Annotated in this window: 49 protein-coding genes and 2 tRNA genes (1 of these 51 only partly in view); 11 read left to right on the top strand and 40 right to left on the bottom strand. The window is 56.1% G+C overall.

What is annotated here, in order from left to right:
• The 7 genes from ACIX8_RS25315 to ACIX8_RS25675 form a co-directional block, all read right to left on the bottom strand.
• Nucleotides 1-362, bottom strand: partial view of a 4'-phosphopantetheinyl transferase family protein gene (locus ACIX8_RS25315; RefSeq protein ID WP_150110894.1) — the 5' portion only. Its footprint begins 289 nt before the window's first position; the window shows 362 of its 651 coding nt (coding positions 1-362); the start codon lies at nucleotides 360-362; its stop codon lies beyond the left edge, outside the window.
• Nucleotides 363-378: 16 nt separating this feature from the next.
• Nucleotides 379-1,158, bottom strand: a complete 780-nt coding sequence (locus ACIX8_RS16210; protein ID WP_014266451.1) for a thioesterase II family protein — start codon at nucleotides 1,156-1,158, stop codon at nucleotides 379-381.
• 163 nt (nucleotides 1,159-1,321) lie between these two features.
• Entirely contained in the window at nucleotides 1,322-2,245 is a 924-nt protein-coding gene (locus ACIX8_RS16215; RefSeq protein ID WP_014266452.1) for a ferritin-like domain-containing protein, read from the bottom strand.
• A 528-nt stretch (nucleotides 2,246-2,773) separates the two neighbouring features.
• Nucleotides 2,774-3,115 carry a hypothetical protein gene (locus ACIX8_RS16220; protein WP_044176905.1) on the bottom strand — a complete coding sequence of 114 codons (342 nt, stop codon included), beginning with the start codon at nucleotides 3,113-3,115 and terminating at the stop codon, nucleotides 2,774-2,776.
• A 16-nt stretch (nucleotides 3,116-3,131) separates the two neighbouring features.
• A complete protein-coding gene (locus ACIX8_RS16225; protein ID WP_014266455.1) occupies nucleotides 3,132-3,533 on the bottom strand; it encodes a DUF6908 domain-containing protein in 402 nt (133 codons plus the stop codon).
• A gap of 38 nt (nucleotides 3,534-3,571) precedes the next feature.
• Nucleotides 3,572-4,468, bottom strand: a complete 897-nt coding sequence (locus ACIX8_RS16230; protein ID WP_014266456.1) for an ArdC family protein — start codon at nucleotides 4,466-4,468, stop codon at nucleotides 3,572-3,574.
• A gap of 34 nt (nucleotides 4,469-4,502) precedes the next feature.
• Complete coding sequence (locus tag ACIX8_RS25675) at nucleotides 4,503-4,787, bottom strand: hypothetical protein (protein WP_150110636.1); 285 nt, start codon at nucleotides 4,785-4,787, stop codon at nucleotides 4,503-4,505.
• Between the two features lie 735 nt (nucleotides 4,788-5,522).
• Between ACIX8_RS25675 and ACIX8_RS26425 the strand changes: the two genes are divergently transcribed.
• Nucleotides 5,523-5,939 (top strand): hypothetical protein, encoded by a 417-nt coding sequence (locus ACIX8_RS26425; RefSeq protein ID WP_317623983.1) that lies wholly within the window; start codon nucleotides 5,523-5,525, stop codon nucleotides 5,937-5,939.
• Nucleotides 5,940-6,164: 225 nt separating this feature from the next.
• On the opposite strand, the gene ACIX8_RS16255 is transcribed toward ACIX8_RS26425, so the two are convergent.
• Nucleotides 6,165-7,181, bottom strand: coding sequence for a LysR family transcriptional regulator (locus ACIX8_RS16255; RefSeq protein WP_014266460.1), 1,017 nt, complete (start codon nucleotides 7,179-7,181; stop codon nucleotides 6,165-6,167).
• Between the two features lie 417 nt (nucleotides 7,182-7,598).
• Between ACIX8_RS16255 and ACIX8_RS26600 the strand changes: the two genes are divergently transcribed.
• Nucleotides 7,599-7,793 (top strand): excisionase family DNA-binding protein, encoded by a 195-nt coding sequence (locus ACIX8_RS26600; protein WP_396248612.1) that lies wholly within the window; start codon nucleotides 7,599-7,601, stop codon nucleotides 7,791-7,793.
• Between the two features lie 165 nt (nucleotides 7,794-7,958).
• On the opposite strand, the gene ACIX8_RS16265 is transcribed toward ACIX8_RS26600, so the two are convergent.
• Nucleotides 7,959-8,825: a 2-dehydropantoate 2-reductase gene (locus ACIX8_RS16265; RefSeq protein ID WP_014266462.1), complete on the bottom strand. Its 867-nt coding sequence runs from the start codon at nucleotides 8,823-8,825 to the stop codon at nucleotides 7,959-7,961.
• 178 nt (nucleotides 8,826-9,003) lie between these two features.
• Between ACIX8_RS16265 and ACIX8_RS16270 the strand changes: the two genes are divergently transcribed.
• Entirely contained in the window at nucleotides 9,004-9,258 is a 255-nt protein-coding gene (locus ACIX8_RS16270) for a hypothetical protein (protein WP_014266463.1), read from the top strand.
• Nucleotides 9,258-10,031 carry a hypothetical protein gene (locus ACIX8_RS16275; protein ID WP_014266464.1) on the top strand — a complete coding sequence of 258 codons (774 nt, stop codon included), beginning with the start codon at nucleotides 9,258-9,260 and terminating at the stop codon, nucleotides 10,029-10,031. The genes ACIX8_RS16270 and ACIX8_RS16275 overlap by 1 nt, the downstream gene beginning before the upstream one ends.
• Before the next feature lie 34 nt (nucleotides 10,032-10,065).
• Here the strand turns inward: ACIX8_RS16275 and ACIX8_RS16280 are convergent, their stop codons facing one another.
• The 21 genes from ACIX8_RS16280 to lon all read right to left on the bottom strand — a co-directional run bounded on the left by ACIX8_RS16280 (nucleotide 10,066) and on the right by lon (nucleotide 34,977).
• Nucleotides 10,066-10,914 (bottom strand): tyrosine-type recombinase/integrase, encoded by an 849-nt coding sequence (locus ACIX8_RS16280; RefSeq protein WP_190273679.1) that lies wholly within the window; start codon nucleotides 10,912-10,914, stop codon nucleotides 10,066-10,068.
• Nucleotides 10,915-11,899: 985 nt separating this feature from the next.
• The gene (locus ACIX8_RS16285) at nucleotides 11,900-14,002 is read right to left on the bottom strand and encodes a hypothetical protein (RefSeq protein ID WP_014266466.1); all 2,103 of its coding nucleotides are present in this window, start codon (nucleotides 14,000-14,002) and stop codon (nucleotides 11,900-11,902) included.
• Nucleotides 14,003-16,336: a sensor histidine kinase gene (locus ACIX8_RS16290; protein ID WP_014266467.1), complete on the bottom strand. Its 2,334-nt coding sequence runs from the start codon at nucleotides 16,334-16,336 to the stop codon at nucleotides 14,003-14,005.
• 23 nt (nucleotides 16,337-16,359) lie between these two features.
• Nucleotides 16,360-17,166, bottom strand: a complete 807-nt coding sequence (locus tag ACIX8_RS16295; protein WP_014266468.1) for a phosphoadenosine phosphosulfate reductase family protein — start codon at nucleotides 17,164-17,166, stop codon at nucleotides 16,360-16,362.
• A complete protein-coding gene (locus ACIX8_RS16300; RefSeq protein ID WP_044176913.1) occupies nucleotides 17,163-18,779 on the bottom strand; it encodes a hypothetical protein in 1,617 nt (538 codons plus the stop codon). The genes ACIX8_RS16295 and ACIX8_RS16300 overlap by 4 nt, the downstream gene beginning before the upstream one ends.
• A gap of 89 nt (nucleotides 18,780-18,868) precedes the next feature.
• Nucleotides 18,869-20,608: a hypothetical protein gene (locus tag ACIX8_RS16305; protein WP_044176915.1), complete on the bottom strand. Its 1,740-nt coding sequence runs from the start codon at nucleotides 20,606-20,608 to the stop codon at nucleotides 18,869-18,871.
• Nucleotides 20,601-21,590: a DUF4007 family protein gene (locus tag ACIX8_RS16310; RefSeq protein WP_014266469.1), complete on the bottom strand. Its 990-nt coding sequence runs from the start codon at nucleotides 21,588-21,590 to the stop codon at nucleotides 20,601-20,603. The genes ACIX8_RS16305 and ACIX8_RS16310 overlap by 8 nt, the downstream gene beginning before the upstream one ends.
• 208 nt (nucleotides 21,591-21,798) lie before the next feature.
• Entirely contained in the window at nucleotides 21,799-23,067 is a 1,269-nt protein-coding gene (locus tag ACIX8_RS16315) for a DGQHR domain-containing protein (RefSeq protein WP_014266470.1), read from the bottom strand.
• Nucleotides 23,054-23,557, bottom strand: a complete 504-nt coding sequence (locus ACIX8_RS16320; RefSeq protein WP_014266471.1) for a GIY-YIG nuclease family protein — start codon at nucleotides 23,555-23,557, stop codon at nucleotides 23,054-23,056. The genes ACIX8_RS16315 and ACIX8_RS16320 overlap by 14 nt, the downstream gene beginning before the upstream one ends.
• A 93-nt stretch (nucleotides 23,558-23,650) precedes the next feature.
• A complete protein-coding gene (locus tag ACIX8_RS16325) occupies nucleotides 23,651-24,412 on the bottom strand; it encodes a metallophosphoesterase family protein (RefSeq protein WP_014266472.1) in 762 nt (253 codons plus the stop codon).
• Between the two features lie 867 nt (nucleotides 24,413-25,279).
• Complete coding sequence (locus ACIX8_RS16330) at nucleotides 25,280-25,684, bottom strand: hypothetical protein (protein ID WP_014266473.1); 405 nt, start codon at nucleotides 25,682-25,684, stop codon at nucleotides 25,280-25,282.
• Between the two features lie 121 nt (nucleotides 25,685-25,805).
• Complete coding sequence (locus ACIX8_RS16335; protein ID WP_190273680.1) at nucleotides 25,806-26,612, bottom strand: tyrosine-type recombinase/integrase; 807 nt, start codon at nucleotides 26,610-26,612, stop codon at nucleotides 25,806-25,808.
• A 311-nt stretch (nucleotides 26,613-26,923) separates the two neighbouring features.
• Nucleotides 26,924-27,202 (bottom strand): helix-turn-helix domain-containing protein, encoded by a 279-nt coding sequence (locus ACIX8_RS16340; RefSeq protein WP_014266475.1) that lies wholly within the window; start codon nucleotides 27,200-27,202, stop codon nucleotides 26,924-26,926.
• 432 nt (nucleotides 27,203-27,634) lie between these two features.
• Nucleotides 27,635-27,721, bottom strand: a tRNA-Leu gene (locus tag ACIX8_RS16345).
• Between the two features lie 53 nt (nucleotides 27,722-27,774).
• A complete protein-coding gene (locus ACIX8_RS16350; RefSeq protein ID WP_014266476.1) occupies nucleotides 27,775-28,812 on the bottom strand; it encodes an Asd/ArgC dimerization domain-containing protein in 1,038 nt (345 codons plus the stop codon).
• A gap of 43 nt (nucleotides 28,813-28,855) precedes the next feature.
• Nucleotides 28,856-29,686, bottom strand: a complete 831-nt coding sequence (gene pssA / locus ACIX8_RS16355) for a CDP-diacylglycerol--serine O-phosphatidyltransferase (RefSeq protein WP_014266477.1) — start codon at nucleotides 29,684-29,686, stop codon at nucleotides 28,856-28,858.
• Nucleotides 29,686-30,312, bottom strand: a complete 627-nt coding sequence (locus tag ACIX8_RS16360; RefSeq protein WP_014266478.1) for a phosphatidylserine decarboxylase family protein — start codon at nucleotides 30,310-30,312, stop codon at nucleotides 29,686-29,688. Before ACIX8_RS16360 ends, pssA begins: the two co-directional genes overlap by 1 nt.
• A gap of 9 nt (nucleotides 30,313-30,321) precedes the next feature.
• Nucleotides 30,322-30,816, bottom strand: coding sequence for a ribosomal protein S18-alanine N-acetyltransferase (gene rimI / locus ACIX8_RS16365; RefSeq protein WP_014266479.1), 495 nt, complete (start codon nucleotides 30,814-30,816; stop codon nucleotides 30,322-30,324).
• A 164-nt stretch (nucleotides 30,817-30,980) separates the two neighbouring features.
• A complete protein-coding gene (tsaB, locus tag ACIX8_RS24710) occupies nucleotides 30,981-31,634 on the bottom strand; it encodes a tRNA (adenosine(37)-N6)-threonylcarbamoyltransferase complex dimerization subunit type 1 TsaB (protein ID WP_014266480.1) in 654 nt (217 codons plus the stop codon).
• Nucleotides 31,631-32,200, bottom strand: coding sequence for a DUF488 domain-containing protein (locus ACIX8_RS16375; RefSeq protein WP_014266481.1), 570 nt, complete (start codon nucleotides 32,198-32,200; stop codon nucleotides 31,631-31,633). The genes tsaB and ACIX8_RS16375 overlap by 4 nt, the downstream gene beginning before the upstream one ends.
• A 344-nt stretch (nucleotides 32,201-32,544) precedes the next feature.
• Nucleotides 32,545-34,977 (bottom strand): endopeptidase La, encoded by a 2,433-nt coding sequence (lon, locus tag ACIX8_RS16380; protein WP_014266483.1) that lies wholly within the window; start codon nucleotides 34,975-34,977, stop codon nucleotides 32,545-32,547.
• A gap of 348 nt (nucleotides 34,978-35,325) precedes the next feature.
• On the opposite strand from lon, the gene ACIX8_RS16385 reads away from it, so the two are divergent.
• The 6 genes from ACIX8_RS16385 (at nucleotide 35,326) to ACIX8_RS16410 (ending at nucleotide 42,580) form a co-directional block, all read left to right on the top strand.
• Nucleotides 35,326-35,407, top strand: a tRNA-Leu gene (locus ACIX8_RS16385).
• Between the two features lie 23 nt (nucleotides 35,408-35,430).
• Nucleotides 35,431-35,763, top strand: coding sequence for a DUF3467 domain-containing protein (locus ACIX8_RS16390; protein ID WP_014266484.1), 333 nt, complete (start codon nucleotides 35,431-35,433; stop codon nucleotides 35,761-35,763).
• 4 nt (nucleotides 35,764-35,767) lie between these two features.
• Nucleotides 35,768-37,372 carry an ArnT family glycosyltransferase gene (locus ACIX8_RS16395; protein WP_014266485.1) on the top strand — a complete coding sequence of 535 codons (1,605 nt, stop codon included), beginning with the start codon at nucleotides 35,768-35,770 and terminating at the stop codon, nucleotides 37,370-37,372.
• 332 nt (nucleotides 37,373-37,704) lie between these two features.
• Nucleotides 37,705-38,073 (top strand): hypothetical protein, encoded by a 369-nt coding sequence (locus tag ACIX8_RS16400; protein WP_014266486.1) that lies wholly within the window; start codon nucleotides 37,705-37,707, stop codon nucleotides 38,071-38,073.
• A 191-nt stretch (nucleotides 38,074-38,264) separates the two neighbouring features.
• Nucleotides 38,265-41,120 carry a TonB-dependent receptor gene (locus ACIX8_RS16405; RefSeq protein ID WP_014266487.1) on the top strand — a complete coding sequence of 952 codons (2,856 nt, stop codon included), beginning with the start codon at nucleotides 38,265-38,267 and terminating at the stop codon, nucleotides 41,118-41,120.
• A gap of 53 nt (nucleotides 41,121-41,173) precedes the next feature.
• Complete coding sequence (locus tag ACIX8_RS16410) at nucleotides 41,174-42,580, top strand: PepSY-associated TM helix domain-containing protein (RefSeq protein WP_014266488.1); 1,407 nt, start codon at nucleotides 41,174-41,176, stop codon at nucleotides 42,578-42,580.
• A gap of 8 nt (nucleotides 42,581-42,588) precedes the next feature.
• On the opposite strand, the gene ACIX8_RS24715 is transcribed toward ACIX8_RS16410, so the two are convergent.
• The 10 genes from ACIX8_RS24715 to ACIX8_RS16460 all read right to left on the bottom strand — a co-directional run bounded on the left by ACIX8_RS24715 (nucleotide 42,589) and on the right by ACIX8_RS16460 (nucleotide 57,378).
• A complete protein-coding gene (locus ACIX8_RS24715; protein ID WP_014266489.1) occupies nucleotides 42,589-43,047 on the bottom strand; it encodes a GNAT family N-acetyltransferase in 459 nt (152 codons plus the stop codon).
• Nucleotides 43,044-44,234, bottom strand: coding sequence for a VanW family protein (locus ACIX8_RS24720; RefSeq protein ID WP_014266490.1), 1,191 nt, complete (start codon nucleotides 44,232-44,234; stop codon nucleotides 43,044-43,046). Before ACIX8_RS24720 ends, ACIX8_RS24715 begins: the two co-directional genes overlap by 4 nt.
• A 21-nt stretch (nucleotides 44,235-44,255) precedes the next feature.
• Nucleotides 44,256-45,416: an aminofutalosine synthase MqnE gene (gene mqnE / locus ACIX8_RS16425; protein WP_014266491.1), complete on the bottom strand. Its 1,161-nt coding sequence runs from the start codon at nucleotides 45,414-45,416 to the stop codon at nucleotides 44,256-44,258.
• Between the two features lie 182 nt (nucleotides 45,417-45,598).
• Nucleotides 45,599-47,602: a WD40/YVTN/BNR-like repeat-containing protein gene (locus tag ACIX8_RS16430; RefSeq protein WP_044176928.1), complete on the bottom strand. Its 2,004-nt coding sequence runs from the start codon at nucleotides 47,600-47,602 to the stop codon at nucleotides 45,599-45,601.
• A 218-nt stretch (nucleotides 47,603-47,820) separates the two neighbouring features.
• Nucleotides 47,821-49,494 carry a hypothetical protein gene (locus ACIX8_RS16435; RefSeq protein WP_014266493.1) on the bottom strand — a complete coding sequence of 558 codons (1,674 nt, stop codon included), beginning with the start codon at nucleotides 49,492-49,494 and terminating at the stop codon, nucleotides 47,821-47,823.
• Between the two features lie 679 nt (nucleotides 49,495-50,173).
• The gene (locus tag ACIX8_RS16440; RefSeq protein ID WP_014266494.1) at nucleotides 50,174-51,877 is read right to left on the bottom strand and encodes an OmpA family protein; all 1,704 of its coding nucleotides are present in this window, start codon (nucleotides 51,875-51,877) and stop codon (nucleotides 50,174-50,176) included.
• A 265-nt stretch (nucleotides 51,878-52,142) separates the two neighbouring features.
• Nucleotides 52,143-52,760, bottom strand: a complete 618-nt coding sequence (locus ACIX8_RS16445) for an NADH-quinone oxidoreductase subunit B (RefSeq protein WP_014266495.1) — start codon at nucleotides 52,758-52,760, stop codon at nucleotides 52,143-52,145.
• Between the two features lie 176 nt (nucleotides 52,761-52,936).
• Complete coding sequence (gene glnD / locus ACIX8_RS16450; protein WP_014266497.1) at nucleotides 52,937-55,516, bottom strand: [protein-PII] uridylyltransferase; 2,580 nt, start codon at nucleotides 55,514-55,516, stop codon at nucleotides 52,937-52,939.
• Nucleotides 55,517-55,663: 147 nt separating this feature from the next.
• Complete coding sequence (locus tag ACIX8_RS16455; RefSeq protein ID WP_014266498.1) at nucleotides 55,664-56,002, bottom strand: P-II family nitrogen regulator; 339 nt, start codon at nucleotides 56,000-56,002, stop codon at nucleotides 55,664-55,666.
• 35 nt (nucleotides 56,003-56,037) lie between these two features.
• Nucleotides 56,038-57,378 (bottom strand): ammonium transporter, encoded by a 1,341-nt coding sequence (locus ACIX8_RS16460; protein WP_014266499.1) that lies wholly within the window; start codon nucleotides 57,376-57,378, stop codon nucleotides 56,038-56,040.
• On the opposite strand from ACIX8_RS16460, the gene ACIX8_RS26370 reads away from it, so the two are divergent.
• Entirely contained in the window at nucleotides 57,377-57,499 is a 123-nt protein-coding gene (locus ACIX8_RS26370; RefSeq protein ID WP_263053374.1) for a hypothetical protein, read from the top strand. The two genes, ACIX8_RS16460 and ACIX8_RS26370, sit on opposite strands and share 2 nt — an antisense overlap.
• The last annotated feature ends 172 nt before the right edge of the window (nucleotides 57,500-57,671 follow it).

A 57,671-nucleotide genomic window follows, 5' to 3' on the forward strand; every position in this document is an offset into this window, starting at 1 on the left:
CGTGCGATTAGTTTGAGGGTTCCTGCAGGAAGCGGCTCATTCGGCTCGGCATCAATGCCTATAGTGGCATAGGCTTTAGTGCCTGCAACCGCCGCAGCACAATAGTTTTTACAGTGGGTGATACTACCGACTATACCCTCGGGCCATAGTGGCTCATGCCGCTTGCCCTGCATGAGTGGGGCTGACGGTCTACCAAGCAAGCGAAGGGCTCCTCTCGCACATGTACGACCCGCCGCAAACTCTATGCGCCGCTTGTCCACTGTTCTTGGTCCAAGCAGTTCTTCCTCTGCTGGAAGCAGGCTTCCCGACAAACGTCCAACCTGCTCGGAGCAATAAATTCCTGCGGGAACAATAGTTCCCATCAACGTACTTGATATTTTAGAGGTCACGCCATTTTTTCTCCACTGGTTGATATGATTTGGGCTCTAAACCTTTCAAACTGCTATATACATCTTGAATCACATGCCTATTTGAAAAAAAGAAATGGCCACCAGAGTAGCTACGTGAAGTGAAATCTCCAGTTGTCACAAGCTGCCACAACCGCATGTCAGCCTTCGGCGTCGCTTGGTCTTGTTCCCCAAACAACACGGTTAGCGGAACTTGGAACTGGTGCGGCTTGTGGGGTCTATACGTCTCGACGAGTCGAAAGTCCGAGCGGAGAACAGGCAGATAGAACTGCATGAGGCTTCTATCCCGTAAGATCTCCTCCGGGGTGCCACCTAATTGGCTTAGGTGATCGAGGAGCGCGGCATCATGGAAGGCGCTAATATCTGGATCCTTTTGGGGAACAAAGGGCGGACGTGCTCCCGAGACAAAAAGCTGGACAGGCCCTGGATAGCTTGCGGATACCAATTCTGCCGTGACTTCATATGCGAGCAAGGCACCCATGCTATGTCCAAAGATCGCATACGGCCTGTTGGTAAAAGGAGTAATTGCCTCCGCGATCATCTGCGCAAGAGCGTGGAGTGAATTTACAAACGGCTCTTTCATGAGGCGTCCGCGTCCTGGCAACTCTATAGCGTAAGTATCCAACCAAGGAGGAGCCACAGATAACCAGTCTCGATATGCCCCGGCGCTCCCACCTGCATATGGGATACAAAACAGGAGTGGACGCTGAGAGGAACAGGCAAGCGGAGGGAAAAGCGAGAAATTTGTCACCTTAATAATCTAAGCCGTCCTTGTGCACATTGCGTCTCAATGAAGAACCCCGCCGCAAGCAGCGGGGTATCTAAACTGATTGAGTGATGTACTCACTCATCCCCATGACTTACGCCGCGAGCGGCAGAGTATCAGACCCTTCTGTCGAATGGAAATATTACAACTAGCTAGTCGCAATATTTCCATTCAAGCCTGCGGGGAAGAAGCCGCCTTTGGATATGCCGGTCTTGCCAGCAGCGTTATAGACAATCTGAAGGACCTGCGAGGTGCTACGCGTGAAAGCTGTTGCGAGCGGCACAGAGGTTGTTGCCGTGGCTGTGCCGGAGGTAGCAAAGAAGCCACCGGCTGCGGTTGGACCCTGGGTTGCCAGTACCTCCGCGCCGGGATCGCTGGTTGGAACATCGAGAGAGTCGGCTGCAGCAAAGGGGGCTGACTGTTGGATGGCGATCAGACGCAATGCGCCTGCCTGGAAGCCTTCTACCGCCAGAATCTGCGCCGCATAGGCGAGGTTTGTTCCGGTCAGCAGAGCGGTGGCCCCTGCATAGGCTGTTGTGCCTACATCTTCAAATTGACGAGAGATCGTGATGATGTTGGCCGAGGTGACGGCTCCAGCTGCCGATAGATCCAGGGCCGGCCGTGTGACATGACCGCTGCCGATCAACGACTGCAGATCTGCTACGTGAGACATTTCGTTGAAGAAGATCTCGTTGAAGATATCGGTGATCTGCTGGTTGGGAAATGCAATCTTTGCGCTCGGAGCTCCGGTGATGGCTCCGCTGCCCGCGGTAAGGTTGGAGGGGAGATCGGTACCTTGAGTCGCAAAGGAATAGAACGTTGCCTCAAGGTACTCGAGATTCAGTGCGAAGTTCAGAACATCGGTCTCTGAAGGGCCGGCCGCCATCACGGTGGACGAGCCGTTCGAGTGCGAGTTACCGCATCCGCCCAGAAGTGCCATACTCCCCGCAGCGCCAGCAAGACTAAGCCCGACCATAAATCTTCTACGGTTTAGGGTCCGCTCAGCGCGGATCGCTTTTGCCTGCTCGACTGTTATCTGCTCGAACTCCGGTGCCTGTGTCTTACCTGCCATTGGAAATGCTCCCTGTGTTGCATCAAACTGCTGTCTAATAAAACACGGGAGATGGCAATTTATTCCAAACCTCTTTAGGATTTTGAAAGCGAGTCAGTTTCTAGAGCCTGTTGTCGCCTTGGAACAAGTTAACTACTTTTCGAACGGCTCCTTGGTTCCATAGATGGAGGGATGGGAACGAAGCAGGCCGGGTATCCGAGTGACGTAAGCGATGAGGAATGGAGTTTTGTCGCACCATATTCGGAGGATTCGGTGCGGTGGACACGCTAGGTCATCTTCTGGCGCTGCAGGTAACCTCTGCCGATAGCAGGACCGTGCGCAAGTGGAGCAACTGGCTGCCGAGGTGCAACGGATTAGCATGCCGTCGTTGTGGCAGGCGAGGAGGAAGCAGTTGTTCCATTCGGCAAGTCGGGGGCAGTCAAGCTTACACCACCTCCAAAGCCATTCTGCGCAGTCACGTTGATCGCACTGGTAGCGGTAGCATTCTGATTTAGATAAAGCATCGGCTGTGATGCGGTAATGGTGACATCAGGTGCATCCAAACTGCACATAGGCAGCCTGGAGAAGTCCGCCACTTCGACCGGTGATCGCCAAAATGTTTCCGGCAGGCGTGGCGCCGTTCGTCTGCACCTGCACCGTGGCCTGTCCGGAACCCACTAGGGTTGCCGGCGTAATAGTGGTAGTCACTCCAGCCGGTGCACAGACGGCTAGCACGTTGAGATCTACGGTTCCCGTGAAACCATTTGTAGGCGTGAGCGAGACAGTGGTCGTGCCCGAAGAGCCGGACATAAGGTCAAGCGTCCTTGGAGTCGAAGTCAGTTGAAAGTTGGGAGCCGTCGAGGCGGTAGCTGGAATCAAGGCATTCGGCATAGCCTAACCCGTGGGGCTACCCCAACCGGTGCTGCCGCTCGAAGGCTTCAACGAAGCCCTGCAAACGCAAGCTGCTATCCCACTGCTGCGCGAGTCGTTCGTGTTGCGCGTGCAAGCTGAGGGGGTGGACATAATTGCCGTCTTCGATGGCCCGACTCGACTCATCGACGCCGATATGGTCATTGCGGTACGAGAAGGGGTCGAGGTGCATCCCACCCTTAAGTCCAAGCTCGAAACACATCTCGGACATCGCCAGACCGTTGGCATACTGAGCGACGGACAGGGCTGGCAGACCACGAGGGCCAGACTCATCCATTACGTCGATCACGAGAGCGGCATAGGGCGGATTCTCAATCTTGAGATAAAGGCCGTGGTTCCAACCTCCGGCCTGTTTGAGGATTGCGAGGATGGTTTGCATTAGGCCACCTGCGCCGGTACTGCATCGGGCATGGCCACCTATTCTTCGGTCGGCGGCTGCAATGCTGCGAGGATGATGCCGGAGTTCTGTTGAATCACTTCCAAGCTCTCGGCCAGCAAGGAAGCGTTGCCGTGATGCAGGTGGATGTAATCAGCGGACGAGGTTCCGGTATCCAGACCAACGGCCTTGCCCACGACGAAGGCAATAGCTTCGGCCTCCGTCTCCCGCACAGCCTTGGTGGTTGTGGTGCGGCTTTCGGCCTTATGCAACAACTCGTGCGCGACCTCATGCACAAGGGTGGCGAACTCCTCGGCCTTCGACTGTCCCGGCAAGATGTCGATGCGTCCGCCGTAGCTTATGCCGAGCGCTGGACGAATATTCTCGGTAAAAACAAGCTCAATTCCCTGCTGCTCCATGAAAAAGACAAGCCGGTCACGGTTCTCGCCTGCATCGCCGCTCATCTCGCGTAGTGCGGGAAGCTCCGCGCCCTCGGTCTGCGAGACATCGAAGACGTAGGCATTGCGAAAGCCAACAAGAACGCGGGTGTTCTGGCGGGTGATGTCCTTCTCGGTTTCTTCGTCCTTCTTGCGCTTGATACCGATGATGGGAGCCAGAATGCGGATTCCCTTCTCTCCCTTCTTCACCTTGCGGCCTAACTGGTTCCAGGCGTACAGCCCGGCAACGCGGGTTGCGGTTGGCCGCTGCCATGCGATTTCCAAGACATTGCCAAAGCTGTAGTTATGAAAGCGGCTCATGGCGTTGAGGTAGGCGGTGAGCGCATCGCTGTGTCCGGCCTCAAGCTGTTCAATGAGGCATTTCACATTGGCGGCGATAGCTTCTTTAATCCCTTTGGGACGATCACTCTTCTGTTGTGTCTGTTTAGGGTTCGGAGTAGATAGGCTGTCTAGGGTGGTGGTCGCGGGTGCAGTGTTCATGGGTGTTTCCTCCTTTGGGTTGTGGCGCGGTGGCTTAGGCAGAGCGCGGATGATGTTGCGCACGGTGCCAATCGAGTACGGGGGTGATGTGGGTTGTCGTTATGTCTCTGATCCCATCGCTGAGAAGCTCCACGGGAATATTCCCAAGGACCTCGCCGCAGGTGGGACAGGAGACGCTGACCGTATCGCCGCAAAAGCCCAAGGCCGCGAGGTCTACTGTGTCCTCGCCTAAGAGGTGATCTCCCATGTACACGTTGGCGAAACGCCGCCATGTGAACGGGTTTGGTGTCTCTGGTGGCTTGGTTTGTGTTGGTCGCATCTTGCCTCCGCTTTTGCGTTTGCACGTCCGCGTTGAAACGCGGCATGCACATGCCGAACGCCCCCTGGCGAAGGCGGGGGTAGCAAGCGTCAAGGGGAGGGGTATCTCCCACCCTTGCAGTGCAGGCGTAGCCGGAACGGAAAGGGCGCAGCGCAGCGGAGGTCTGCACAAGCGCAGCGCGGAAGACTGGGGAGACCCCTTGACGCGCGCGGGGGCGGAGCCCCTAGAAAGGCTTGGTTTCCTTATGCGCGTGCGCAGCACGCAGATCGATGGGGGAGGGCCTTGCGGGAAGGAACGTCCCGCTGAGATGGGAGCGGAAGACGCACGAGCGGCTGGAGTGCGGGAAGAGACTCTTCCCGGACAACTTCTTTACGCTTTGGCGTGGCTTGTTAGAGTTCGCCTAAGAATTTACTCGAAGGAATTTATCTCGGATTCATTGATGGATGTGATGGTCACCAGATGAAGAGGCGCAACGTGGAATTTGTGACAACTTCATCTTTGGAAATCTCGTCCTGGTTGCGGATTCTCAGGCGGGAGGGCAAACTGGCTAAAAGGCAGGCAGCGAAGCTGCTTGCCACGGGCCCAGGTTTAGCGATCGAAGTGGTGGCTCCCGGATGAGACGTCCGATCAACGAAGATCGTCATTCATGATCCACTGAACGGCATGTGACACTCGGTTCCTGACTTTTCGATGTCACAGCTCCGATACTGAGTTCTTTGAGAGAAGCCCTTCGCTGTGTATCGACCGGTTCCCCGTAACGAGATCTCTGACGCAGTTGCGCATCTCCGTGACTTGCATCGCCAGTTCAAGCCGTCGAACGACCGCGAACGCTATGCCTTCGAACGATGTGAACTCGTAACGAAGCACCTCCTCTCCAACCTAAGCCGCATGGGAAACCATCCGACGCTGAGCCTGCTGCTCGAGATTGCAGATATCTTCTCGTTGACGATCGAAGGCGCGCACCGGCTCTTTGGATACGATCTGGGTGGGATTCGAGAGTATGACCTGCGATTGAACGGTAGTCGAACCCATATTGAAAGTCCCCATGAGCGTTTGCGCCCCAGAGAAGTCCATCGTGCCTTGCGCATGCGCTGCGTTCGAGAGCGTAAGTGCAAACAGAGCGGGAGCGATTGCGCGGGCCGCGCAGAGTAGGTTTTGTTTGGTGAAGGGCTGCGCCAATCGCGTGGCCAAGCGGGCTGTGCTACTAGGGATGACAACACGATCTTTACTGAACATCGGCACCTCCATCGACTGGTCTCAGTCGGGAATATGCCGTGATGATTGAGCTCGCACTTGGCCTGCGTCTAATACCTAATATTTATCGGGTGATAGCTCCCAAATATCACCTCGTTCTATCTCGCGCCAATACTTTGACTTCTAACTTATGAGCGCCATTTGAACTGGCCCATTTTTCTCGCGCTGTGCAGGGCGCATTCCATTTGGAATAGAAGCCTGTGAAGGGATGGATACTTTATTCAGTGCTGTCTCTTTGCCAATCTGAGTTTGGGAGAGCTGTTTCACGAGACGCTTAACCAAGATTGGAACGGTCTTTGGATGGCGAGTTTTGCGATAGATGAAGGCTGTATCCACCGTCCAATCCACACCGGCAATCGGACGAGTCGTTAGTTCTTCATCGAGGTTTATTCCCTCACGGATCAACGCGAAGCCATGCCCTCCTTTGACCAGAGTCTGCATCTCGGAAGGATGCGAGGCGCACGAATAATCTTCAATCTTCACACCGGCATCTCCGAGGAGTTCCAGCAATCTCTCGTGAGCATCTGGATGTCGTTGCGGATGATAGAGAACCGCAAGATTACCCTGCAAATCGGCGACCTGTAGAGAAGCTTTCGCCGCGAAGGGATCGTCTCTCCGTAAGCAAGCCACGAGCCGGTCACGCCGTAACTCTTCGATACGTAGATCCGGATGACGCAATGGCAACGTCACAATGGCGGCATCGACCGTTCCTGACACAACTTCTTCCGCCAGGTGCGCCGTGTCTCCATGTGTTGGTCGTACCGGGCAGACGGGAAGAATCTCCTTGTGTAGATCGCAGAAGCTTTGGAACAAGCTCTGATCAATCAGAGGGCTGCATCCGAATCGAACAGAACTAACCTCGCCGCGCTCAATCGCTATGAGGGCATCGACAACCTCATCGCGGGTCTCTAGTAGGAACCGAGCTAAGACCTTGAATGCGACGCCAGTTTCCGTGGGCCGAATACGCCCGCCCTTTACCTTGCGAAAGAGACGCACTGAAGCGTTCTCTTGGAACTGCCTGGCCTGAACGCTGAGATTCGGTTGTGCGGTACGCAATTCCTCCGCAGCAGCACGGAATCCCTGTCGTTCCAGAATCGTCAGCAAATATTTGAAATGGCGAAGCTCGGCCCATTCATACATATCCCACCGCTCGACTAGTAGTATTGCTCTCGACTCAATTCCAAATGAGCGGGCTAACCGCGTCTCCGCCTGTGGAAATTCTGGCAATATGGTTCCCTGTTATCAACAGGAAAGTTTGTTTTGGCCATATTTACGCCGCGCGGAGAGAGGCTTACTTTCGACGAAGTTGCCCTCAGGTGATAGGTGGAACGTATCACCCGATAAATGGAATGTATTAGACAGGCCTCTCTTTTCGAGAGAGGCTGTAGACCTACAGCGCGGTTACATTCCGCAAAGCTACAGTTTCAAGGAACACCAATGATTTAGCGGGCCCTTTTTCAAATGTGATCCGTGACTCGACACACTAAATGGCAAATTGGAGACTCCAGTATGCAAGACGTGAATCTTACAAGCAGAAAACCACCGATGCATCCGCATATGCCCAACAACCAACGGTTGCTCGTGGGCAGAAGGGAGGCAGCAGGGCTGCTTTCAATCAGCGCACGCGCCCTAGACTACCTGGTCGCGAACAAGCGGCTTTCGAGCAGACGGATCGGGTCACGTGTTCTCATTCCTCTTTCAGACTTGCAGCGATTCGCTCGTGGAGACCATCCGGAGCGTCTTGCAGGCTGATCGATGACGCCACTATCTCCTCACCTGAACGAACGGCGCTCCCTGATTTCGTACTTCCGTGGCAATCGACATTCAGGGCAGCCCGACGTTAGGCATAAGTGACGAAAGGCGTGTTCGTGCGGACCAACTCTTTGGTTTTGGAGCTTGGTGAACTCTCGGCTCCTGCTAGATGGCTTCGAGAAGAGCGAGCAATAGGCTGTTTCGCGGCGTCGGAATATTACGCTGCCGTCCGTGGCGAACTATAGCGCCGATGCGAGCGTCCGTCTCCATCGGGCGGCCAGCAAGTCGATCGGCCAAAAGCGAGTTCACGGAGTCGATAGGGTAATTGCGGTATTGAGTGAGCACTTTCTGTGGGATATCCTCGTCGAGGATCGCTCCTACAGCGCGGCCTACGGCGGCGCACTCACTCACGACCTCGAGCGTCGCCTCACCGATCGCCTCATCCTGAAAAACACCAGCAGGTTTGCCCAAAAGCGCAGAGATCGAACCGGCGGAGTTTATACAAAGTTTGCGCCAGGCGGCGGAAAGAAAGTCAGCGGTCAGAGTGATCTGCGCGGCTGAGCCCTGAAATAGGGCCGCGAAAGATCGGCCAAGCACATCTGCCTGTATGAATAGCTCAGCGGGTCCGCGTTGGTGCACGCTCTCGGGTGCTCGGCGCTCGGCTGGGCAATCGATAATGACAGAGACGATCTGGTCCCTCTGTACATAGGAAGCAAACCGTTCGCGATGCTCCACTCCATTCTGAATCACCGCGACGGGAGCACCTTGCCTGCAGAAATGTTCGACCCATGCACCGGCACCCGGAGCATCGTAAGTCTTGGTGGCAACTATGACCCAATCCACTGACCCCGCCTGTGAAAGGTCGGTAAGGTTCGAGTAGGAAATGTTGATGCTTCCTTCAGGCGTCTCAACATTGAGGTGAGAGAGAGGACGTCGCGTACATAGTATAAGTTCGTGCTGTTCGACGGACTGTAGTAGCGCAGCGACGACAGATCCGATTGCGCCCACTCCCACGATTGCGATCCGTGCCATAGCACCATTATGGCAGGATAGGCATCACGTTCCAATCATCTCATCTCTGATAGGTCGTCTTATAGCGACCGAATTTCGATCGGGAGAAGCACGTTGGTTTCTCTAAAGGCAACATGGTAGAAAAGGGCATGAGCTCCTGCGCTCTCGACACGAAGACTGTAATTCCAAGGAAAGAGCTATGCCAGGATTCGAGAGGATGGACGTAGATGACGTGGTCGTGAGGATGCTGGCCGGTACTGTCCCGATGAAGCTGCGTGTATCCAAGGTCACAAACCAGGTCATCACTTGTGGCGACTGGGAATTTGATCGGGCAACGGGCGCGGAGATCGACGAGTTATTGGGCTGGGGGCCTCCTCCACTCACGACCGGAAGCTATCTTGATCCATCCAAGACGGAGCTTTCCAATCCGACGGCGAATTCCAGGGAAAACTGATGCTGAAATCAGAACTCAGGGCGGGCGTCGAATATGCTTTTCGTGAGAAACGGGTTTCGGGAACTCCCCTCACGAGGATCAAGCTGCTTCAGTATGTCAGGGGAGCCAGGTGGAAGGCCGAATGGATCGACACCCATCCCGGTCTGGTCGATTATGTGACTACCGCTCAAATCCTGGTTCCTTGGAAGGAACACAAGCAGTTTCAACAAGAGGAGACCGATCTAGCTCATCTACGTGAATACAACTTCTCACACGGATATGACGGGAATTTTCCCGTATGTCAGGCCCTTCAGCAGGTGTACGAAAACGTGGAGGATCGGATCAGCTACGATCGCGGGATTCTTCAAACGACTTTGGAGTCGTTAAACCGGCTTCGCGTGCGTAGTCAACTTTCCGAGTACACACTTCAATCCCCTGCGTTCGAAGGTCGAGACGGCTTCTTACGGCTGCCACACGATCAAGCTGAAGAACTCGCTCGCAATTTCTGCATGGTCAAGCCTGCCCCCGTATTGATCGGTATTGAGACGACAGAGCGGAACTGGTCTATGGACGTTGCTCGCCCAGGAAATGAGTATCTCGTTCCCCTGCTGAATCAATACCGTGCGTCATGGGCGATCATTCGCCAGTGGTGCGGTTCTGACGCAGCAGTGGCGGAACGAGATAAGCGGATCGAGATTCTTGAGCGGCTGGTATGGGACGCCATCTATGCCCTGCAAAAGGCCGGATTAGACACTGAAGCTGCAAGGTTGAGGCGCACAATCGATAGTCATTAAGCTCTTGTCCGTAGCTCAAGTCCCGGTGAGCCCTTCAACGGATCTTCGGATCTAGCTTCTCGATCGCTGCTTGATTGTGCTCCGGAGCAAGATGGGCGTACCGTACGGTCATCGAGATCGTCTTGTGCCCCGCAAGTTCTTGAGCTGTTCTCAAATCGACTCCGGCCATGACCAATCGACTGATGAACGTGTGGCGCAGTGCGTGCCATGTGAAGTTCGACACCTTTGCGTCCTCAACTACTCGATCAAACCAAGCCCTCGAATCGTTAAGATCCCGACCATATTTCGACTGAAAGATCCGGCCCTCATGCGGCCGATCTGCGTGCAGTTCTTCGAACGCCTTCACGCAGGTTTTATTCATTGGTATTTCTCGGCTGCTCCCATTCTTCGTCTCGTCGAGGAGGATGCGCTTGCGCCGGAAAGAGACCTGGCCCCACTCCAGGCTGTACTGCTCACTCTTTCGCATTCCCGTGTTCAGGGCGATATCGAGTTCAGGCATATGCCGAGGGCAACGAAGGTCGATAGCTTCGCGAATCTTCGCTTCCTCCTCGGCAGAAAGGAAGCGTAGGCGCGCATTCTTCTCTGGCCGCTGCTCTACGAGCCGAGCCGGATTGCCTGAGACCTTGCCGTCGGCGAATGCGATTTTGAATGTCTTACCGAAGACATTTTTGTAGCAGTTCTTCGTCGCCGGCGACCAGTCATATTTCTTCAGCCAGGCGTCAATCTCCGAGGGCTTGATTTCTTCGGCAACTCGATGACCGAAATCCTTAAGAATGATATTCATCCTTATGCGGAAGTTCTTGACGTCCTTGCGGCCGTGTTCGATATACCACTCAAGAGCATGCTTCCCGATCTCCTCGAACTTCACCCCCTTGTTCTTCATGTTCGCAGGCATCTTCGCGCCGCGTAGGGCGTCTGCACGACGGATTCGGTAGAGGTCGACTGCGTCGCTTTGCCGGCCTACCTTTTCCCGGTGTTCGCGACCATCGACGTAATAGCGAATCCACCAGATCTCCGAGCCAGGCACCTTCTCGAATACGCCACGCTCTTTTCGGATCACCTTTTTTCTCGGCATCCAGCTACCCTCCTCAAATCGACGATAGCAAATGAGGTACAGACCAGCACCAAAACCGGCACCAGTAGGTTTAGGGCATGAAAAAGCCTCCCGGGTCGAGAGGCTTGGGTCTTTGCAACCTATTCATTTGATGAAGCATATCTTGGTGCCGGGAGGGGGGGTCGAACCCCCACGAGGTTGCCCTCGGCGGATTTTGAGACCGTAGGAGCCTCAAGTTTACCAGCCCAGAATCATATGGATACAGCAACTTATGAAACTTCATCGTTCAGTTCCGTAGGGTTTTTTGAGGGTCTGTGGGTTCGATTTGGACAAAGTTTGGGCCAAGTCCATCCGAAGCATTTTCTCCTCGCTTTCAATATATCAAGCAGATCGCAATACAGCATAATGGCCAGCACGGCCGTACTGAAAGGAGCAATCCCATCTTTGCAATTGGGCAGTCTGCCAAACAATTCCTGACGAAGCAATTGTCTTCGCACTGCGGCGACAATTGAACTGAATCCGATCGTCCTCAGTCATCGAAGTCGGAGCTTGCTGTTCCAGCACGGGGTCACAGCCGAGGATTCATTTCTGAAGTTTCCGGCTATCCATTGGTTCGCCGCAAGTACATCGAGAGCAAGTTCAATCTGATTGCGCGTGAACCGTTTCTTGCGCTCATTCCAGACGTAGGTTTTCCGGATCACATCCATGAGGTCGTTAGCGTTAAGTTGTTTTACCACCCAATTCACAGTTGAAAGCAACTCAAGACCAAACGGAGTCTCGAACCCGTCGATAAGATTGAGATGTCAGCTAACTCCTAGGACTGCTCCGGAAGAATAAGGTCCGCAATCAACTCAGTCCGCTCGAGAGCCGGCAAGGTGTCTGGCACGGTCGCTTCTGCCTCAACTGCAGACACAGGAATCAAATTGGCTTCTGGTCTTGCGGCTGCGGCCGGAGTCACGCCTGGTGAAGGAATTTCGCCACCACGTGATTTCGAGTCAAGACAAAGCATGAGAGGCTTCTCGCAAACATACTGATCAGTCATCAATTTACTGCTGATTACCATGATCGCTTTCAAGGGTTCACATGGCGCATCTGTACCAGGTTTTAGCGCAGCGAACGGCTTCCTCAATTCGTCGAGTTTTGCCTGACTCAGCTCGATCTTCCTCAGTTCTGCAATCTTCTGCGCGAGCTTCTGTTTCGGCTTTCCTTTCGTTTCTTTCTCGCGAGCTTCCTCCAATAGATCAATCGCAGACTTTACCGCATCCGGAAGCCTTAGTAAAAATTCACCGGTCAACTGGAAAACATGTTCACTGCGAGTCAAGAAAGATACGCAAAGTTGGTCCGTACTCAGAGACTCTTCCAGCAAAACATGGACTTGCCCATCTACTCCTCGGGCGCACAGTTTAGCTCCTAAGTTCCTATAGATTGGAGGTCCGACCGGCAAGCCGATTCGTCCCATGTCGTTGAAGTACATCCGTTGAACATCGAGAGCGAATTCGGGGTTCAATCTGCGCTTCCTCGAAAAGCCTTGATCCGCAAGAGACTTGGCAATCGAACCTAAATCATGGGTTGTGGATCTCTTGAAGTACCATTGCACTGCTGATGTCGAAGCTCCTTCAATCGCCACGAACTCAGTCCGTGACGGAAGATCCTTCCACGGCCTATCGTACTTGTGAAGCACGCCGGGGATTAGTAGCACCTTTTGCTCAGGATCGAATCGGCGAAATTTGGGTTGCGCTGGCGTGCAGATCAAATCACATTCAGCTGTGGCGACCAAGAGTACAGATTCTCCTTTTACAAAAAGATCGCCGAAATGAATATCAACTGGAACATTGCCTCCATCAGGAAACGCCTCTTGCGTGGCTTGCGGATGTCTCCGGAGGTCCGCAGTCGGTTGCGAGACCACGCCTAGGAACAGCTTAGTGAATTCCAACGATGGCGCTTCTTGATGAAAGCTGAGTTGGTCAAAACTAAGCGTATCTACAACTTGATCGTCAGTGAGGGTCCGTCGACGAAACTCTTGATTGAAGAAACTAGCTAGAAGGCTAGAGACGTAGTCACTTAGCGAGACACCCTCTTTGGCCAACGTAAGTTGATGAATGTATCCAAAGTCGTCGACGGTAAGACCTTGCAGACGGGTCTTTAGACCGTTCAAAGCCTCGGAAGCTGCAATTTCGATGTTCGAAACAAATTCTGCAATCGCTTCACCTTGGGGATAAGTCTTTGTCACCAGATAGAGAAAAACCTCAAGAAGGCCTAGATCTATAAGATCTTTCTTGGGAATGTAGTGAAACATGCCGCCTACGAAATTTGCTGCCTCACGAAACGTTGCCTTGTCCTCATTGGTCAGTTCTTGGCGATTCGACATCAGAATGATGACAGGCTTAGCCTTTGAACCGCTGTAGAGTTCGATAATTCGTTGACCCAACCGTTTCGCAATTTGCAGCGAGCTTTCCCGTTTTGTACCATCAAGGAAATAATCAATGAAAAGAATTTGGGCGGATGCGTCTGGGAGTTCACGTTCCGCGGCGACTTCCAATACTGCCCTCCCTAAGGGACCCTCGAGATGCTTTTTGAGTCCCCCTAGAATTTTCAATGTAGAGTTCCTTGCAATATTGAGCGCCTCCAGTTCCGCCCTAAGTGCAGGATCGGTAGGGGCGAGCTTCCATAGGAGCTCCCATACTTCCTGTGTGACATCCTCCGCGTCTGCCATCGGCATCCCAGTTGCTTCGACTTGCGCAAGCAAGGCACCGTTCGCAATCAGAATCTGGTAGATCGACTCTGCTACATCTTCATCGACATCGTCGAACGTCGGCAGATCGTTGTAGGCATCGTCAATAATCACCACTTTCTGCAAGTGGTGATTATCCAAAAGAGTTGCTATATCGCGAACGGTCTCTGCAGCGGCAACGGTCATTTACTCACCTAAGGTCAAGATAAAAGTATTCAAGGCATCTTCGTGGTGTGTGTGTTCTTCACCGAGCTCCAGCGAGGCTCCGCTGTACTTAGCAATCTCGCGCGCAATGTATAGTCCAAGCCCTTTACCCTTGCGTGCGGGTTTTGTGGTCACAAACGGCTGAAAAATGTCATCAGCTCGATATGCCTCGATGCCGGGCCCATTGTCTGAGTACGATATTGTTCGGCGCCGAACATCGATATGCACATCAATCGCGGGTTGATAGTCGGTCTTTTTCTTGCCATAAATGCCAAGCCAGTAGACCGAATTGCTAATGAGGTTTTCCAGAACCTGAACGAACATTCCTCGCACTGCCCGTATTGTGAGTTCACCACTTCGTGGACTCACCGTCATCGAAAAAATGATGTTATGCCTTCGAAATTGCGCCTCATGGGACTGGCAGATAGTCCGAATCCAATCGACGACGTCAAATTCTTCTTTATGCTGGCGTCCAGCGGTGCTCACAGGATCGATGCTTCTCAGTCGCTTCTGCAGCGTCTTGAGTTGTTGCTCAAGGCTCTTGAGGATCGACTCTTGTCTAGCATTCGCTCCAACTCTTAAGTCCTTCGTCAACGAAAGTGTGTGGATTGTTGCCCTATTCAGTTCATGAGCGACAATCTCCGTGATCAATCCGATCCCAGCGAGATTAAACAACTGGGATTGCCTATCTTCATATACCGATGCGATTTCCTTCGCTTGAAAGACAATTTTTCGAATCTGATCGACGCCGCGTCGGATCGGCAACACGAGCTCACTTTCACCCTGATGCTCTCGTAGCAGTCGAGCGATTGCCCGATCCAGGTTGTCCTCTTGCGTAGCAAGCCGCTCTTCGAGAATCTCGAAGTCTAGTTGCTCTTTTTCGTAAATCGCTTTATCGACCCTGTTCAGGAAACCGCGAAATTCCGTCACTAGAAGAGTGTGCAACATCTCAACTAAAGCGAACTTTTCAGGACAATCGCGCAAGCCCTCGCGATTCGTTTGATCGATGAGAACTGGATTCTCACTGCTTGATATCTCTACCTTGCCAATGATTTGTTTTCGATTGACTTTGTACCCTGTGGACGCCAGGGCAGATGGATCCAATAACAACCAATCATCGTTAGAACTCCCGTAGGGATTGACGCGAAAACCATCCCTATAAAGCATGAGCCCACCGCCCCACTGTTCAACTAGCCGGGACACAGTCCGTCGATCACCGACACCTTCGACCGCCGCTAAGATTCGGCGGTTGTACCAGTACCACTCAAATTTGACGCTTCCGAGCGACAGGAGCACATCAACGTCAAGTGATCCGGAGAAACTCTCGATGTCGACTTCTCGATAGTGAAAATTACGCTCCTCATCTCGCAAGTCATATGTGATCTTGCCGATTATCTCGCATGTCCGCGTGGCCCTATCAACCTTAAACTCTCCCTTACAACGCGCATGAGCCGCATCCAAGAGGTCTCTACTGATGCTGCGGATGGTAATCGGAGTGTTATTGAACTTTACGTCGACAGGGAATCTGGAGGCCCGCGCAAATGGATCTGTAAGACGAGAAAAATCTTCAACGGCAATTTTCCGAAGTTTATCCTCGTCCCAAGCTGAGTTCAGCGCGCTGATCCGGATGACGGTACCGCTCTGCACATTCGACTCTTTGCGCTTTCCTCTTTCAGGTGCGACTTCTACTTCCTCTAAAAGGGTATCCGAATCATGACTGAATGCTCTCCAGTCAATGCTCAGGCGATTCCATCGACTTTCGCCACTCTTGGTCGACAGTACTTCCAGGCGTTCCCCGAGCCTCATCGAGGATAAACGACCAATTCCTTTTTCTCCCAGGAAAGGGCGGTCTCCCAGAGCGACAGGAGCACCTCTCATTCGCTGCCGAGATCGTGTTCCTACAGTGAGAAAGATCTCGGATAAATCTTCCAGAGACATTCCGTGTCCGGAATCAGATATCGTTGCGTAGTTCAAATCCTCAAGAAGGATCCGAACTTCTTCGAGCGTTTGGCAGGTGTCGAAATCGACGGATTTGAGTCCTGCTTCGTTCGCAATAAATTGCAACTGCTCTTTCAACGCCTCGAACTTCTTGGCTATTTCAGATGCAGTCTCTTTCTTTTCTGGCGCAGCCTCTTCAATGAGCTTCATTCCGCGCTGGTATTCGAGGTATGGGACTGGACATTTCAGTTGCACATCAACGCGAGGCGACTTTGCGTCAACTGCATTCTTGATCAGCTCGTAGAATGCAATACCGTCGGAGCTGATAAGTTCAGCTCCGAGCTGCAGGATCGTTCGTGCTTGAATTCGAAAAGCCATGTCTAGGTGGTCGACTCACTGCGCTACAGCTGGCAGATTAAACAGCCTTGGGGTTCTTCTTCGGGTTCAGCATAGCCGAGGATCTGAACTAACTTCTGGTTAGGCAAATTCTTTCGCGCCCTCGCCCTAGAGACTTCCCAGTTATTGAGAATTTGTGCCATTCGCTCAGGCTGCTCCAATTCCGATAATGATTCGTTGCCATTCCAATAAAAGGTGTTGCCGTTTATGGAGTTCGGCGTTTCATAGGCCTTCGCCTCTTCAAACAGCTCCGGATAGTGTTCTTTGAGTCGGACCCATTCTATCTTTTGTTGGTAGAAGCAAAAAAAACAACCTGACCGGGTCCGACCCCATTCCGTATACTTCGGGAACCCGAGACCTGACTCCTCCAGAATCCGATGGATATCCGCGAGGACCAATCCATCCCTTTGAAATGGATAGATCGGCGTGATGTTCTTTTTATGGCTGATATAACCTGTTCGATCCTCATCAGCACGTAATCCAATGTAATTTAGGACGTCATCTTCTCCTATGTATCGCTCGAACGGCTTGAGCTTCAACATGCGAGTGCACCACCGCCGATGATTCGAGGGAATCATATTTCCATAGATCTTCAGCCAGTTGTCGAACGATCGTTCCGAGGTGGTCTTGGTGATCGGCTTACCAAGGATAGCCTCGAGGCGGTGAAGGTACTCATAGGTTTCCGGCAGTTCTTTATCGGTGTCGTGGAAGATGTATTCCATCTCCGGGACTTCGTCTCTCATATAGACGGCTAACGCAGCGCTATCTTTTCCGCCCGACAAACTCAGGACGTGACGAATTGCCTCACTCATGCTTTTACCACCTGTGTTTGGAAGACTTTCCAGAATGCCTGCGCTAACGCCGCTTCACCGCGCGCTTTCGAGCCGCCGATAAGATCGAGTATTTGCGATTCAAGGTCCTCGACCGCCGACTTCTCTCTGCTCGTCAGAAAGATCACCCTTTCTAACTCTGTCCCGTCACCATTGGTAATCGCTACGCGAAAAGCTTCGGAGCTTGACGTCTGCGAGTCTTTCGAGAACGCAAGACTTTCTACTCGCAGAAAACTACTTGCAAGTTGACTGAACTCGCGCTCAAAAATTTCAATATCACGGTCGAGCCACTTTGACGGTGGCTTCGAGCAAACCAGGCTAGCGAGGCCTTCCAGCCATTCTGAATCACCGAGATTGCTATCCGCTAACTGCAATAGGAATGCGCGAAGTCTCGGTTCGGTAGTCGAGACCAAAAGGTGTCTAGCCCGCTTCTTCACGGCCGTCCTGCCAAGTCGGAGACTTTCTACCTGGAGCGAGCTGCCCGCGTATTGGTCGATCCGCGTCAACAATCGAGGATACGTTTCGCGCAAATCGTCTAAGGACGCCTTCAGTGCCATCACGAACGATTCGCTCTTTTCGCCGATGGCTTGGTCGGGCTTCAATGACAACGATGCGGGCAACGACTCAAATAGCAAAGTTGCAGGTTCGCGAGCATCAAGCAAGGCCTGCCGGACGTTACGACTATCCAAGTTGAGCAGCGCCGTCTTCTGAGAGAAGTGTGGCAGGCTGCTAGCGAACTGGCACAGCGGCCGAACGACATCGAGCAGCTCCACTCGATCGCGAGTCGACTGCGGAAGCTGGAGGATGCTGCTGAGCCGTCGAAACAGTTCTGTTCGGACTGAGCTCATTTCGTAGAACTGCAATTCGAAGGACGCAGGCTCCTTCAGGATGCGCATGAACTCTTCTCCGGCCACATTCCGAAGGAACGAACCATTCTCGTAGAAGGCCAAATCCTGTTCGTAGATCTGGGCGAAGACAGCCAGCAGGAGATATCCGAGTCCTTCGCGGACACCGTAGGGCTCTTCGCGAATGCAGTCCATCAATGAAGACACACGAAGTCTTCGCCCCTTCGCATCGACAAGCACTTCGCGAATGCGTTGGAACGATGGCAAGACCCTGCAGACATCTTCTGACTCGTCGGGGACACGAAGCGTCCACCCTTCGCCCGTCGAAACGTGCAGATTGGATTCCACCAGCACTGATAGGTACATTGATACTTCCGGAGGCGTCTTGCCTTCGGCGAAGCCGAGTCTCGCGGCATTGGGCTTTTTGAAAACGCTTTCTATCAACCTCATTCGAGCTGCTGCCGCAGCCGAACTCAACTGTCGTCGGTTCACCAGCTCGTTCTTGATCTTCGGAGCAAGTGGATACACTTCGTCGCAAATCTTGGACAGCTGTGCGAGGAGTTGCTTGCCGTTCTGGATCTTTAAGGGTTTGCCATTTGCAAACCACTTAAGATCCGTCGGCCGATCGGATTGTTGAAGGCCAACAAAGTCCAGCACGGTCTTTCTGAGAACGCTCTCCGCAGCCGCTAGCTGCCGGGTGACTTCTTCTGCTGCGTAGCGATCATGGTTGAGCTCGGGTGTGTTGTTCATCACCCAGTTCCATTGGCGGACTTGTTGTAGGGTCTTCGAGAGCACATTCAACGCTCTTGGAATTGCAACAAGGGTTAGCCGTGAAGCTTTTACTGCGCTTCGCTTGACACTCCGCAATGCCTCTTCTCGGTCCTCTTCCGTGTCGCATAAACAATGACAACTCTGCCATCGCTTCCATTCTCTGGGGACTGTTGAATGGCTGTCCCCAGTGCGTTGGAATCTACGTAACTAACAGAGAAATGGCGAAGGTTGCCTGTTTGGATGTAGTGGCGCCGCGCCACGATAGGACGCTCTTCCAAGTACTCGGATAGTAGGGTTGAGACCTTCGAAATCGGACCTACCGCAGTTCGTGCGTCTTCATAGGCGCGTTCGAGATTGACGCTTGTGTGAGGCCAGAGACAGAAACCAGCGGACTCGCCCCTGTAATAGAGAATTCGCTTTTGCCGCTGCAATTTGTCCAGCGATCGCTTCCACCTTGGTATCCCAGCATCTCCGAGTCTCCAAGAAAGCTTCAACACTCCCGGAGAAGGCGCGAGCGACTGGGTATCAGCCAAGTTCAGCAATCCGACCAACTTGAGCAGTTCGAGATCTTCTGGCTCTGACGAGGAGAAGCTGTCTATGACCGATTCGATCTGGCTCCAGTGGCTCCGGTAGCTTTGCAGGCCCAATCTGTGGCCGAACGTCGCCCTCGTGTAGTCGAAAAGATCATTGAGACGAAACCATTCGCCAGACTTCAATGACCTGCTGGCGAACTCTTGCAGTCCGAATGGCTCGTTCGAAAGTAAGAAGCTGAAGAGAGACCGCTCATTCTGACCGAAACGATGGAAGATCCGCACTAGAACCGGAATAACAGTGGGGTGAAGCGGATACAGACGGCGCGAAATCGCGATCAGCGACTTGTGGTTCGTTGAACTTCCAAACCACCCGAGTGCGATCGCCCGCTCCATTTCGGCTTCTGCTGTAGACACCAACGCATGTGGCAGCTTTGACGCCTTAATGCTCAGCGCATCCGCGATCAGGACGCTCACCTGGTCCAACGGCTGCGAAAGCACAAGCTCGTCGAATCGCCCTGCGACCTTCTCCCACTCTTTCTGCGCAGCCTGGGAGAGAGTTTCCGAATAGCTGTTAAAGCCTTGGTGAAGCAATCCGACAACGTAAAGGGGCCGCTTCCCACTTCTCGCAGCCGCTTCCGCCAAGGCCTGGAGAAGGAAGACGTCTTGCTGGCCGGGGTTCAATGCCGAAAACTCGAGAGACTTGCCGAGCTCGTCAAGGATGATTAGTATCCCTTGGTACTTGCCACTACGGGCGGCGTATTCAGAGGCCCCGATTACGACATTGACCAAATCCGTAGTGTTGACCTCTACGCCGCCGAGTCGCCCTTGAAGAGTTTCGATTTGCTCCAGCACGTGAGGGACCGGGCCCTTACTGCGCATACCCGAGACCGACTTGTACAGGGCCGCCAGAAGCGTTTTTCCCAACGCTTCCCGGGCGCCGGTCACCAACACCGGCAATAGTTGTGCACCACGGCTCGAACCGCCAAGCGCATGCTTCAACCTCGGCGGGAGTGAATTGGTGCCGCCACCCAAGAGATGTGCAAGCAGCAACGCGAACGACGACTTGCCTGCTCCGTAGTCCCCGGTAATTCGCCAAGCTCGTTGTGTCGAAGCAGAGCTCAACCCTGATTCAATTCTCGTCAGCATCTGCTTGAGGTCGGGGGTCAGCACATAACCCTCGAGCGAAGTTGGATCGGCAAAATCCCTTTCGAGATTGACCGAACGGATATAGCGACTCTGAATGTCGAAAAGGCCAGCAATCGTGGGTTCAGGCATAGACTGGCTCTCCTTCGTAGACAGACGCGAGCAATCTCGTATGACTAGGGCCTACGCGGATCAGCTGAGACAGCGCCGCCGACTCCTTGTAATCGAATAAACCCTTGGAATCTTCCTTGATTGTGAGGAGGCGCTCGCGAATGTCCGCCTCGGGAAGCTTGAAAAGTTGTCCTACACTTCCCGTCTTGACGGTAATGTCCCGGATCGACAGCGTCTCCTCGGATGCGGCCCGGGTCCGCCAGTAGTCCTCAATGCAATAGATGAAGAGCTCCGGACTGATTGAAGTCTTCGCGTCTCGATTGAACGCATAAACGGACTCGAGTCGGCCGCCATCCCCCGAACGCTTTTCCCCTATCTTTCGGATTAGGTCTAACTCGACGAGCGGGCTGTCCAAATTTTCTTCCCGAACATCCCCCTTGGCGCTTCGGGTCGGAATGTAAGTGTGAAGGAACGTATCGAAGTGCTGTGCCAACGTGACTTCCGACAATTCCTTCTCCATCCGAGCTGCTTCCTGCTTGAACGTCGCGAGAACCTCGCTCCGAATGATGTCTGATCGCTGCCACCGGTTCAACAGAAACTCCCATGCGAATAACGGTTCCGTCGCGTTTGAGGCGATTTTCCAGTGGATCAACCACAAAGTCTGAATGTCCTCTAAGTACGGATCGTGTCCTTCCGACTCAGATAGGAGCTCCCGCCCAAAGTCAGTAATGGTCAATCCCTTCTGGTCTGGAGCCGCGATTCCTGCAGCTTGAACCCAGAAGCGAATCGCCTTAACCATGTTCTTACCGACCCCGAGACGAACCATCGCTCGCTCGTCATCGCTAAACAGGGCCGCGTTAGACGTCAATTCGACGACTGCCTTCGGCAACCATGAATAGCGAAAAGGGAAGGTCTCATGACCGGAATAGCGATAGGCGGGTCGCGTTCGATCCTCACGCTCAGATGCGCCGGTGGAAGAGGCGCTGGGGATCACTTTCTTCATAATTCATCATCGTGGATTTAAAGGGTCTGGTCAACGCAATTTGCACAATCGCTGGTGCATGCGTTTGCTTGGCGAGACTGCGCCAGAAGTCGAGCAAACTCTTCTTATTCAACCACTTGGAACGGCTACAACCGAATCGAGCCGGGAAATGAATCGTAACGGGATCGCCGAACCGAGCGAGTTCCTGTCATCAGCGGCGATCAGTCGGCTAGGTCCAACGCTCGATAGATGTGTCTGCCATGGCTCGATTGAGCATTCCGGCAAGATTTGCCCGCACCTTGTCCACGGTTTGCTTGACTTCGGGGAGCTCGCCTCCTAGCCCGTACAAAAGTATGTGCCGGGCGACGTTTTGCCGTTCCGTATCCGTAATCATGATTCCATTTATGGGATCCCAGATCAGTCCTACCCACGGATTCTTCTCGATTTCGAGCGGCGCTTTGCGCAACCGCTCCACGATTACCTTTGTTGCTACTCCCTGATCAAGAAGCAAGCGACACACCCACAAAATCATTGTCACCCCTATTGGGCGAAAGACTAGATGCCCACCATTGTTGTTCCGATACTTTCGGGCAACGTGGTCCTCGGGTGTAGAACTCCCTAGCTCTTGAAGGGGTGTTAGCGCTTGCGTCAGAACGTCCCAAATTCCCACAGCAGATTTATAGAACTGATCTATTTCTTCCTCCTTGGGTCGTCGCTTCTTCTTGTCTCTCCAAGAACTCTCCGCCACGCTCTTCGGTCGGAGGAAGTGGTCTAGCCCGTCATAAAGCGCCGTGACCGTACTGAGATGTTCAGCATCGCTTTTGGGAATAGAATTTCCCTTTTTCAGAGAGATGAAGTCATGAAGAAGAGGATAGTCATCGACAAGCCGACGTGCCACGATCGCCACAACGTCATCTTCGTCGAGAGCTATGATCTCCATCTTTGACACAGGTTTCGCATAGCGATTCAGTGTAGAGAACAGGCGACGTGTGCGCTGTTGTCCCGCGCTATCCTTCGCGTGTCCGATCAACAGAACACAAACCTCTTCACGCGCCAAGTTCTCGTCCGTCTCCAATGCTTGCTTGATCGCAGCAACACGATGCTGGCCATCGATTGCAAAAAGAACCTCGCTTCCATCAAGCGTGAGAACCCCGAGCGTTCCTTCCGCTGGTGCGCCCGCCGGCAGCTTCTTGCGACCGACATCAAAACTTAGCTCTGCCCATTGCGGACTCCCGCCATACACGCCGAGAACTATTGAGTTGAAGAAACGTTGAGGCTGCGTCAACAGATAGTCTTTGATTGAGGCAGAATGAATCGATGCGTCAACCTGCCTCTGTATCCAGTCGCCCAATCGTTGACTCTTGTGGACATCTTGAACCATTGATACGCGATTCGCTATGTCCTTCATCGACATCAAAGCCGAGTAATAAATCCAGTCTCCCATGTGTCCTCTCAGTGCTGGGAGCGCCACCATTTGGGTCGTCTTATCTAAAGGCATTAACAACCCTCCGAATCTTTGCCGGAAGCTGACGATTCACCGTAGGTACGAGAGCTGCGATGAGACGCTCTTCGAACATAGCGGGTTTCGAGGGAGGTTTCATCTCAACATAAGCAAAATGGAGGAATCCCTCGTATTTGTTCAACCATACAGCGACAACCGGCCGGCCCTGTAACGGATCCGCGGCTTGCTGTAAATAGTGAGCGTATCGATCGCGTATCGAGGTATCGGCCTTGCCAACATAAATCAAAATGCCATGCTCTAAACCAAATGGAATCATAGGCTTGATGAGGAATGCGTACACGCCAGGAGATTGCGGAATGTTTTTTGCATTCCCCTTAGAAAAGGGCGCGACGCTCCAGGTAACGGGGTCGGCCTTTCGCGTCCTGTGCTTCTTCCAGAGCGTGGGCCACAGAATGATTTCTTTCTTGTAGAAAGCCCCTTCTTCAACTAGATCGAAGAACTCCTTTTTCGCTACCGTCGATGACATGCGGAGAAGTTTACCTCAGGCAACTATCGGCTCTGTCGCTGCTACCACAATTGCGATCTTGGACACACACAGACCATCAAGTCCAGACTCCTCTCACCTTCTTCGGTTCTTTTGTAGCCATAACGAGCTCTCTGAATACAAATTGGTAAAGCAAGCATTGGGCATCATCGGAATTCGACCTACGCGTAGATGGAACTTGGGGAGGTACTCAAACACCGTGGTTGGCTTCAAACACGCGAGGTTGATTGATAAGCCTGTATTCTTCGTCGCACGCTGCGACGTTATAAAAGTTCGTGTGCCCTGCTGCACCAACTGACCACCGGCTCCATGCAAGTGGCCAAAGATGTGATGCCGTACTTGGCGGTCGGCAACTGCTTTCGCCAACGCCATTGATCCGGCGTGCTTCACTTTCCATCCGGGATCGAGGATGCCATGCGGGGGGCCATGTGTCACCAAGATGTCCACTGAGGTTGGCATGTTCTGGTAGAGCATCGCGAGTCGGCTTTCATCAGCCATGAAGCGCCAAAGCATGAACGGCGTCGTCCAAGGTGAGCCGTAGAAAGTAACACCGTCGAGCACTAATGGCTCATCCTCCAGGACATGCACGTTTGGCCCAAACAATTCCCTGGTAGCTCTTGGAAGGGTCTCGAAACACTCATCATGGTTCCCCGGAACAATGATCGCGTGAGGCGGTCCGTTCGCACTTTCCATCTCCTTTCGAAGCCGAGCCGCAAACGCCGCAGTTTCCTGCAACGATCCGCTTCCCGTCATGTCGCCTGCATGGATAAAAACATCGCAGTTCGGCATCTCCCAGTTCTGCCGACCATGAGTGTCGCTGATTGCTGCTACCCGCACCGTGTGCCTCTGACACCAGCTTAATCCAGTGTTCCGTGGAGCATAGAGTACGACTAGTCCTGATGAACGCCTTTCTCTACAGAAATTCAGAGGCCCGCGCTCAATAGAATGATTGCTGGCCCAATCAGCGTCCTCCACTAAACAATCGAGGGACAAATGAGAAAGTCACGCCAACCACATAAAGACTCCTCCGATGGTCATGTACACTTGATCGGGCTTTGAGGGTAGTGAGTGCATACTCGTGGTCGCTACTCTCGGCATAACCATGGTTTTTCACGTATCTATCCAAATGTGTATGCTCTTTTGCGGGGTGCACGCAATGTCTACGAGAAAGCAAGGAAAATTTATTTTTGGACACACAACTTGATAGGGATCCACTTCTTACGGTGGACGATGTTGCTCGAAGGCTCACTGTAAGCAAAGACTGGGTTTGGGATCATTCTTCACGCAAATATCCTCTGTTGCCCGTCATTCGGTTGGGAGACGGTACGCTCAGATATCGAGCTAGTCGGATCGAAGAATTCATCAATGAACAAGAACGGCTCACGACATTAAAGCGCAAACGGAAATAAGAGCACGCTGCAGAAATCCTTATCAGTAGTTGCGATAGCTGTAAGCAGTCTTGCGCAAGGAGATCACTAAATAGTGTCTGCCTTAATGGGCCTGAATTCCTTCATGGATTTCTATGTAATGCTGATAGATCACATTCGATGAATGCCACTGTGTGAAGGTGGCACTCAAGAATATCTAGGGGACCTAAGCGCCTTTGCTCAAACCGAGGACTCTTCCACCCTATGGAGGAGCAACCCTCTAATCAATAGAGCGGACAAGTAGGCAATAGATGGCTGATCAGTCCCTAAACCGATCTCAGTCCGGCAACCCGCTAGAGAAAACTTCTACGGAGAGCTTTCTGATTACCTCTTGAAACATTTCATGGTGCTCTGGTAAAGAAGATCTGGACAACGACCTGAAGTGGTCTTCGTGGTGAGCCGATCCATGCACTTCTCCAGTCTCGAACGTGGTCTTCCAAAGAATGATTCGTCTGTCCGCAGTTCTGGAACCCAGTCTCGCGCTCTCAAAAATATCGCTGATAGGGACATTCTTCGCGATTCCCAGCATGAATTCGTGAGTGGCTGCATCTGCAGTTGTTTCCACATGAAATGCCCTGAATCCATTGTTCAATATTAGATTCAAGGCTCCTTCCATATCATCGATTCTTTGTTCCTCCCGTCTAGCGACCTTTTGGGCTTCAATCGTCTCTCTTGCTGCCATTGTCACTGCCCCCTCTACTGCATCTGGATAAGATTTGAATCGAACAATGAAGGCATCATGCAGCCGTCTTCCTTTTCGGTCAAATCAATTCATCGTCGCTCCCTGGAAAGCCATATGAGGCTTACCGCGATGACACAAGGATTAGACGAGGTTTGGTATTCCCATGTACGTTTTGAACTGTAGTCGGCTTTTGCTTCGAGAGCTTCTTCCGCTGTTCCAGTTTCTGCAAGGCATCTTCAATATCAGTGTGTGAAACGATGGCATAGCGTTCGAAGACGCTTCGAGTCTTCCAACCACCGATCTTCATAATCACCCCCTCAGCAATTCCAGCTCGCCGAAAGTTTCGTGCCGCAGTCCGACGCAGATCGTGAAAGAGCAGTCCTGGGACTCCGGCAGCTATGCGGGCTTTATCCCATGCATCGCGGAAATCCCGAACTCTCATCCCATTCGGCCGGGTATAGAGATAATCCTCGGGGGACTTCCCCTCGATACACAGCTCGAACAAATCATGGATTGTTTGGGTCATGGTGACCTCGCGCCCCTCTTTGTTCTTTGTTGTTCCAGGATGCAAGCGAATGACCCGGTTCTCTAGATCAACCTGATTGACCTTGAGTTTCAGCAGTTCTCCAATGCGCCATCCATAGGTACACCCGGCCTCCACAAGAGCCTGAAACCACATTTCCGGGCACGACTCTAAGAGCCGTTGGTACTGGGCGTCCTCCAGAAAGCCCTGTCGAGCATTGCTCTCTGTCAATTTTGGAAAGTGCGGGATGAAGAAGACCCTCGGAGGGGTGGCCTGATGACCGAGATTGAACATCCTCTTGAGTGCGGCCAACTCGCGGTTGATGGTTCCGTTTGCTGCCCCTGCCTGTTGTCGCATGTCGACGTACTTGTTGAGGAGTACGCTCGTTACTTGAGAGGCCTTCATCCTTCCAAAGAACGGCTCCAGGTGGAGCCTCCACCGCGTCTCTGCATCATCGAGTGAGGTCCTGCCGTTGATCTTGTAGTCGCGAATGAAGTCTTCCGCCAGTTCCGAAATTCGAGTCTTCTTCGGAGTGAGCCCGGTAACAGAACCAGTTGTTAGCTCCGCGATCCGAAGCTTCAACTTCTCCAAGGCCTCCTTTCGGTTAGAGCTCTCCGCGGATTCCCGTCGTTTGACTCCATTCTGGTAATACTGAAGCCACCAAACCGAACTTCCCTTGGGCAGAAAGATTCGCCCCGTTCCACGTTGGCGTCGGATCATTTGCCCCTCCTCTGTTGAGGTGAGGCCTCGCGCGCGGCCGTTAGTACGGGATTCGGTTCCCAGTGGTAGGCGTCACTGATGTTGCGCTTATTGCCTTCGATGTAGGCGTCCAAGTCGCGGACGTCGACGAGAAACGGGCCGCCGCGCTGGTCCTGAACGAACGGGATGATCTCGGTCTGGATGAGGCGTCTCAGCTTCCATTCACTCATCGATAGATAGGCAGCGGCTTGCTTGGTGCGCAAGAGCCGTCTGGTCACCATGGGGATAACGGTCATAGCGGGGTCCTCTCGCATGCAGGCAGTTCCGCACCCACATGTCAGCCTCGACCAACGAGCCGGTCGAGTGGGGATCATGGGGCTGTTCTGGATTTCGGTCAAATGGCTGGGGTAGGGCTCCTGCCTTTCGGGCGAAGGGGCGCGCAGGGCCACTCCGCGCGAGCTAGAAGAGAGCCACGTTCCGCCGGGATCTGGGCAGTCGGCAACTCGTCCACTCAGAAGAAGCTGAGCTGCTGAGTTTGCAAGGACCTCAGTTGGCTCTTCTTCTCTCAATGAAAACGAGGACGGAGATGATGATTTTTCTTTGGAGGGAAGAGGGGCGAACGATCTGCGCTTCGGCTGGTCGTTCGATTTAGTTCGGAAGTTTGGACAAAGAATGGACAAAGTCGGCTCCAGGCTTGGAACCGACGATGATGTAAGTTGTTGTATTTATGGTGCCGGGAGGGGGGGTCGAACCCCCACGAGGTTGCCCTCGGCGGATTTTGAGTCCGCTGCGTCTGCCAGTTCCGCCATCCCGGCGCTCTTTTATTTTAGCGCATAATTTATCGGCACTACCGCACACCAACGTTGCTCTACTGCACCTTACCTGCCGGTCGCAGAGCGATCAGCTCCATCGCGCAGGCCGAAGCGTTACGGGCAGAGAGGCGCAGGTTATCCGCCGCCATCCATAGCCAGAATCCGTTCGTGGCATGAGACTCCGCGCGGACGCTAACCAGCATCTGGGACTGCTCGATCACACTCATATTGCTTGGTCCCGGATCGTCCGCCGCCACCACGCTGACCATTCCGCCCTGCAGCACGCGTGCTATGTCTTCCTGTTTCAGCTCCTCGCCAAACGTCGCAAAGATCGAGGCCGTATAGCCGTTGAACACCGGAGCCTGCAGCAACTGCAGCGCCAGCGCCTGCGAGGCCCCTGCACCCGCGATAGCGCCAAAGTGCCGTCGTACCTGCGCGGTCAACGTGCTGAGGTCCAGCTTCGCGGCTCCGCCCAGTGTCGCGTTCAGGTTGAAGGCCACCTGAGCGTCGTACACATCCTTCGGCAGCGATTGGAACGACAGCGTCCCCACCGTCTGCTGGTGAAGCTCTTCGAGCCCTTCTCTGCCCTGTTGCGAAGCCGGTTCCAGAACCGTTGCCGCAAGACGCGCCGTCTTCCACTGAGCCCGCAGCCGAGCCGTTATCGTCGCCAGCATCACCGCAGCGGGATGCGCTGGAACGACGACCTTCGTCGTCAGATCGGGAGCGGGCGTCGTCCCTGCTTCAACCGTTTCGATCCACGGACACCGCACCAGCGTGCCCTTTTCGCCCTCGAGCGCGAAGCTCAGATCGATCACACTGGCTCCGGCGGTCAAGGCGTCCTTCCAGTGCTTGCGCGTCGTCGCGGCATCACCGGCAAAGAACACTACATCAATTCCAACAAAGGAAACAGGGCCAATCTCCTGGATCACCATGGGCTCATCGCCCGCGGCCGTCACCTGTCCGCTGATATCGCCTGTGTCGAACAACGCGAGATCCCACGCAGCGGACAAAGACGAGTTCAGTTCGTCCGCGAGCTCTTTCCCCAGGATGCTGGACGCTCCAACGATCGCCGCACGTACTACTCTTGCTGCCACGCTATCTCTCCCTTTGGCGACATCGCCATTCCAATACGTGCCGCTAGCTTGCTGTGCTGCGGCGTCCCCACGAGTACGCCAGCCGAGCCAACACTCCCGACAGCAAATAGGCCATCGCAATCGCGATCAAGGCATACTCGGAGAACCAGATCACGAGCGCCAGTACAACGACGATCAACAGAACGCCGCGCACAGGCTGTCGCTCGGCGAAGTTGAGTTCCTTGCCGCTCCAGAACCGCCAACTGCTCACCATCAGGAACCCGGTAAACGCCAGCAGCGCGAGCCAAACCCCGGAGAGCCACAACTCATGGATCGGTGAACCCAACTCAAAGTGAACGACCGCCGCAATCACACCGGCTCCAGCCGGAATCGGCATGCCCACAAAGTACTTCCTGCCCGGCCTGCCAGGGTTGCGCGGCTGGGGATTGACGCTGATGTTGAACCTCGCCAACCGGCATGCGCCGCAGATGAGGAACAGGAAGCAGATCACGATTCCCAAGCCTCGCAGCCGCTCCTGCACCTCTGGATATGCCGAGGGCAACACAGCGTGCACTCCCCACAGATAGGCCAGCAGGCTCGGAGCCACACCGAAGGTAATCACGTCGGCCAGCGAATCGAACTCCTTGCCAAAATCGCTGGAGGTATTCGTCATGCGGGCGACGCGTCCGTCGAGCCCGTCGAACATCACCGCAAAACCAATCGCCAACGCGGCATGGTCAAAGGCCCGGGGATCGCCAGCGGCCCCGCGAATGCTCTCCGTCAGCGCGTAGTAGCCCGCTGCAATATTGCCCGCCGTGAAAAGAGACGGCAGCACATACATGCCGCGACGCTGCGGCGTGTGTTTTTGCACCGTGCCCAACTCCGGCATAGCCATTAGGCTGTCTCACCCGGCATGGCGGCCAGAATGGAGCTACCACCCTTGACGCGATCCCCCACCTTGACGGCCAGTTTGGCCTCAGGGGGAAGCAGCACATCCACACGCGAACCGAACTTGATCAATCCCATGCGTTGTCCTCTTTCCACGCGGTCACCCACCTTCAGGTTGCAAACGATACGCCGCGCCAGCAGGCCGGCGATCTGTTTGAAGCTGACGGAGTACTGTCCCGTATTGATGGTGATCAGAGTCTGCTCGTTATGAATAGAAGACTCCGGACGCATCGCATTCAGAAACTGCCCTTCGCGAAACTCTACCAGCTCCACCGTGCCACCCACCGGCACGCGGTTGACGTGAACGTCAAAAACATTGAGGAAGATCGTCACCCGCAGGCGACCACCGGCAGTGGTTTCGATCCACTCCGCCTCTTCCACCTTGCCGTCGGCTGGCGAAACGATCAGCCCAGGCCCCGCAGGCACCGTGCGCGACGGATCGCGAAAGAACCAGACGAAGAACATCGCCAACAGCACAGGGATGACCGTCAGGCCACCAGACAGCGTGAAGTGCCAGACAATCGCCGCCACCACCGCCAAAGCGAGTCCGTAAAAAATTCCGTCGCGAACCATAGTCCCCGATTATAAATCCGCTGCCGCTGAAAGACTTACAGACATTAACACCGCATCGTCGGAGGGGTCGGAATAATAACCACGACGCAGCCCGGTCTCCTGAAACCCCAGGCGACCGTACAAAGCACGCGCCACCGCATTCGCCGACCGCACTTCGAGCAGAATCTGCCGCGCACCTGCTTCGCGGGCCCAGGCCATCACCGACTCGGACAGGGCCCTGCCCACTCCAAGCCTGCGCCGCTGCGGATCAACAGCAATGCTTTCCAACTCGGCTTGATCGGCAACGACGGTTGCGACCGCAAATCCTGCAAGCTGGCCATGATCGACCGCGACAAACAGCGCTCGCTGCAGCGTTGACCCTGCTGGCTCCTGCAAAAGGATGTCGCGATAAACCGATGCATCCCAATGCGGGGCCTCTGGCACAGAGCGCTCAAGACGCAGCACTTCGGCGAGGTCATCAGTCGTTGCGCGACGAATTTCGAGTGATTTCGAGGGTAGATCCATAGTGTCTCAGTAGAGGTAGTGGCTGTTGCTTTTCTTTCTGTCATCCCCGCAGGGGATCTGCTGGTTAAGGATTTATGTGCGAGCATAATGCATCCCCGTACAAGCAGCAGATTCCCTACGGGAATGACAGAAAGAAAGGCAACAGCGTTGAAATCAAGTCGAAATTAAACAGGTCCAGCCTTGGCCAGAGCCCCAGGCACCTTCGCATAGATATCGAGCTCTCCGCGAACATAGTTCGCATCCGTCGTCGCGACATCACTGCCGCCCTCCTGCAAGACTCGGAGCATAACCGGCAGGGCCTGTCCAACACTCAGAAGATGAAGCTCAGGGCTTAGGCTTGCGAGAACCTCAACCAACTTCGGCTCGGCGATCACGACACGATTGCCCTCCGCCCGGGCCAGCAGGTCCTCACGCCTGCAAAGTGCATCCTGGGCCTTCTCGCTCTGCCGCACGAAACGGACATAGTATTCGCCGCGTCCAGCATCGAGCACGACACAGCCCTCTTCAAGCGCTGTGGCCTCCACCAGTACAGCCAATCGCGATACCGCCGCCAACGGCAGATTGGCGGCCTCGCATAATCCCTTCGCCGCAGCGAGTCCTACCCGCACGCCGGTAAACGACCCCGGCCCAGCGACGACTCCAATGCCATCAAGACCGGCCAAAGTCCATCCCTTTTCTTTCAGGAGACGCGACACAGCGGGCAACAGAGCAGACGACGATCCGCGCTCCGGCAATGTCTCGCTGGCGGCAATCGTCTCGCCCTCACTCACCGCGACACCACCCACATCGCCGCAGGTATCGATCAACAGCAGTCTCACAGATCCTCCACATTGCTATCCGCTCCGAGCATACCGCTAAACAGCTCGCCGTTCTCAGCGGGATACCAGACACGTTCGCCCTCCACCTGAGCAAAACGAGTGAGTTCGTGCGGCTTGCGTGAGCTCACGCCCTCGGGCGTTACGAAGATATGCTCAGCAACAACACCACGAGCAAGCATCGCGTCCGCAATCAGTGAGCGATGGCATTGCCACGGAACGGCCTCCGCACACATCACGGCCAGCGGCTTATCCTGCGCGAGCAGCCAGTCGATCTCGCGCCGGAACTCGGCAGTCTGCATGTGGTCCGCATAGCCGCGAAAGCTGTTCACGCGCCAGCCCGTATTGATGCTGTCTTTACGTGCCTCCCGCCATCCACCCAGGCCCTTGCGCCACACCGGTTCAATCCCGGCCTCGCGCAACGACGCAAACAGCGCCTCCTGCCCGAACTGCGGATGCCTCCGCGATCCAGGACGGCTCCGCACATCGACCAGCAGTTCAACACCGCTATCCCGAAGCGCTCGCAGGAACGCTTCGATGCTCAGCGTGGAATGGCCAATTGTCATCATGCAGAGCTCTCCTTCAAAAGCAGAAGGCGATCTACAACCGGGTGCCCCATCCTCGACGCGCGGCTTTTTGCGCGGCAGGGTGGGGTATAGACGCTAAGCGAATCCCACAGATCTTCGATGCGCGCTCTGCGTCGGGGGTATCGTTTGCGGTAGCAAACGACCGTACTCCTCTATCCGGCCACGATCGCCACTACAAGCTCAAAGCGGTCGTGCATTCGCACGATACCCCTGACGCAGAGCGCGATGCTAATGTTTGTGCCTCGCTTAGCGTCCATACCCCACCCTGCCGCGCATAAAGCCGCGCGTCGAGGATGGGGCACCCGTTTCGAGTTTCACGTCACTTCTTACTGCGCCGCGGCCAGTACCTCTTCGCGCACTTCCTCGTTCTGTACCGCTTCCTTCACCGACTTCGGCAAAGCCACAGCCAGAACATCTTCGATGCGCGAGGCGTAGTGGATCGTCACGCCCTCGACCTGGTCTGCCGTGAGGTCCTCTTCCACATTGGACTTCACGTCGATCGGCAGAATCACATCGCGAACACCTGCCCGCTTGGCCGCAAGGAACTTCTCCTTGATGCCGCCGACCGGCAATACATTGCCGCTCAACGTAATCTCACCGGTCATCGCCAGCAGCGGACGCACAGGCTTGTCCGTCAGCAGAGACACCAGCGCCGTCGCCATCGTGACGCCCGCACTCGGGCCGTCCTTCGGGATCGCTCCCGCCGGTACGTGGATGTGCAGATCGATGTCCTTCAGCACATCCTCATCCAGCCCCAGAGAAGTCGCGTTCGACCGCACCCACGTCAGCGCCGCCTGCATCGACTCCTTCATCACGTCGCCGATCTGGCCCGTAATGCTGAAGCCGCCCTTGCCCTTCATCTTGTTGGCTTCGATAAAGAGCACGTCGCCCCCAGCCGGTGTCCAGGCCAGCCCCACAGCCACGCCAGCGCGCTTGGTGCGTTCGGCGATCTCCGTGTCCACACGAACCTTGATGCCGCCCAGGAACTCATGGATGATCTCCGGCGTAATCACCAGCTTCTCGGTGCGCCCTTCTGCTACCTTACGAGCCAGCTTGCGGCAGACCGTTCCGATCAACTGTTCCAGCCGGCGAACACCTGCCTCACGCGTGTAGTGCCGCGCGATCAGCGCAACGCTCTCCGTCGGGAACTCGATCAGGTCTACGGAAATTCCGTTCTCCTTGATTTGGCGAGGAATGAGGTACTTCTCCGCGATGTTGACCTTCTCCTCTTCCGTATAACCGGTCAGTTCGATGATCTCCATACGGTCCAGCAACGGCGCCGGAATCGGGTCGAGCTGGTTCGCCGTGCAGATGAACAGCACCTTGCTCAGGTCGAACGGCTGGTCGAGATAGTTGTCGCGGAACGTGTTGTTCTGTTCCGGATCAAGCGTCTCCAGCAGCGCACTTGACGGGTCTCCGCGGAAGTCGCGGCCCAGCTTGTCGATCTCGTCCAGCATGAAGACCGGGTCGTTTACCTCGACGCGCTTCAGGTGCTGAATGATCTGCCCCGGCAGAGCGCCGATGTACGTGCGCCGATGCCCGCGGATCTCCGCCTCGTCATGCATGCCGCCCAGCGAGATGCGCGAGAACTTGCGTCCCAGGGCACGAGCGATCGAGCGTCCCAGCGAGGTCTTACCCACGCCCGGAGGTCCGACGAAGCACAGGATTGGCCCCTTCATGTCCGGCTTCAGACGACGCACGCTCAGGTAGTCCAGAATGCGGTCCTTCACCTTCCGCAGCCCGTAGTGGTCCTCATCGAGCACACTCTGCGCATGAACGATGTCCACCTCACCGGCCGACCCCTTCGACCACGGCAGCACGGCGAGCCATTCGACATAGTTCCGCGTGAGCGAGTAGTCCGCCGCCGCAGGATTCATCCGGCCCAACCGGCCGAGTTCCTTGAGCGCGTCCTTCTTCACGTCCTCGGGCATGCCCGCCGCTTCGATCTTCTCTTTCAGGTCGGCGATGTCCTTCTGCGTATCGTCCTGGTCGCCGAGCTCCTTCTGGATCGCCTTCATCTGCTCGCGCAGATAGTAGTCCCGCTGCGACTGCTGAACGGAGTCCTGCACCTCGGTCTGGATCTTGTTGCGAAGCTGCTGCACCTCGATCTCTTTGGCCAGGTGGCTGTTGATCTTCTCCAGACGCGTCTTCACATCCTGCGTCTCGAGCAGCTCCTGCTTGTCCGTGGTCGAGAGGAACGGCAGGCTCGACGCGATAAAGTCCGACAACCGGCTCGAATCCTCGATATTGATAGCGATGGTCTGCAGATCGTCCGACAGGGTCGAGGAGGAGGTCACAATCTCCTGGAACTGGCCGACCACGTTCCGCTGCATGGCCTCGGCCTCCGGGGAGGTCTCCGGCTCTACCTCGGGCAGAACTTCGCACTCCGCCATCAGAAACGGCTGAGTCTGGGTGTAGTTTCCAATCTTTACGCGCTCCGTGCCTTCGGTGAAGACAAAAAGGCTCTGGTTCGGCATCTTCACGACTTTATGAACGGTCGCCCGGGTGCCGATGACATGCAAATCTCCTCCATCCGGCTGGTCCTGACGGGCATCCTTCTGGGCCACCACGAGGATCGTCTTCTCCTCGCCCAGGGACTGGATCAATTGGATGGAACTCTCACGCCCTACGGTCAAAGGCAGGACGGCATGGGGGAACAAAACGGTGTCCCGAACAGGCAAAACGGGGTAAGAGCGGCCCTTGTCCTCTCCACTTCTGACCTCGGACGGTTTGATCACACTAACAAATTCGCTTGGCATCTTGAGTGTTCCTCTATCAACTTTCATGAATAGGATGCACTATTATCCTTGTCGGTCGCAAATCTGCGTCCAAATTTCTCTTCGGACCCGGCGGCTCTACCTCATGAGACGTAATCTGGGAGGGTTCCCAGCGTCTTTCTGTCTTATAAAACGCTGGCGAGCAGCAAACGGTTCATCCGGAAACCACGCGTGACAAAGAATTGACATCGAGCAGGTTTCGTTAACGCCAAAACTCACGCTTGTCTCCCCCTCTCTGCACCTTCTCCCTAAATACTGGACACAGAATTCCCGGCATTTGGGTCTCTCCGATTGCAACCCGCCTCCATTCCCGTTACCCTTAACCTCACCGCGGGAGTGGTGAAATGGCAGACACGCAGGTCTTAGAAGCCTGTGCTTCGGCGTGGGGGTTCGAGTCCCCCCTCCCGCACCAATGAATTCGACTTCAGGATGACGATGAGCCAGACCATTACCCAGCCCGACAACACCAAGATCACCCTGAACAAGTCCGCCGATTACCGTGACTCCTACGCCAACAGCGTTCAGGTCCGCCTCTCCGTCTGGGATTTCTTTCTGGTCTTCGGCACGCTCGAGCAGCAGTCTGCCGAACAGGTGAACATCGATAACTTTCAGGGCATTTATCTTAGCCCCCAACAGGCCAAGGCGCTGAACAATCTATTGAGCCACAACCTCGCGCAGTACGAGCAGACCTTCGGCACCATCTCGCTGGAGAGCTCGCAGCAGCCGGGCGCACCGCGTTTCGTCCCGGGCAACGGCCCCGTCCACTAAAACAGTGGAGTCTCTTCCGCAAGCTCTTCGCAGAAGCACGGCGCGGCTGGCTTCCCTGCCCGGCCCCGTGCTCTTCGCGATCTTTTTTGCCGCCATCGCCCTGGGACACCTTACCCTGCTGCAACTACCCTACTTCTGGGATGAGGGCGGCTACTACATTCCAGCCGCGCTCGATTTCTTCCATCGCTTCACCCTGATCCCCGAATTCACCAACGCCCATCCGCCACTGCCGAACATCGTCCTCGGCACGCTCTGGCATGTCACCGGGTATCACATCCTCGCGACGCGGCTCATGATCTGCACCTTTGCCGCAGCGGCCATGCTCGCTATATTCCGCATGACGCAATCCCTGCTGGGCCCCAGCGCAGCCGTCGCTGCAACGTTTCTCACGGCGATCTATCCCATCTGGTTCGCGCAGAGTACGCTGGCACACGCCGACATCTTCGCCGCTGCATTCACTCTCTGGGCCTTCGCTCTGTACTTCGCGACCGACGCAAATGAAAAGAGCAGACAGCTCTGGATCGCCGTACTGTTTTCCCTCGCGGCGCTCTCGAAAGAGACCGCTATCGTCGAGCCGGCAGCCCTCGCCGCGATGCATCTGGTGCTGCTGATTCGCGACCGGCGCTCTGCCCTCGCGCGACGCCTCCATGCATCCTGGCTCGTCACACTCTCCCTGCCGCTTCTGCCTTTGATCGCGTGGTATGCCTATCATCATCACCGCACCGGCTTTACCTTCGGCAACCCCGAGTACCTGCGCTACAACGCCACGGCAAACCTCAGCGCGGCGCATATCTTTCTCTCTCTGTACTATCGGTTCCTGCATCTGGCCTGGCAGCGCAATCTCTGGGTCGCCCTCGTCATCGCTATCGCCTGCCTGCTTCTTCCACTTCCATCTGAGAACAAGCCCCGGTCGCTATCGACGACAACCCTGCGCACCATCGCGGTTCTTGTGGCAGCCAACTGGCTTGCCTTCTCCGTGCTGGGAGGAGCGCTTCTCACGCGCTACCTGCTGCCCGTCTACCCACTGATTCTGCTGGTCTGCGTCGCAACCTGGCGTGCGCGAACGAGTCACTGGCCCTGGCTCGCGGCACTCACGGGAATGTCTTTCCTGACAGCTCTCTGGATCAGCCCTCCGACGTCGTACGCGCCAGAAGACAGCCTCACCTATCGCGACATGATCGTCGTCCACCAGGAGGGGATCGCCTATATCGACCAGCATTTTCCCGATGCCCGCGTCCTCACCGCCTGGCCGGCGGCTGCGGAGTTGGTGCGTCCCGACCTCGGCTACACGAATCGCTCCATCAGGGTCACACCCATTGAAAACTTCACGACGGCTGAAGTTCTGAAAGCGAGGCAGGAACCCGGCCTCTTCGACACCGCCTTGGTAGTCACGACGCGGTACACCACCCCTGAGCTTCGCAGGTATCTACTGCAACATCCAGACACCCGCCGTGGACGTGAGTTCGCCGACCAGCGTGATCTATCTCCGGATGAAGTAGCCGCCATCCTCGGGGGACAGATCGTCTGGAAGGACACCCGCGACGGTGAATGGGCCGCTGTCCTCCGCTTCCCGCGCAGCTATGAAGCGCTCTTACAGCCGATGCCGTAGATAGCTTTTGCTATTCTGGCCTTTGCCTTTCTTGCTTGTCATTCCCGAAGGGAATCTGCTTCTGCCTTTGCATTTGCCGTTGCTTTTCTTGTTGTCATTCCGAGCGTAGCGAGCGAACCTGCTGTCTCCCGTTTTTCGTTCGCAGTTCCGAGAAAACATACAGGCCGCAACAGAAAAAGACGCGGTTGCGTTACTGCAGAACATTCGTGATGACACGGGCGAAGAACGGGAGGAAGCAGGTCCACTCGCTGCGCTCGGGATGACAACCAGAAAAGCAAATGCCAAAACAACAAAACCAGTTTTCCCAAACTTCCTGCTAGACTCGTCACAACATGCGTCGCGTCCTCACATTGCTTCTGCTCGCAGTCTTCGGTCTCCCGACCGTTGCACCGCTGCTTGCAATGGGACAGGACACCGACTCGCATCTGCCCATATGCTGCCGCCGTAATGGCGACCACCATTGCGCGATGGGCATGAGCCAGCCGACGACCACGCCTGCCTTCAGCGCACGCTGCCCGCACTTTCCGCAGCCCACGGTACCGGCTCCGACAGGCACATTTGCCGCGCTCGTTACGCCCGCGCAGCTCGTGCAAATCGATCTCTCGATCCTCGCCGCCCCACAGCGTGCCGAGACCCAGCGCCGCATCTCCCGCGAGCGCTCCCGCCACAAACGCGGCCCTCCTGCCGTTCGTCTCTCCTAGAGCAGTTTCGGCTTTACTCGTTACACCAGAGGGATTGTAAGGATGGTTTTCCTGGGGGAAAACCATGCAAACGGTCTTCGCCCCTGTAAACGTCTAAGCCGAAACAGCTGTAGCTCTCCCTTTTCATCGCAACTGAAGAACTTTCGCGGCCGCACCTTGTCGTGCGCTCCGCTGTCCCATGGAGGACGAACGTGTACCGGTTTTTATCCCTCTTTCTGCTATCCCTTCTCATCCCCTGCCTTGCTGCGCAGGAGACGATCAACAACGCCTCGCTCTCCGGACGAGTGACCGATTCCACCGGAGCCATGATTCGCGACGCGACCGTAACCGCACGAGCCACAGCGACCAACGTCGCAACCAAAGCCGAAACCGACGCCGCCGGACGTTTCCGCTTTCCCTATCTCCAGGTCGGCCAATACCAGGTAACGATTCACCACACAGGCTTCGCAGATGCCAACGCAACTCTTACTCTCACCATTGGCGCAGCCTTCAACCTTCCCATCACCCTTACAGCAGGCTCCACGGAAGCTGTAACTGTCACCGCAGAGTCGCCTGTCCTCGAAGCCGATCGCAGCCAGATCGCAGGAACGATCTCGCAGACCGAGGCCGCCAATCTGCCGTTCGAAGGCCGCAACTATCTCGACATCGCTCTCCTGCTGCCCGGCGTGTCGCCGACCAATACGGCCAGCACGCAAACTCTCGCGGAGACCTCCGAGGTTGCAGGCCAGGGATACTCCGTCAACAGCCAGCGCAACTTCTCCAACAGCTTCGTCGTCGACGGCCTCTCCGACAACGACGATGCCGCCGGCGTAGCCGGAAACGTCTTCAGCCTGGACGTAGTGCGCGAGTTCCAGGTCGTTACCTCGGGAGGACAGGCAGAGTTCGGACGCGCCCTCGGAGGGTACTTCAACCTCATCACCAAGAGCGGCACCAACCAGCTCCACGGAACGGCCTATGGCTTTCTGCGCAATCAGCGTTTGAATGCGGACAATGCGCTCTCGGGCAGCAACCTGCCGATTACACAGGGACAGTACGGCGCAAGCCTGTCAGGCCCTCTGCGGAAAGACCGCACCTTCCTCTTTGGCAACTTTGAAGAGGAGCGCCTGCGAACGGACGGCATCATCACCATCACGCCGGCAAACGCCGCCACGATCAACGCAAGGCTGCAGGCTGTCGGCTATCAAGCTCCGCTCCTCACGGTTGGAACAGGACCGACCACTCTCTATCCCACAACGCTGCATACGGACACGGCGTTTCTGCGCGCCGACCATCGCTTCAGCCCGAACGATCAGCTCAATGTGCGATACAGCTACTACAAACTCAGCAGCCTCAACGCAAGAGGTGCTGGAAGCCTCAATACGGTGAGCAACGGCACCTCCGTCTTCGACACCAACCATACGGTGGCCGTCAGCAACATTGCTACGCTATCGCCGCGAACCTTCAACGAGACACGCGGACAATTCATCTACGACAGCCTGAACGCACCGCCGAACGATCAGGTCGGCCCAGTGGTGACGATCTCCGGAGTCGCAACCTTCGGACGTTCCGTATCCTCACCCACAGCGCGGCTCAACTATCTGGGCGAGATCGTAGATAACCTGGTGATGGAGCGCGGAGCACACACCTTCAAGGCCGGCGTGGACTTCCTCTACAACGACGACACCATCACCTATCCGCAATCATTGCGTGGTTCCTACACGTTCTCTTCCCTCGCGACCTTTCTCAGCGGCACCTATAACTCGCAGGGCTACACCCAGAACTTCGGAGTGCCCACAGTCCAGCAGAGCAATCCCAACGTCGGCTTCTATGCGCAGGACGAGTGGAAGATTTCGCCATCCTTCACGTTGAACGCCGGCGTCCGGTACGACCTTGAGTTCCTGCATACGATCAACACCAATACCGGCAATGTCTCGCCTCGTATCGGTTTCGCCTGGGCGCCCTATGCCAATCGCGGAACCGTGGTGCGCGGCAGCTATGGCCTCTTTTACGACCGCATCCCGCTGCGTCCACTGGCCAACGCACTGCTCTCGGCACACAACACTACCGATCCCAATCAAGCAGCCCTGCTGAGCTATACCTTCTCTCCTGGGCAGGCAGGAGCTCCTGTATTTCCTGATGTAGCCATTGCTCCACCAGCGGGAGCGGTCGAAAACTACTCCACGATGAATCCCAGCATCCAGAACCCTTTCTCCCAACAGGCAAGCCTGGAGATCGAGCAGCAGATTCTAAAGACCGAGACACTGGGCATCAGCTACCAACACCTGCGCGGAGAGCACCTCATCGGTTCGATCAACACCAACATCAACCTCGATGGAACGCGGCCCGATCCAACACGCGGCAACATTAAGCCTTACAGCTCGGCCTTCGATTCGTACTTCGACGCGCTGGAAGTTTCACTGCAGCAACGTCCTTTGCCCTGGGGCTCGGCGCGGCTTTCCTACACCTACTCCAAGGCAATCGACAATATCAGCGAGTTCTTCTTCAGCGCTCCCATCAACAACTTCAATCTGCGCGAGGACCGTGGCCGTTCCGACGACGACCAGCGTCATCGCCTCGTCTTCGATGCAAGCCTGACCTCCTCCACCAAACCCGCCAACGGTTGGGTCGATCACGTGACACACGGCTGGCGGCTCGGAGGAATTCTGCAGTACTACTCGCGTCTTCCTTTCAACGTCACCACCGGCGCAAATACAAAACAGGCAACCTCGCAAAGACCCTGCGCCGCGGGCTTCAGCCTCACGGCGAACGGAGGCTTGAACCCTTGCACCGAGGCTCTCCCGGGTGCCGTCATCGGCCGCAATACCGGCACCGGCTTTGACTTCTTCAGCCTGAACTCGCGTCTCAGCCGCACCTTCACGCTGACAGAACGAGTCAAGCTGGAAGGCATGGCCGAGGCCTTCAATGCGCTCAACCACCGCAACGACATGATCCCGAACGGTACCTTCGGCACAGGCAACTATCCCACCAAACCCAACGAGACCTTTGGTCAGGCAACAGCGGTTGGCGATCCCCGAAGCATTCAACTTGCCGTTCGATTGAGCTTCTAAACCAGGCTGGTTGAGCCGGCCCCTCGGCCGGCTCAACCGGACGGAGACACCCTATGCCGACCGCACCTGCCTCAAAAGGTTTAGATCATCGCACCGTCTGGCGCTGGCACTTCTATGCCGGCCTCTTCTGCATTCCGTTCGTCCTGTGGCTTTCGGTCACCGGCACGATCTTCCTCTTTCATCCGCAGATTCAACAGTGGCTCGACCGGCCCTACGATCACCTCTCCACCATAGGCCCGGAAGCCTCGGTTAACTCTCAAGTGCGAGCCGCACTGGCAACGATTCCCGGCTCCCGGCTTCATGCCTACCAATTGCCCTTTACTCCGCACTCGCCCGCACAAGTGCTCGTTGATAAAGACCTGCACGAGTTCCGCATTTACGTGAACCCTCGCACGCTCCAGGTGCTCAAGACGGACGACGAAGACAAACGCATCGACAATTTAGTCTCTCGCCTTCACGGCGAACTGCTCATCGGAAGATACGGCTCATGGATCGTTGAACTCGCTGCCTCATGGGCCGTCGTCATGATTCTGACCGGCCTCTTCCTTTGGTGGCCGAGCAACGCCAGTGGCCTCGCGGGAGTGCTCTATCCTCGCCTGCATCAGGGCCAGCGCATCTTCTGGCGAGACATCCACGCCGTCACCGGAATCTACGTCTCATTCTTCGCGCTCTTCCTGCTCTTTACCGGGCTACCCTGGGCCAAAAGCTGGGGAGCGTATCTCAAAGCCGCCAGGCATCTCAGCAATGGACATGCTGTGAAGCAGGATTGGACCACGAGCAGCACCGACATCATCGCAACTCGCGCCTTGCAAACCAGCAACAGCGACAGTGATATGTCCAGCATGCCGGGCATGGATATGAGAGAGACTCCCACCCCTGTATCTCACCATGACAGCTCCCTTGCAGCCGCAGACGTTTATCTTGCTATCGATAGGATGGTCGTCACCGTCGCACCGCTCGGCCTTGCCAATCCTGTCCTGGTCTCTCCTCCCACAAAGCCCAGCGGAAACTGGACGGCAAAGTCCGACACGCGTGACCGTCCGCTTCGCGTCGAGCTTACCCTCGACCCCACGACTGGAGCCATTCTCAAACGCACTGACTTTCGCGCAAAGCCCTGGCTGGACCGGATCATAGGCACCGGCATCGCCGCGCACGAGGGCCAGCTCTTCGGCTTGGCGAACCAGATGCTCGGTCTCTTCACCACTGCCGGACTGGTTACACTCAGCCTAAGCGGCCTGGTGATGTGGCGTCGCCGCAAGCCAGAGGGAGTGCTCGGTGCCCCCGCACCGATTCGCCGCGTTCGTTTCTCAGCAGGGCTCATCGCCCTGCTGATTGCGTTCGGGCTCTACTTCCCGTTTCTCGGCGGCTCGATGATTCTCGTCGCTCTCACGGAACGCTTTCTACTGCGCCGCGTGCCCGCAGCTCAGAGATGGTTGGGGCTCAATACGATCCAAGCCTGAGCAAACTTCTATGCAGAATTCAACGCGCGGATGTACACCATCGCATCGCTTCCCTCGCCATAAAAGTCCTTATCGATATGCAGGAACCGATACCCCATCCGCTCATAGAAACGAATCGCCGCAGAGTTGTCCGTATACACGTGCAACCACATCGAGAGACAACCCGCGTCTCTGCACTCTGCTTCCAGACACTTCATCAGCAGGTGTGCAACACCGTTCCGCCGATACGCAGGATCTACATCCAGAGTCACAACGTACCCCATGTTCTCCTGCTCGACATGAGCAATGCAGAAACCGACGAGGTCCTTATCTTTTTCCGCCACTACAACACGCGCCACCGCGGCTTCAGCAGAGTGCCGCATCATCTCGCGCGTAAACCGAAACTGCGACGTGAAACAGACCTCATCGAGCCGGAACATCGCTTCGAGATCGCCCTTAAGATATCCCCGCAACACGCAATCGATCATGCGCTGGCCATCTCCGCGATCATGGGCTGCCCTAGGTCAATTCGCGCATCCACCGCGTCTTCCAGAGTGATCAGCCGATGCGCCGCCTTCAGTGCCTCTTCCTCATCCCGGCTCAGCCCTCGATCCGTAGCCCGACCTGTAGCCCGATCCGCGGCCTGCGCAGATTCAGTTGTCATCAGCACATCGAACGTGCGACCGCCCATCGCGCCCATGCGCCACAACCAGGGCAGCAGACTCCGGCTCACGCAGAGATGAGTCACCTCAGGACACAGCGTCCGCGCAAGCCTCGCCGCCATGCGCTCAGCCTCTTCCGTTTTCGTTGCCCGTGCAAAGACGTCGCCAGGTCTGCGACTCCGTTGAACATACGCCTCGAATTCAGGCGAGCAGAGATCCATCAGGTAGGCCGTGCACTCTTCGGACTCCGCAGTAGCCCGCGGTGTCTCGTGGCGAAAACAATCCATCACATCGCAACTGGCACAGCTTTGTACCTGCCGCGCAGCACGTACGCCAACGATCTGATCCAGCGGTACGAAGGTTGAAGTCACGGCAACACTGGAAGAAGAATTCTGCCACTCGACGATCAGTTCTTCTCCGCTCATCCACGCTTTGATGCGTGTCTTTTCCCGCACACGAAAGCGAAGATCAATATAGTTCCACGCCACCGTCGCATCATGGATCGGAGCATTCGGCATCTTCACGGAGTGCGCATGACGCTCAACGATCTCGCAACCACTCCTCAGCGCAAGACCATAAAGCGCATTCGAAAGCTGGCATAGCCCGCCACCAATCGCCGGAACGACACAGCCCTGCTGCAGCATCCTGCCTGTAACGAATCCCTTGCGTTTACTAGCTTTGCCCACCTGCTGCCAGAAGCTGAAAGTTCCCCCGGCCTCGATCACGACGCCGTTTAAACGCAGGCAGGCACGGCGCAGATTTTCCACCTTGCCAAGCTCAAACCGCCGCTCACGCCGGTCCGCATCGGACCAGAGACGCGAACGCAACTCGTGGTTTGACCGCCATTCTTCCTCGGGATATCTCTCGACCGGCCAGCGGCGAGCCGTATAGCCCAGATCGTATACGCCACGTTGCGCACGCAAGATCCAGACTTTGAGGGCAAAGAGGGCTGCCTCCCATCGCGTAGGAGTCTTACGGCCTACGTCATGAGCCACACCCGCGACAAGTTCCACCGCTTGCCTCACCCAAAAGGATTAGACCGCAACTGTAAAGCTATCCTCAGTGCGTGTCACCGCGCGATACAGCGTATCGCGCTCGTACGGCACGCGACCAGCCTCGGTAATAAGGCGTACAAGATCCTGCCGGCGTAATCCCTGTGGGGTCTTCGCACCGGCATCATGGTAGATCTTCTCTTCCACCACCGTGCCGTCGATATCGTCCGCACCGAAGCGCAGCGAGATCTGCGCCATCTTCGGCGTCACCATCTGCCAGTAGCTCTTGATGTGCGCGAAGTTGTCCAGCAGCAGACGGCTCACGGCAATCTGCCGGATATCCGTCATGCCGGTCGACTTCGGCAGATGCCCCAATGCCGTGTTCTCCGGATGGAAGCTCAGCGGAATAAACGTCTGGAAGCCGCCAGTCTCGTCCTGCACCGCACGCAGCTTCAACAGATGATCGACACGATCTTCATCGTTCTCAATGTGTCCGTAGAGCATCGTCGCATTCGACCGCAGACCCGCCTTGTGCGTAAGCCGCGCGGTCTCGAGCCACTCGCCGCCATCGATCTTGTGATCGCAGATGATGTGCCGTACGCGATCCGCGAAGATCTCCGCACCGCCGCCAGGGCAGGAGTCCACACCCGCAGCCTTCATCCGATCGAGGGCCTCTTCGATCGTCATTTTGCCGCGCTTGGCGAGAAATGCAATCTCCACCATCGTGAAAGCCTTGATATGAACCTGCGGATAGCGCTCCTTCAAGCCGCTGACCAAGTCCATGAAGTATTCAAACGGAAGATCCGGATGCAGACCGCCGACGATGTGAAACTCCGTCACCGCCTCGGTCAACCCCTTGCCCGCAGTCTCCCAGGCCTCTTCAAGCGCCATCGTGTAAGTATCGGCTGCGCCCTTCTTGCGCCCGAAGGCACACAGACGGCAGGAGGCGACACAGACATTCGTCGGATTGATATGGCGATTCACGTTGAAGTAAGCAAGATCGCCATGCATCCGCTCGCGAACCAGGTTTGCCATCCAGCCCACGGCCAAGATGTCGCCGCTGCGATACAGCGCGACCCCGTCTTCAAAGCTCAGCCGCTCGCCGCGCTGGACCTTGTCCGCGATCGGCTCCAATGCCGGATCGTCGGTCTGAAAGGAATGGCGCGGACGGTTGCTGATAGCTTCGGTGTTCATCACATTCATTCTAGACCTCCGGGGCGATCGAGAGTCGAAAAGTCAGACCTGAAGGTCGGTCCAACCCCCACCCGGAGATGCCTCAATCGCCTGACTTGGCTCCGCCAACGGAAACTCCTTCTTCGCTACAAATGCCATCTTCATACCGGAAAAGGCGATGAAGATGGCACTTGGCAGACCTACTTACACTCTTACTTCGCCGACGAAACCTCGGTCGCGACCATCTGAGGCTGCACCACCATCCCGTCAAACAACGTAGCGCCGATCAGGTGATCGCCCACGGGACGAACAAATCGCAGGTTCCAGCCGCTCTCCCAATAACTGACCTTGTGGTCCGGCACACTGACCCCAAAAGAGAACGTAGAGCTCTCAGAGGCCACCAGGACTCGGTGATTGGCAGCATCATAGAAGACGCCGGCCACATTCTTTACATAGAGATTAGGCAGCGTCTTCCAGGACTTCCCTTGGTCCATCGAGCAGAACACACCCTCCTGGCCTCCGACCCAAAGTCCCTCCTGCCCGTCAACCGCGATCGTCGCAATCTGCGTCAGGTCTTCCGGCAGGCTGACCGTACTCCAGGTTGCACCTGCATCCGTCGACAGCTCGATGTTCTTCAACCCGGCAACCATGATCGTCGACTTCACAGCGGCGACGAAGTGCGGGTCAGGGAGGCGTAGAGAAGTGATCGGTGTCCAGGTATGCCCATCGTTCTCACCACGCAGCAACCCTTCAGAGGTCCCCGCATAGACAATGTCATCGTCTTCAGAGAGAGAGTAAATAATCGCACTGAAATTCGGAGGTCCAGCTACGACAGCAGGCTTCTTCGCCCGAGCCGCGCCCTTGGCTACTACCGTCCGCTTCTGCGGCGCATGCGCTGCTTTCGACTTGGCTGCCGTCTTAGCCTTTACAACCTGGGCTGCCGCCGGTTGAAGCAGCGCTCCGGAGTCCGTCCAGCCCGAATCTCCAAGCCGGAAGATACCGTGTGCCGTTCCCGCAAGCAGTGTTCCCTCCGGCGTCGAAACCAGGCTGAAGACATCGCGGCCACCGAGGCCGGCACTCTGCTGCTCCCACCGTATGCCGCCGTCGAGGCTCTCAAAAACGCCCCCTATCTCCTTGCCGTTCGCCACGCCTACATAGATCCTGGCCCTGTTGTGAGAGTCCATCGCAAAAGACGTCACCTGCTGCGTGGAAAAGCCTGCATTCGACGCAACGAAGCTGGTGGCTGAATCTTCGCTGCTCAGCACGCCCCCCCGATCGGTTGCCAGCAAAACATGACTGGGGTTCTTCGGGTCTACATAAATATCGTTCACGACAATGTCTGGCCCGGTCATGAGTGAAAAGGTCTTGCCACCATCCTGCGTGCGGTACAGGCCCTCTGTCGTGCCTGCATAGACGGTCTCGGGATTGGCGGGGTCTTGCAGCAGCTTGCGCGTCCTGCGTGCCGTGGACGGAATCCCCTGGATCTTCTTGAACTCTGCTCCTGCATCCAGGCTCTTGTAGATGCCCGAGCAGGCACTCGCATAAACGACATGGGACTTCGCAGGGTCGATGATGATCGAAAAGACATCCGAGTCATCGATAAGGCCCTTCTTGATATTGTCCCAATGTTCGCCGCCATCCACCGTCTTCCAGGGCAGATGCCACGTTCCTGCATAAATGATCTTGGGGTTCACAGGATCGATCGCCAGGGACTCCACCTCGTGGATCTCCTTGCTTCCCTCGGGGCTGATCAGTAGCCAGTGCTTGCCATTATCCGTGCTGCGGTAGATGCCCTGCAGCGTGCCTGCAACAACTACATCCGGATCGGACAAGGACTGCGCCATCGAACGGATCGACTGCCCGCGCATCTCGGCCTGCGCATACCAGTTCCTGCCGCCATCCTCGCTGAGGTACAAACCGCCATCGGTATGGCCGACCTCGAAGGCGCCCACCATCAGGTGCTTCGGGTTCCGGGGATCGATCAGAATGTGGTCGAGCACCAGGTCGTCGCGCTTGTCGATGCGCGATACCCGTGCCCACTTTGTGCCACCATCCATGGACTCATACAGCCAGCCGGTAGCCGTCCCTAGATAAAGATGCCTGGAGTTGCTGGGGTCCGCCGCAAACGAGCGGGCATAGCCACCATAGGGGCCCAAAGGAAACCACGTTACCGCGTGCATCGCGGTGGGCATGATTCCCAAAAATACAACCGACATACCGAGTCTGCGTAACGTCCGCCAAATCATTCTGTTCCTGTGACCTCGTACTATTAAACTTAACTGCTTCCGCCGCCGATTGCACTCTTCTAAAGCACTCCCCGGAATTGTGCCTCAAGAGAGATACCTGAGTAATGACCGTTACACCCAAAAGAGACGGCTGGCTGGGACATCCCAGCCAGCCGTAGTTGTGTCAGCTTCCGTAAATTCCCGGACGCTTACTTACGACGGTGCCGTGCGGCGGGCAGAGGTTCCCGCGGCGTAGGCCTGACGGAACCCTCATCTACAGCGGTGAGCCCTGAGCTATCGAAGCTGGCGCCAGCCGGGATAAGGGTCGTCGTCGCGCTTCTTGCGTCGTCCGTGCCCGTATACACCGAGATGCGTGAGGCATCGATTCCCTTTTCGCCCACCAGGTAGGCCTTCTCATTCACCGCGCGCTCCGCGGCTTTATGATCGCCCATATTTTCGCCATCCGCAGCGTTGCCGACAACCGCCAGCTTGGACTGAGGATCACGCTGTACGCTGAGAGCAATGTCATCAAGGCAGGCCTTGGCTTCATTGTCCACACGCGTCGGACGCCTTGCATCACGGCTGAACGAGATCGAGCAGAGGCTGCTGGTCGTTGCCGCCGGAGGAGGCGGTGCCGGCGCAGCGATCATGACAGTCGCGGTCTGCGAAGCAGTCTGCCGTCTGTCGTCCACCACATCGCAGGTCACAGTGATCGTCGACCCGGCAGCAGCTCCGTCCGTCGCCAAAGTAGCCGTTGAGGTATTGCCGCTGACCGTTCCAGCCGTAGCGCTGTAGCTGTAATGCAGAGGACGGTTTTGTGGGCTGACACCGTTGGCCGTAATCGTCGAGGACTCGCCCGGATTCACGCTCGAGGGATTCGCCGAGCAACTGACCGTTGGCGGATCAAAGTTCCGAATCGTAAACTGCGTCGTGCAGTCGGCCATCTCGTAAGGCTTGTTCCCCTGCGAAACATGACCGCGCACGGTGTAGGTTCCAGGAGGCAGAGCCTGGGTGTTGACGCTCACGACATCCGAGGTTCCGGAGACAGGGAAACCCTGTGCCGACCATGTGTAGTTCGCGTCCTTCTTCGGATTCATCTGGCCGGCTGTTCCGGTGATCGTAACAATATCGCCCGGATAGATGGGTCCCGTCGGGACTGTTACCTCGCAGCCATAGGTGATTACAGCCTTCCAGCTCTCACCAGAAGGATGGATCACGACACCGGCGCTGATATCGACCCCTTTAAGGCCGACCTTGCCTCCCAGAAAGGCAGTCTGAAAATCAGGAATGCCACCGGTATAAGGAGTGCCAAAGTCAGCATGAGCGTAGCGGAAATCTGCCTGGATCACGCGAACGCTGATCCGGCGCCCCCAAAGCGGTGTGTCGTAGTCCAGGCCGCCGCCCACGGTGTAGGCCGGACCCCAGGTCCAGGGCTCGTGCTCAAACTGTGCTCCATCGTTGTTCGGTCCTACGATCGCCCCAGCGCCAAACAAGGCATGCGCAAACGGAGTGAAGTTCTGGATGGGAAAACGAACAATAGGACCGGCCGACAAAGAATCGAAGCCGTCGTTATTGCCGCCGTTATCGCCCGTCCCGTGATGCAGGACAAAAGAAGCCTCAGCGCCGACATGATGAGTAAAAAAGTAAGCACCCGACACAATGCCACCGGCGGCAATCGAGGTATAGGGGAGATTGAACGGCTCAACCTGCCCATGCGCATTGAAATAGGAATACCCGAGGAAGATGTTATAACGCGGAAGAGTATCTCCCGAGGGAGCCGTTATGTTGGGCATTCTCTGCGCATTCAAGCTCGCAACTCCAAGGCTGAGCGCACTCACAACTAATAGACACCGGCCAATATTGCGAAATGGGCGATAGGACATGAAATTCCCCATAAGTTGAAGATGAAATAGATACAGCGGATGACGCTACGCTTTTACTTACGTTACGCCTTACTTGTCGGTTGATGTGTATGATTCGCAAAAGTTTGACACAGATGCCCCATCTCTATCTAGCAAAAAGAAATAGCTTCCTGTAACTTCCGCGACCCTGTTTTTCTTGGCTCTATAGTACTTCATCCAGGGTCATTTATAGATAAGGCTCTAAACGACTTGTGCATGACAGATTAAAAACACGCAAACCATTGAACAAAATGGGTTTGCGAGAACTATTCCATCCAAAAGGAAGTAACTCTAACATCTTACAACCTTCGCAATTGTTGCTATTACGCAACTAGCCCAGCGAAAAGCTTCCCTGGCTTCAGCACGCTTTGAAGTTACTTTGTCACTAATATCTGAAACGATACCTCCTGCCTCCATTCATAAAATCCAGCCTATTTAAATGGAAATAGTAAGCAGCATCAATTCCGCTTCATCGAACGCTGAAATTGCCGCGCATCATCGAAACTTAGAACACTTAGGGTCTGCCATCAAAGCATGAATGCAGCGTGCAACTACTCTGCTGTGGCGAGAAACCGGACACATACCCTCAAACAAAAAACGGCTGGCTGGGGATAATTTCCCAGCCAGCCGTTGGTGTATAGCTTCCGCTGATTACTTAGCGTTAGCCCTTGTGGTGGTGACGGTGACCAGCTCCGAGCGACTTGCGGGGCTGAACCTTGATTGCGCTCTCATCCACAGGGGTGAGACCGGTCGTGTCCAGCGTAGCGCCTACGGGGATGATGGTCGTTGCTGCGCTCTTGTCACCAGCAGAGCCGGTGTAGACCGAGATGCGCGAGGAGTCGACACCCTTTTCAGTTACCAGGTATGCCTTCTCGTTCACAGCACGCTCAGCAGCCTTGTGCTCTGCCATCTTCTCGTTTGCTGCAGCGTTACCGATAACAGCCAGCTTGGCCTGCGGATCGCGCTGAGCGCTGAGGGCGATGTCGTCAAGGCAAGCCTTGGCTTCATTGTCCACACGCGTCGGGCGCTTCTCATCGCGGTTGAAGGCGATGGTGCAGAGGCTGCTCGTGGTGACCGGGGTCGGAGCAACCACAGGAGCCGCAACCGTAACGGTCGTCATCTGCGAAGCAGACTGGCCTTTGTCATCAACTACGTTGCAAGTCACGGTAACCGTGCCAGGAGCAACGCCAGCCGTGGTGAGGGTGGCCGTTGAGGTGTTGCCGCTGATCGAACCAGCCGTGGCGCTGTAGCTGTAGGTCAGAGGACGGTTCTGCGGGCTGACGCCACTGGCCGTAATCGTCGAAGGATCACCGGGGTTCACCGTCGAGGGGTTAGCCGAGCAGCCTACTGTCGGAGGAGCGAAGGGGGTGACAGTGAACTGAGCCGAGCACTCTGCGTTCTGGTAAACCTTGTTACCCTGTGAGATCTTGCCCTTCACAGTGTAGTTACCAGGCTGGAGCGACTTGGTGTCGATGCTCGCAACATCCGCAGATCCGGAGACCGGACCGGAATCCGAGGTCCAGGTGTAGTTCGTCTTACCCTTCGGCGCCAGGTTGGTGGAAGTTCCGGTAATCGTGACCACATCGCCGGGGTAGATCGGACCGGTGGGAGCTGTCACAGCGCAGGCATAGGTAACAGGCGGCGGCGGAACAACGCTGCCGATGTGCCACAGGATACCGGTGCTGAGATCAACACCGTTCAGGTTCGCGCGACCACCCAGCCAGGGAGTTCCATAAACAGGAGGAACCGTGGTGAAGGGGGGAGTGACCGTCGTAGCAACCGGACCGAAGTCAGCGTGAACATAACGGAAGTCAGCCTGGAACAGGCGAATGCCGAGGTGGTGATGGAAGAGCGGGGTGTCATAGTCCATACCGCCGCCGACCGTCAGGGCAGGGCCATATGTCCAGGGCTCGTGCTCAAACTGAGCAAAGTTGTCGTTGTTCGGTCCCAGGAGGCGACCGACGCCGACAAGGCCGTGAGCGAAGAGCGTGAAGTTCTGCATCGGAGCACGGAAGATAGGACCAGCCGACAGAGAGTCAAAACCGTCGTTGGACTGTCCACCGTCTCCACCGAAGCCGTGATGGCTGACGTAGATCACTTCACCGCCAACATACTTGTTGAAGTAGTAGGCACCGGAACCGATCGCACCCACGTTGATCGACGAGTACGGAATATCCGACGGCTTCACTTCTCCATGGGCGCCAAAGTACGAGTAACCCACGAAGAGATCAACTCGTGAAGGATTGGGCCCACTAGGGGCGGTTGTGCTGGGCGCGGTCTGCGCGCTCAGGCTCACTATTCCAAAGCTGACCGCACTGGCTGCCAGCAGGCACCGGCCGATACTACGAAACGGGCGATAAGACATTCGACAATCCTCCACTAATGACGTGCTTACATGTTCTGCTTTTGCGGACTCAGTTCGAGCTATGATCCGCTTACGTATGGGAATTCTTCAAAAGTGTAACGCAGATGTTCTCTGTGTCTACAACAAAATTCCTTACCCTGCATCAATTTAGCCATTTACCAATGAGCAAACCCATAAGTATTTGGCCGATTAGAACGGCTGCAAACTTCTAAAGCAATCGTTCCCTGCCCCAACAGCAAGCTAGACGAATGAACCTCTGCTTCCGTTACGACAAATTCAATGTGTCTCTCACCGTGCCCCGACTGCCCTGAATCTTTTCCTGCAACAAGGTAATGGCATAGAGCAGTTGCTCCGGCCGCGGTGGGCACCCGGGAACATATACGTCCACCGGAATGACCTGGTTTACGCCCTGTAGCAGCGCGTAGTTATTGAAGACACCACCTGAGGTCGCGCAGGCCCCCATCGAAATCACCCACTTCGGCTCAGGCATCTGCTCGTAAAGACGGCGGATGACGGGAGCCATCTTCTGCGAGACGCGGCCCGCAATAATCATCAGGTCGCTCTGCCGGGGGGAAGGCCGGAAGACCTCCGCGCCAAAACGCGCGATGTCATAGCGCGATCCACCCATCGACATCATCTCGATCGCGCAACAAGCCAGGCCAAAGGTCATCGGCCAGACCGAATTCTTGCGAACCCAGTTGATCGCTGCGTCCAGAGAAGCCAGAACTACACCCTCAGGCTGTTCTTCGCCCCAACTTACTTCTGCAACTTTATCGCGATTTTTGCCAAAACTATCGAGCGTGCCGAAGATATACCGGTCGTTGTGCTGAGGAACCGAGGTTGGCCGCCCACTGGTCGAAGTCTGATTTGGATCCATGCTCATAAAAATAAGTATAACGATGCGATGCCAGCTTATTTCAATACGTTGCCGCCTCTAGCGCATCTATTTTGTTCGCCTTGTCATATTTGAGCCTCGCGGGAGTCCTGAAGATGGCCCATAATGGCCCGGCAAGCACTCCCTTCGAGTTCGTTTGCGGCCCGATGAAGAAGAGCGATTGACTAGCGTGCATTCTCATCGATCGCCTCCAGCAACGCACTCCGTAGCTCCGACTCCTGCTCTTCGTTCAGCCGCATCCCGCCATGCGTGAGGTAAAACACATCGATGGCCGTCTCTCCTTCCGTATCGACGAGCGCCACTTCGACGTTGTGCCCTGACGCGCTCAGGGTCAGACTGACGGCGCGCAGCAATCCCGGCACGTCCTGCGCAACGATCTGCAGCAGCGTACTGTGGCTCGAAGCCGTCTCATCGAAGTCGATCTTCGTCTCCACCGTAATGCGTGGAGCTCGGCGACGACTGCGGCGGCGGCCGCTGAGCATCTTCTCTACCGAGGCACGCCCCGCCACCAGCTCCCGCACACTTTCCACAAACCTCTCGCGCTCGCTCACATTCAGCTCGAGCGTGCGAAAAGTATCGGTAAACCGAAAGCTGTCGACCACCACCCCGGCCGCATTGGCAAAGGCATCAGCCGTTACTACGTTCATCCCCCACGCAGCCAGAGCGGAAGCCATACCCGCAAATAGACGCGGCCGATCCCGCGTGACCAGGGTAATCTCGCTCATGGACGTCCCATAGTTGCAGGAGATCTGGAACGGCTCCTCGTCAAAGTGCGTCGTCATCTCGAAGTGACGGCGAATCTCCTCGGCGGAGCGTGTCTTCAGGTACCGCTCGGGAAAGCCCTCCAGAAACTGCTCGGCCTCGGCTTCCCGCTTCGGCAACAAGGCCAGCACACGGGCGATGCGCTCGTCCCTGCCGCGCGTGCTGACGCGCTCTTCATCGACATTGCGATCGAGCTGGTTGGCCGCATTCATCGATAGCCGCCAGAGGTTCTCCGCCTTCCACGGCGTAAGCGCATCCGGATGCACGGCCTGGATATCCGCATAGGTAAATAGCGTCAACATGCGCAGAGACTCATGCGTCTGCACCTTGCCTGCAAAGACGCGCACCGTCTTCGCGTCGAAGATGTCCCGGCGCAACGCCGCGGACATCTCCAGATGCGTTTCGATCAACCGCATCACCAGAGCGGAGTCGTACGCATCCATCTCCAGCCTCACCAGCACGCCCTTGGCCATGCGCGCGCTTTCGATGGCGTGGTCGCCCCCGGCCCGGCCCTTGCCTGTGTCATGCAGCAACGCCGCCAGGTAGAGCAACCCAGGATTTTGCAGCTCTCGAATCATCGAGCCAAACTTGACGCGCCACTCCGGTGCATTCGGCCCAGGATCGCTCTCCAGCCCATGCAGCGTGTCCACCACGACAAAGGTGTGCTCATCCACCGTGTAGCGATGGTAGGCATCGCGAATCACCAGGGCATCGATACCGTGAAACTCGGGGAGAATCAACTCCAGCAACCCCAGAGCGTGCATCGCACGCAGGGCCATTCCCGCACGCGCTCCCGTGAGAATCGCGGACAGCTTGCTCCACAGTGCCGGCCCTTCTTCCAGATAAGCCGACAGACGAGGCAGTGCAGCCGCAATCCGCTCTTCGCTCTCTGTGGAAAACGCAGCCCCTGTCTTTGCCATCGCGGCAAACGCAGCCAGCACGGTATCCGGATCGGCTGCGGGATCAGCCGCCCCTGCTGGATCGAGTACGATTCGCCCGTCCTTCAGGCGAAAACCGGGCACCGGCACAAGCTTTACGCGGCGGAGTTCACTCTCCCGCACCAATCCATTGACTTCCAACTCGCGCAGCAGGCGACGCTCGACGATGCGCGCATGGCGAAAATAAGCCCGCATCCAATACGCCGCATCGATTTTGCCGCCGTCGGCACGTCGGCCCAGGCCAATGCCCTGCTCCGCCGCTGCATCCTGTGCCAGCCAATCCAACGTATTGTCGTCGCGATCATGCCTGTAGTGCAGGAAACATCGCACCGCGGCCAGGAACGCCAGGGCCTCTTCAAACTCGCCATCGCCCTTGCCAACATCGGGAGAACGTCCCTGCAGCATCCTCAGCCAGCCACAGACGTGCGCATCGCGCAGGCCGCCGGGACAATCCTTGATATGCGGCTCCAGATGGAAGAGCGTGCCGCCATACTTCCCGTGCCGCTCACGCGTCAGCGATGCAATCTCCGAACGAATCGCCTTCGCATCGCGCACCATCAGCTTGTTGCGAATCTTGTCGTCCAGCTTCGCAAAGATGGCCGCGTCGCCCGTGATGGGCCTTCGATCCATCAGAGACAGCCCGAACTCAGCGTTCTCCGGCGCAAAGCGTTCGCACTCCGCCAGGGCTCGCGTCATCGGAGAGGCGCGCATGCCGCAGTCCCACAGCGCCTGCGAGACACGCCGGATGGCATCCTTCGCGCGAAGGGCCTCCCCTTTTTCAGCGCAGAACAGCATGTCGATATCGGAATGGGGAAACAACTGCGCGCGGCCATACCCACCAATGGCCACAATGGCAATTCCCTTTGCAAATCGAGGTTCGGCTGCGACCTCCACAGCCCACAGCCGCCGGATGAACGCATCTACCAGGTCCGAACGCGATCCTGCCACGGCAAGGCCGCTGTCCCCGACCTCAAAGTCGCGGCGAATCTGCCCCATCAACCGCTCATACTCCGCGCGCATCGTATCGTCGTTCGTCGCCGTCACCCCACGTGTTCAGCTTTGGTTCGTCCCCCAACTACTAATCCAGATGCAGCAAAGACTGGAAAGCATAGATCAACCATGCCGCATGGGCTCTTAGCCATGCTCTTCCAGTCCTTGCCCCACCCATCGACACTACAAATAAAACAACACCTACAGCGCAATCTCTCCGCGCTCGTCGTTGCGGATTCGGATCGCTTCATCGACCTTCGAGACGAAGATCTTGCCGTCGCCGATACGCCCCGTCCGCGCTGCCGTAATGATGGCTTGAATGGCCTTCTCCGCCATGTCGTCCATCACAACCAGTTCGAGTTTCACTTTCGGCAGAAGGTCCACCGCATACTCGCGGCCACGGTAGAACTCCGTGTGTCCCTTTTGCCGTCCATGGCCGCGGGCTTCGAAGATCGTAATCCCCGCGATACCAAGCTCCACCAGCGCATCTTTTACCGCATCCAGCTTCGAAGGCTGAATCACCGCCTCAATCTTCTGCATATCCTTCTCGCTTTTCCTGTTTCCTGTTCTCTACTCTAAGCCGCTTCCCAGTCATAGCCCTCTTCGCCATGTTGCGAGAGATCCAAGCCTTCGCGTTCATCATCTTCGCTCACACGAAGACCCATCAGCTTATCAACTACAAACAGAATTATCAGAGTGCCCACAATGGAAAGTGCCCAGGCGATGACAACACCCACCAGCTGGTTCACCACCTGGCCATGATTTCCTTCAAAGAAACCTGTCGCCTTGCCCGCTCCGAAGATCGGGTTGATGACCGAATTGGCAAACAAACCCGTCAGAATCGCACCCAGCGTTCCGCCCGCTCCGTGAACGCCGAAGGCATCCAGAGAATCGTCATAGCCGAAGATGTTCTTGACCTTCACAACCATGAAGAAGCAGAACACGCCCGCGATCAAGCCAATCCAGAGAGCATTCATCGGGGTAACGAAGCCGGAGGCCGGAGTAATAGCCACCAGGCCTGCCACCGCCCCCGAGATGCCACCCAGAGCGGAGGGCTTGCCGTTGCGAATCCACTCCGCAGCCGCCCAGCCGATCGCCGCAGCCGCAGCGGCGAAGTGCGTCGCCACAAAAGCCGAGGTCGCCAGACCGCTTGCGCCCAGTGCCGAACCGGCGTTGAAACCGAACCAGCCCACCCACAGCAAACAAGCACCAATAAAGCTCAGAACCACCGAATGCGGAGGCATGGCCTTCTTCGGATAGCCCAGCCGTTTGCCGAGATACAGAGCCGTCACCAGCGCGCTGACACCGGAGGTCACATGAACCACCGTTCCGCCCGCAAAGTCCAGGCAGGGAAACTTGCCGCCGGCAGCGTTCAGAAGGCCGCCAATACCCCAGACCATGTGCGCCATCGGGCTATAGACGATCAACGCCCACAGCACCATGAACACCAGCATGGCGGAAAACTTCATCCGCTCGGCAAACGCGCCGGTAATCAGCGCGGGGGTAATGATCGCAAACATCAACTGGTAGACCATGAAGGTCTGGCCCGGAATCGTCGGTGCGTAGTCCTTGATCGGCGAAATCCCAACACCGTGCAGGAAGACGTTATGCAGGCCGCCGATAAAGGCGTTGCCCGTGCCGAACGCCAGCGAATAGGTCACCAGGGCCCACAGCACCGTGATCACGGCCATCATCGCGAAGGTCTGCATCATGGTGCCGAGGATATTTTTCTTGCGGACCAGGCCGCCATAGAACAGCGCCAGTCCCGGGCCGCTCATCAGCAGCACCAACGCCGCGCTCGTAAGCATCCAGGCGTTATCGCCCGCGCTTTGAGCTGCTGCAATTGCCGCTGCCTGATCGGATGCGGTCTTCTCAAGAGCTGCGATACGATCGGCCGCAGCCGGAGTCTGGGCCATGGCGACTCCTGTCACCATCAACCCGCACATGACCAATGCCAGCGCACATAACGCCTTCATTCTGCTTTTCGAGTACAGCTTTGCCACCCAGCGCATGGGACGATCACCCTTTCGCAAGTAAAGAACACCAGTGAAAAAACTTTAGGACCCAGTGAATAAAAGGCTACCGGCATCTGCACCCGACCTCGGCGCAGCCCATGAATATACGTTCCCCGCAGGCCATTTTGGGCCCGGAAGACACCTTGCTTTTGAACCAGTTCCGTCTACTTTACATCATGTTTACACGTTGATTC

The sequence above is a fragment of the Granulicella mallensis MP5ACTX8 genome, assembly GCF_000178955.2.
GTDB classification, from domain to species: domain Bacteria; phylum Acidobacteriota; class Terriglobia; order Terriglobales; family Acidobacteriaceae; genus Granulicella; species Granulicella mallensis.

Excerpts from the sequence above, each read along its gene's own strand:
- ACIX8_RS16215 (WP_014266452.1), bottom strand. The coding sequence starts at position 2,245 with ATGGCAGGTAAGACACAGGCACCGGAGTTCGAGCAGATAACAGTCGAG.
- ACIX8_RS16220 (WP_044176905.1), bottom strand. The coding sequence starts at position 3,115 with ATGCCGAATGCCTTGATTCCAGCTACCGCCTCGACGGCTCCCAACTTT.
- ACIX8_RS16225 (WP_014266455.1), bottom strand. The coding sequence starts at position 3,533 with ATGCAAACCATCCTCGCAATCCTCAAACAGGCCGGAGGTTGGAACCAC.
- ACIX8_RS16230 (WP_014266456.1), bottom strand. The coding sequence starts at position 4,468 with ATGAACACTGCACCCGCGACCACCACCCTAGACAGCCTATCTACTCCG.
- ACIX8_RS25675 (WP_150110636.1), bottom strand. The coding sequence starts at position 4,787 with ATGCGACCAACACAAACCAAGCCACCAGAGACACCAAACCCGTTCACA.
- ACIX8_RS16255 (WP_014266460.1), bottom strand. The coding sequence starts at position 7,181 with ATGTATGAATGGGCCGAGCTTCGCCATTTCAAATATTTGCTGACGATT.
- ACIX8_RS26600 (WP_396248612.1), top strand. The coding sequence starts at position 7,599 with ATGCCCAACAACCAACGGTTGCTCGTGGGCAGAAGGGAGGCAGCAGGG.
- ACIX8_RS16265 (WP_014266462.1), bottom strand. The coding sequence starts at position 8,825 with ATGGCACGGATCGCAATCGTGGGAGTGGGCGCAATCGGATCTGTCGTC.
- ACIX8_RS16270 (WP_014266463.1), top strand. The coding sequence starts at position 9,004 with ATGCCAGGATTCGAGAGGATGGACGTAGATGACGTGGTCGTGAGGATG.
- ACIX8_RS16275 (WP_014266464.1), top strand. The coding sequence starts at position 9,258 with ATGCTGAAATCAGAACTCAGGGCGGGCGTCGAATATGCTTTTCGTGAG.
- ACIX8_RS16280 (WP_190273679.1), bottom strand. The coding sequence starts at position 10,914 with ATGAAGAACAAGGGGGTGAAGTTCGAGGAGATCGGGAAGCATGCTCTT.
- ACIX8_RS16285 (WP_014266466.1), bottom strand. The coding sequence starts at position 14,002 with ATGACCGTTGCCGCTGCAGAGACCGTTCGCGATATAGCAACTCTTTTG.
- ACIX8_RS16290 (WP_014266467.1), bottom strand. The coding sequence starts at position 16,336 with ATGGCTTTTCGAATTCAAGCACGAACGATCCTGCAGCTCGGAGCTGAA.
- ACIX8_RS16295 (WP_014266468.1), bottom strand. The coding sequence starts at position 17,166 with ATGAGTGAGGCAATTCGTCACGTCCTGAGTTTGTCGGGCGGAAAAGAT.
- ACIX8_RS16300 (WP_044176913.1), bottom strand. The coding sequence starts at position 18,779 with ATGAACAACACACCCGAGCTCAACCATGATCGCTACGCAGCAGAAGAA.
- ACIX8_RS16305 (WP_044176915.1), bottom strand. The coding sequence starts at position 20,608 with ATGCCTGAACCCACGATTGCTGGCCTTTTCGACATTCAGAGTCGCTAT.
- ACIX8_RS16310 (WP_014266469.1), bottom strand. The coding sequence starts at position 21,590 with ATGAAGAAAGTGATCCCCAGCGCCTCTTCCACCGGCGCATCTGAGCGT.
- ACIX8_RS16315 (WP_014266470.1), bottom strand. The coding sequence starts at position 23,067 with ATGCCTTTAGATAAGACGACCCAAATGGTGGCGCTCCCAGCACTGAGA.
- ACIX8_RS16320 (WP_014266471.1), bottom strand. The coding sequence starts at position 23,557 with ATGTCATCGACGGTAGCGAAAAAGGAGTTCTTCGATCTAGTTGAAGAA.
- ACIX8_RS16330 (WP_014266473.1), bottom strand. The coding sequence starts at position 25,684 with ATGGCAGCAAGAGAGACGATTGAAGCCCAAAAGGTCGCTAGACGGGAG.
- ACIX8_RS16335 (WP_190273680.1), bottom strand. The coding sequence starts at position 26,612 with ATGAAGGCCTCTCAAGTAACGAGCGTACTCCTCAACAAGTACGTCGAC.
- ACIX8_RS16340 (WP_014266475.1), bottom strand. The coding sequence starts at position 27,202 with ATGACCGTTATCCCCATGGTGACCAGACGGCTCTTGCGCACCAAGCAA.
- pssA (WP_014266477.1), bottom strand. The coding sequence starts at position 29,686 with ATGGCTATGCCGGAGTTGGGCACGGTGCAAAAACACACGCCGCAGCGT.
- ACIX8_RS16360 (WP_014266478.1), bottom strand. The coding sequence starts at position 30,312 with ATGGTTCGCGACGGAATTTTTTACGGACTCGCTTTGGCGGTGGTGGCG.
- rimI (WP_014266479.1), bottom strand. The coding sequence starts at position 30,816 with ATGGATCTACCCTCGAAATCACTCGAAATTCGTCGCGCAACGACTGAT.
- ACIX8_RS16375 (WP_014266481.1), bottom strand. The coding sequence starts at position 32,200 with ATGATGACAATTGGCCATTCCACGCTGAGCATCGAAGCGTTCCTGCGA.
- lon (WP_014266483.1), bottom strand. The coding sequence starts at position 34,977 with ATGCCAAGCGAATTTGTTAGTGTGATCAAACCGTCCGAGGTCAGAAGT.
- ACIX8_RS16390 (WP_014266484.1), top strand. The coding sequence starts at position 35,431 with ATGAGCCAGACCATTACCCAGCCCGACAACACCAAGATCACCCTGAAC.
- ACIX8_RS16400 (WP_014266486.1), top strand. The coding sequence starts at position 37,705 with ATGCGTCGCGTCCTCACATTGCTTCTGCTCGCAGTCTTCGGTCTCCCG.
- ACIX8_RS16410 (WP_014266488.1), top strand. The coding sequence starts at position 41,174 with ATGCCGACCGCACCTGCCTCAAAAGGTTTAGATCATCGCACCGTCTGG.
- ACIX8_RS24715 (WP_014266489.1), bottom strand. The coding sequence starts at position 43,047 with ATGATCGATTGCGTGTTGCGGGGATATCTTAAGGGCGATCTCGAAGCG.
- mqnE (WP_014266491.1), bottom strand. The coding sequence starts at position 45,416 with ATGAATGTGATGAACACCGAAGCTATCAGCAACCGTCCGCGCCATTCC.
- ACIX8_RS16430 (WP_044176928.1), bottom strand. The coding sequence starts at position 47,602 with ATGTCGGTTGTATTTTTGGGAATCATGCCCACCGCGATGCACGCGGTA.
- ACIX8_RS16435 (WP_014266493.1), bottom strand. The coding sequence starts at position 49,494 with ATGTCCTATCGCCCATTTCGCAATATTGGCCGGTGTCTATTAGTTGTG.
- ACIX8_RS16440 (WP_014266494.1), bottom strand. The coding sequence starts at position 51,877 with ATGTCTTATCGCCCGTTTCGTAGTATCGGCCGGTGCCTGCTGGCAGCC.
- ACIX8_RS16445 (WP_014266495.1), bottom strand. The coding sequence starts at position 52,760 with ATGAGCATGGATCCAAATCAGACTTCGACCAGTGGGCGGCCAACCTCG.
- ACIX8_RS16455 (WP_014266498.1), bottom strand. The coding sequence starts at position 56,002 with ATGCAGAAGATTGAGGCGGTGATTCAGCCTTCGAAGCTGGATGCGGTA.
- ACIX8_RS26370 (WP_263053374.1), top strand. The coding sequence starts at position 57,377 with ATGGCGACTCCTGTCACCATCAACCCGCACATGACCAATGCCAGCGCA.
- ACIX8_RS16460 (WP_014266499.1), bottom strand. The coding sequence starts at position 57,378 with ATGGCCCAGACTCCGGCTGCGGCCGATCGTATCGCAGCTCTTGAGAAG.